Annotated in this window: 62 protein-coding genes (2 of these 62 cut by a window edge); 6 read left to right on the top strand and 56 right to left on the bottom strand. The window is 67.1% G+C overall.

What is annotated here, in order from left to right:
* The 34 genes from rpsM to ACZ1DY_RS03920 form a co-directional block, all read right to left on the bottom strand.
* Positions 1-25 carry the 5' end (the start) of a 30S ribosomal protein S13 gene (gene rpsM / locus ACZ1DY_RS04085; protein ID WP_005166805.1) on the bottom strand. The gene continues 356 nt to the left of window position 1, outside the view, so the window shows 25 of its 381 coding nt (coding positions 1-25); it begins with the start codon at positions 23-25; its stop codon lies beyond the left edge, outside the window.
* A 205-nt stretch (positions 26-230) separates the two neighbouring features.
* Complete coding sequence (gene rpmJ / locus ACZ1DY_RS04080; RefSeq protein WP_004558882.1) at positions 231-344, bottom strand: 50S ribosomal protein L36; 114 nt, start codon at positions 342-344, stop codon at positions 231-233.
* Between the two features lie 36 nt (positions 345-380).
* The gene (gene infA, locus ACZ1DY_RS04075; protein WP_005166804.1) at positions 381-602 is read right to left on the bottom strand and encodes a translation initiation factor IF-1; all 222 of its coding nucleotides are present in this window, start codon (positions 600-602) and stop codon (positions 381-383) included.
* A gap of 475 nt (positions 603-1,077) precedes the next feature.
* A complete protein-coding gene (gene map / locus ACZ1DY_RS04070; RefSeq protein ID WP_126733353.1) occupies positions 1,078-1,854 on the bottom strand; it encodes a type I methionyl aminopeptidase in 777 nt (258 codons plus the stop codon).
* Between the two features lie 44 nt (positions 1,855-1,898).
* The gene (locus tag ACZ1DY_RS04065; RefSeq protein WP_126733352.1) at positions 1,899-2,453 is read right to left on the bottom strand and encodes an adenylate kinase; all 555 of its coding nucleotides are present in this window, start codon (positions 2,451-2,453) and stop codon (positions 1,899-1,901) included.
* Entirely contained in the window at positions 2,450-3,757 is a 1,308-nt protein-coding gene (secY, locus tag ACZ1DY_RS04060; RefSeq protein WP_126733351.1) for a preprotein translocase subunit SecY, read from the bottom strand. The genes ACZ1DY_RS04065 and secY overlap by 4 nt, the downstream gene beginning before the upstream one ends.
* A 307-nt stretch (positions 3,758-4,064) precedes the next feature.
* A complete protein-coding gene (locus tag ACZ1DY_RS04055; RefSeq protein ID WP_465483636.1) occupies positions 4,065-4,565 on the bottom strand; it encodes a LysE family translocator in 501 nt (166 codons plus the stop codon).
* 181 nt (positions 4,566-4,746) lie between these two features.
* Positions 4,747-5,514 (bottom strand): hypothetical protein, encoded by a 768-nt coding sequence (locus tag ACZ1DY_RS04050; protein ID WP_465483635.1) that lies wholly within the window; start codon positions 5,512-5,514, stop codon positions 4,747-4,749.
* A gap of 271 nt (positions 5,515-5,785) precedes the next feature.
* Complete coding sequence (gene rplO / locus ACZ1DY_RS04045; RefSeq protein WP_034304258.1) at positions 5,786-6,232, bottom strand: 50S ribosomal protein L15; 447 nt, start codon at positions 6,230-6,232, stop codon at positions 5,786-5,788.
* Positions 6,229-6,414: a 50S ribosomal protein L30 gene (rpmD, locus tag ACZ1DY_RS04040; protein ID WP_007031047.1), complete on the bottom strand. Its 186-nt coding sequence runs from the start codon at positions 6,412-6,414 to the stop codon at positions 6,229-6,231. Before rpmD ends, rplO begins: the two co-directional genes overlap by 4 nt.
* Positions 6,415-6,416: 2 nt before the next feature.
* Positions 6,417-7,061 (bottom strand): 30S ribosomal protein S5, encoded by a 645-nt coding sequence (rpsE, locus tag ACZ1DY_RS04035; protein WP_007031046.1) that lies wholly within the window; start codon positions 7,059-7,061, stop codon positions 6,417-6,419.
* Positions 7,062-7,095: 34 nt separating this feature from the next.
* A complete protein-coding gene (gene rplR / locus ACZ1DY_RS04030; RefSeq protein WP_007031045.1) occupies positions 7,096-7,494 on the bottom strand; it encodes a 50S ribosomal protein L18 in 399 nt (132 codons plus the stop codon).
* Positions 7,495-7,496: 2 nt separating this feature from the next.
* Positions 7,497-8,036, bottom strand: coding sequence for a 50S ribosomal protein L6 (gene rplF, locus ACZ1DY_RS04025; RefSeq protein WP_037314677.1), 540 nt, complete (start codon positions 8,034-8,036; stop codon positions 7,497-7,499).
* Positions 8,037-8,052: 16 nt separating this feature from the next.
* Positions 8,053-8,451, bottom strand: coding sequence for a 30S ribosomal protein S8 (rpsH, locus tag ACZ1DY_RS04020; RefSeq protein ID WP_007031043.1), 399 nt, complete (start codon positions 8,449-8,451; stop codon positions 8,053-8,055).
* Between the two features lie 80 nt (positions 8,452-8,531).
* Positions 8,532-8,717, bottom strand: a complete 186-nt coding sequence (locus ACZ1DY_RS04015) for a type Z 30S ribosomal protein S14 (protein WP_005166789.1) — start codon at positions 8,715-8,717, stop codon at positions 8,532-8,534.
* 4 nt (positions 8,718-8,721) lie between these two features.
* On the bottom strand, positions 8,722-9,285 hold the full coding sequence (gene rplE / locus ACZ1DY_RS04010; protein ID WP_093938476.1) for a 50S ribosomal protein L5: 564 nt from the start codon (positions 9,283-9,285) through the stop codon (positions 8,722-8,724).
* A gap of 2 nt (positions 9,286-9,287) precedes the next feature.
* A complete protein-coding gene (gene rplX / locus ACZ1DY_RS04005; protein ID WP_005166786.1) occupies positions 9,288-9,602 on the bottom strand; it encodes a 50S ribosomal protein L24 in 315 nt (104 codons plus the stop codon).
* A gap of 3 nt (positions 9,603-9,605) precedes the next feature.
* Positions 9,606-9,974, bottom strand: a complete 369-nt coding sequence (rplN, locus tag ACZ1DY_RS04000) for a 50S ribosomal protein L14 (RefSeq protein ID WP_005166785.1) — start codon at positions 9,972-9,974, stop codon at positions 9,606-9,608.
* Between the two features lie 79 nt (positions 9,975-10,053).
* The gene (gene rpsQ / locus ACZ1DY_RS03995; RefSeq protein WP_007031041.1) at positions 10,054-10,335 is read right to left on the bottom strand and encodes a 30S ribosomal protein S17; all 282 of its coding nucleotides are present in this window, start codon (positions 10,333-10,335) and stop codon (positions 10,054-10,056) included.
* A complete protein-coding gene (gene rpmC, locus ACZ1DY_RS03990) occupies positions 10,332-10,580 on the bottom strand; it encodes a 50S ribosomal protein L29 (RefSeq protein WP_007031040.1) in 249 nt (82 codons plus the stop codon). Before rpmC ends, rpsQ begins: the two co-directional genes overlap by 4 nt.
* Positions 10,580-10,999 (bottom strand): 50S ribosomal protein L16, encoded by a 420-nt coding sequence (gene rplP, locus ACZ1DY_RS03985; protein ID WP_005166782.1) that lies wholly within the window; start codon positions 10,997-10,999, stop codon positions 10,580-10,582. Before rplP ends, rpmC begins: the two co-directional genes overlap by 1 nt.
* Before the next feature lie 3 nt (positions 11,000-11,002).
* Positions 11,003-11,863 (bottom strand): 30S ribosomal protein S3, encoded by an 861-nt coding sequence (gene rpsC / locus ACZ1DY_RS03980; protein ID WP_126733349.1) that lies wholly within the window; start codon positions 11,861-11,863, stop codon positions 11,003-11,005.
* Positions 11,863-12,279, bottom strand: a complete 417-nt coding sequence (gene rplV, locus ACZ1DY_RS03975) for a 50S ribosomal protein L22 (RefSeq protein WP_007031038.1) — start codon at positions 12,277-12,279, stop codon at positions 11,863-11,865. Before rplV ends, rpsC begins: the two co-directional genes overlap by 1 nt.
* Before the next feature lie 29 nt (positions 12,280-12,308).
* Positions 12,309-12,590 carry a 30S ribosomal protein S19 gene (rpsS, locus tag ACZ1DY_RS03970; protein ID WP_003102083.1) on the bottom strand — a complete coding sequence of 94 codons (282 nt, stop codon included), beginning with the start codon at positions 12,588-12,590 and terminating at the stop codon, positions 12,309-12,311.
* Positions 12,591-12,608: 18 nt separating this feature from the next.
* Positions 12,609-13,442 carry a 50S ribosomal protein L2 gene (gene rplB, locus ACZ1DY_RS03965; RefSeq protein WP_005166779.1) on the bottom strand — a complete coding sequence of 278 codons (834 nt, stop codon included), beginning with the start codon at positions 13,440-13,442 and terminating at the stop codon, positions 12,609-12,611.
* A 16-nt stretch (positions 13,443-13,458) separates the two neighbouring features.
* Complete coding sequence (rplW, locus tag ACZ1DY_RS03960; RefSeq protein ID WP_126733348.1) at positions 13,459-13,770, bottom strand: 50S ribosomal protein L23; 312 nt, start codon at positions 13,768-13,770, stop codon at positions 13,459-13,461.
* On the bottom strand, positions 13,767-14,453 hold the full coding sequence (gene rplD / locus ACZ1DY_RS03955; protein ID WP_034304244.1) for a 50S ribosomal protein L4: 687 nt from the start codon (positions 14,451-14,453) through the stop codon (positions 13,767-13,769). Before rplD ends, rplW begins: the two co-directional genes overlap by 4 nt.
* Positions 14,454-14,455: 2 nt before the next feature.
* On the bottom strand, positions 14,456-15,106 hold the full coding sequence (gene rplC / locus ACZ1DY_RS03950; protein WP_007031036.1) for a 50S ribosomal protein L3: 651 nt from the start codon (positions 15,104-15,106) through the stop codon (positions 14,456-14,458).
* A gap of 34 nt (positions 15,107-15,140) precedes the next feature.
* On the bottom strand, positions 15,141-15,446 hold the full coding sequence (gene rpsJ / locus ACZ1DY_RS03945; RefSeq protein ID WP_003102098.1) for a 30S ribosomal protein S10: 306 nt from the start codon (positions 15,444-15,446) through the stop codon (positions 15,141-15,143).
* A 409-nt stretch (positions 15,447-15,855) separates the two neighbouring features.
* Complete coding sequence (gene tuf, locus ACZ1DY_RS03940; RefSeq protein ID WP_016331088.1) at positions 15,856-17,049, bottom strand: elongation factor Tu; 1,194 nt, start codon at positions 17,047-17,049, stop codon at positions 15,856-15,858.
* Between the two features lie 124 nt (positions 17,050-17,173).
* Complete coding sequence (fusA, locus tag ACZ1DY_RS03935; RefSeq protein WP_126733347.1) at positions 17,174-19,273, bottom strand: elongation factor G; 2,100 nt, start codon at positions 19,271-19,273, stop codon at positions 17,174-17,176.
* 63 nt (positions 19,274-19,336) lie between these two features.
* Positions 19,337-19,807: a 30S ribosomal protein S7 gene (gene rpsG / locus ACZ1DY_RS03930; protein WP_007031033.1), complete on the bottom strand. Its 471-nt coding sequence runs from the start codon at positions 19,805-19,807 to the stop codon at positions 19,337-19,339.
* Positions 19,807-20,181, bottom strand: a complete 375-nt coding sequence (gene rpsL, locus ACZ1DY_RS03925; protein ID WP_003102113.1) for a 30S ribosomal protein S12 — start codon at positions 20,179-20,181, stop codon at positions 19,807-19,809. The genes rpsG and rpsL overlap by 1 nt, the downstream gene beginning before the upstream one ends.
* A gap of 494 nt (positions 20,182-20,675) precedes the next feature.
* On the bottom strand, positions 20,676-20,822 hold the full coding sequence (locus ACZ1DY_RS03920) for a hypothetical protein (RefSeq protein ID WP_126733346.1): 147 nt from the start codon (positions 20,820-20,822) through the stop codon (positions 20,676-20,678).
* Between the two features lie 171 nt (positions 20,823-20,993).
* Between ACZ1DY_RS03920 and ACZ1DY_RS03915 the strand changes: the two genes are divergently transcribed.
* From ACZ1DY_RS03915 to ACZ1DY_RS03900, 4 genes are read left to right on the top strand one after another with little or no spacing between them, the layout of a single operon-like run.
* On the top strand, positions 20,994-21,572 hold the full coding sequence (locus ACZ1DY_RS03915; RefSeq protein ID WP_465483634.1) for a YbaB/EbfC family nucleoid-associated protein: 579 nt from the start codon (positions 20,994-20,996) through the stop codon (positions 21,570-21,572).
* Positions 21,569-21,901, top strand: a complete 333-nt coding sequence (locus ACZ1DY_RS03910; protein WP_126733344.1) for a hypothetical protein — start codon at positions 21,569-21,571, stop codon at positions 21,899-21,901. The genes ACZ1DY_RS03915 and ACZ1DY_RS03910 overlap by 4 nt, the downstream gene beginning before the upstream one ends.
* A 13-nt stretch (positions 21,902-21,914) precedes the next feature.
* Positions 21,915-23,078: a hypothetical protein gene (locus ACZ1DY_RS03905; protein ID WP_257489264.1), complete on the top strand. Its 1,164-nt coding sequence runs from the start codon at positions 21,915-21,917 to the stop codon at positions 23,076-23,078.
* A 9-nt stretch (positions 23,079-23,087) separates the two neighbouring features.
* Entirely contained in the window at positions 23,088-24,524 is a 1,437-nt protein-coding gene (locus tag ACZ1DY_RS03900) for a hypothetical protein (protein WP_465483633.1), read from the top strand.
* 4 nt (positions 24,525-24,528) lie between these two features.
* Here the strand turns inward: ACZ1DY_RS03900 and ACZ1DY_RS03895 are convergent, their stop codons facing one another.
* The 6 genes from ACZ1DY_RS03895 to ACZ1DY_RS03870 all read right to left on the bottom strand — a co-directional run bounded on the left by ACZ1DY_RS03895 (position 24,529) and on the right by ACZ1DY_RS03870 (position 29,868).
* Entirely contained in the window at positions 24,529-25,029 is a 501-nt protein-coding gene (locus tag ACZ1DY_RS03895) for a GNAT family N-acetyltransferase (RefSeq protein ID WP_465483632.1), read from the bottom strand.
* Positions 25,030-25,114: 85 nt separating this feature from the next.
* Complete coding sequence (locus ACZ1DY_RS03890) at positions 25,115-25,600, bottom strand: hypothetical protein (RefSeq protein ID WP_126733340.1); 486 nt, start codon at positions 25,598-25,600, stop codon at positions 25,115-25,117.
* Positions 25,601-25,655: 55 nt separating this feature from the next.
* A complete protein-coding gene (locus tag ACZ1DY_RS03885; RefSeq protein WP_465483631.1) occupies positions 25,656-25,889 on the bottom strand; it encodes a hypothetical protein in 234 nt (77 codons plus the stop codon).
* Positions 25,890-25,915: 26 nt separating this feature from the next.
* Positions 25,916-26,149: a hypothetical protein gene (locus ACZ1DY_RS03880; protein WP_465483630.1), complete on the bottom strand. Its 234-nt coding sequence runs from the start codon at positions 26,147-26,149 to the stop codon at positions 25,916-25,918.
* Positions 26,150-26,182: 33 nt separating this feature from the next.
* Entirely contained in the window at positions 26,183-27,943 is a 1,761-nt protein-coding gene (locus ACZ1DY_RS03875; RefSeq protein ID WP_465483629.1) for a hypothetical protein, read from the bottom strand.
* Between the two features lie 80 nt (positions 27,944-28,023).
* Positions 28,024-29,868 carry a hypothetical protein gene (locus tag ACZ1DY_RS03870; protein WP_465483628.1) on the bottom strand — a complete coding sequence of 615 codons (1,845 nt, stop codon included), beginning with the start codon at positions 29,866-29,868 and terminating at the stop codon, positions 28,024-28,026.
* Between the two features lie 598 nt (positions 29,869-30,466).
* Here ACZ1DY_RS03870 and ACZ1DY_RS03865 point away from each other — a divergent pair.
* Complete coding sequence (locus ACZ1DY_RS03865) at positions 30,467-30,661, top strand: hypothetical protein (protein WP_465483627.1); 195 nt, start codon at positions 30,467-30,469, stop codon at positions 30,659-30,661.
* Between the two features lie 252 nt (positions 30,662-30,913).
* Here the strand turns inward: ACZ1DY_RS03865 and ACZ1DY_RS03860 are convergent, their stop codons facing one another.
* From ACZ1DY_RS03860 to rpoB, 3 genes are all read right to left on the bottom strand, one after another.
* The gene (locus ACZ1DY_RS03860) at positions 30,914-32,674 is read right to left on the bottom strand and encodes a hypothetical protein (protein WP_465483626.1); all 1,761 of its coding nucleotides are present in this window, start codon (positions 32,672-32,674) and stop codon (positions 30,914-30,916) included.
* Between the two features lie 190 nt (positions 32,675-32,864).
* Positions 32,865-36,776, bottom strand: coding sequence for a DNA-directed RNA polymerase subunit beta' (locus ACZ1DY_RS03855; RefSeq protein WP_257489273.1), 3,912 nt, complete (start codon positions 36,774-36,776; stop codon positions 32,865-32,867).
* Between the two features lie 91 nt (positions 36,777-36,867).
* Positions 36,868-40,368, bottom strand: a complete 3,501-nt coding sequence (rpoB, locus tag ACZ1DY_RS03850) for a DNA-directed RNA polymerase subunit beta (protein ID WP_126733336.1) — start codon at positions 40,366-40,368, stop codon at positions 36,868-36,870.
* A 646-nt stretch (positions 40,369-41,014) separates the two neighbouring features.
* Between rpoB and ACZ1DY_RS03845 the strand changes: the two genes are divergently transcribed.
* On the top strand, positions 41,015-42,193 hold the full coding sequence (locus ACZ1DY_RS03845) for a hypothetical protein (RefSeq protein ID WP_465483625.1): 1,179 nt from the start codon (positions 41,015-41,017) through the stop codon (positions 42,191-42,193).
* 103 nt (positions 42,194-42,296) lie between these two features.
* Here ACZ1DY_RS03845 and ACZ1DY_RS03840 read toward each other — a convergent pair whose 3' ends face one another.
* From ACZ1DY_RS03840 to rplJ, 13 genes are all read right to left on the bottom strand, one after another.
* On the bottom strand, positions 42,297-43,277 hold the full coding sequence (locus ACZ1DY_RS03840; protein WP_465485818.1) for a hypothetical protein: 981 nt from the start codon (positions 43,275-43,277) through the stop codon (positions 42,297-42,299).
* 84 nt (positions 43,278-43,361) lie between these two features.
* The gene (locus tag ACZ1DY_RS03835; RefSeq protein WP_126733334.1) at positions 43,362-43,883 is read right to left on the bottom strand and encodes a hypothetical protein; all 522 of its coding nucleotides are present in this window, start codon (positions 43,881-43,883) and stop codon (positions 43,362-43,364) included.
* 31 nt (positions 43,884-43,914) lie between these two features.
* On the bottom strand, positions 43,915-45,180 hold the full coding sequence (locus ACZ1DY_RS03830) for an MCE family protein (RefSeq protein WP_257489276.1): 1,266 nt from the start codon (positions 45,178-45,180) through the stop codon (positions 43,915-43,917).
* Positions 45,180-46,379 carry an MCE family protein gene (locus ACZ1DY_RS03825; protein WP_465483624.1) on the bottom strand — a complete coding sequence of 400 codons (1,200 nt, stop codon included), beginning with the start codon at positions 46,377-46,379 and terminating at the stop codon, positions 45,180-45,182. The genes ACZ1DY_RS03830 and ACZ1DY_RS03825 overlap by 1 nt, the downstream gene beginning before the upstream one ends.
* The gene (locus ACZ1DY_RS03820; RefSeq protein WP_257489278.1) at positions 46,379-47,557 is read right to left on the bottom strand and encodes an MCE family protein; all 1,179 of its coding nucleotides are present in this window, start codon (positions 47,555-47,557) and stop codon (positions 46,379-46,381) included. The genes ACZ1DY_RS03825 and ACZ1DY_RS03820 overlap by 1 nt, the downstream gene beginning before the upstream one ends.
* Positions 47,554-48,540 (bottom strand): MCE family protein, encoded by a 987-nt coding sequence (locus ACZ1DY_RS03815; protein ID WP_257489279.1) that lies wholly within the window; start codon positions 48,538-48,540, stop codon positions 47,554-47,556. Before ACZ1DY_RS03815 ends, ACZ1DY_RS03820 begins: the two co-directional genes overlap by 4 nt.
* A complete protein-coding gene (locus ACZ1DY_RS03810) occupies positions 48,537-49,568 on the bottom strand; it encodes an MCE family protein (protein ID WP_126733329.1) in 1,032 nt (343 codons plus the stop codon). The genes ACZ1DY_RS03815 and ACZ1DY_RS03810 overlap by 4 nt, the downstream gene beginning before the upstream one ends.
* The gene (locus ACZ1DY_RS03805; RefSeq protein WP_126733328.1) at positions 49,565-50,902 is read right to left on the bottom strand and encodes an MCE family protein; all 1,338 of its coding nucleotides are present in this window, start codon (positions 50,900-50,902) and stop codon (positions 49,565-49,567) included. The genes ACZ1DY_RS03810 and ACZ1DY_RS03805 overlap by 4 nt, the downstream gene beginning before the upstream one ends.
* Positions 50,899-51,735, bottom strand: a complete 837-nt coding sequence (locus tag ACZ1DY_RS03800; RefSeq protein WP_016331063.1) for an MlaE family ABC transporter permease — start codon at positions 51,733-51,735, stop codon at positions 50,899-50,901. The genes ACZ1DY_RS03805 and ACZ1DY_RS03800 overlap by 4 nt, the downstream gene beginning before the upstream one ends.
* Before the next feature lie 3 nt (positions 51,736-51,738).
* Entirely contained in the window at positions 51,739-52,491 is a 753-nt protein-coding gene (locus ACZ1DY_RS03795; RefSeq protein ID WP_020633292.1) for an MlaE family ABC transporter permease, read from the bottom strand.
* A 38-nt stretch (positions 52,492-52,529) separates the two neighbouring features.
* Entirely contained in the window at positions 52,530-53,699 is a 1,170-nt protein-coding gene (locus ACZ1DY_RS03790) for an ABC transporter ATP-binding protein (RefSeq protein ID WP_126733327.1), read from the bottom strand.
* A gap of 490 nt (positions 53,700-54,189) precedes the next feature.
* The gene (gene rplL, locus ACZ1DY_RS03785) at positions 54,190-54,576 is read right to left on the bottom strand and encodes a 50S ribosomal protein L7/L12 (RefSeq protein WP_257489281.1); all 387 of its coding nucleotides are present in this window, start codon (positions 54,574-54,576) and stop codon (positions 54,190-54,192) included.
* Positions 54,577-54,624: 48 nt separating this feature from the next.
* Positions 54,625-54,939 carry the 3' portion of a 50S ribosomal protein L10 gene (rplJ, locus tag ACZ1DY_RS03780; protein ID WP_192747811.1) on the bottom strand. The gene runs 237 nt beyond the window's last position, so the window shows 315 of its 552 coding nt (coding positions 238-552); its start codon lies beyond the right edge, outside the window; it ends in the stop codon at positions 54,625-54,627.

The following is a 54,939-nucleotide window of genomic DNA, read 5'->3' as shown; positions in this document are numbered from 1 at the left end:
GGTCTACGCCAGCGAGTCGTGCCATTGGCGTTGATGCTCCTTCATAGAATTCATCTTCAGGTCTGCTCCCCGTCCGGTCCCGGGACCGACTCGCCTGTCGTGCCCTCTGCTTGCGCTTCGGGTGTCCCGGCCTCGGCCTGAAGTCCGAGGGTGAACCGGGCCGTTCGCACGGCCCGGCAGGTGCGGGGAGATTGTGTAGCCGTCAATCCACTCTGTACGAGTGCGAGTGATCAGCCCTGCCGCTGCTTGTGCCGCAGGTTTTCGCAGATCACCATGATCCGGCCGTGACGGCGGATCACCTTGCACTTGTCGCAGATCTTCTTGACGCTCGGCTGGACCTTCACGTCTCCTGCTCTCCTGCTTGTGCTAACTCGTCGTGATCACTTGTAGCGGTAGACGATGCGACCACGTGACAAGTCGTAGGGCGAGAGCTCCACGACAACCCTGTCCTCGGGCAGGATGCGGATGTAGTGCTGCCGCATCTTGCCGCTGATGTGTGCAAGGACCTTGTGGCCGTTCTCCAACTCGACGCGGAACATCGCGTTGGGGAGCGGCTCGACTACGCGGCCTTCGACCTCGATGGCCCCGTCTTTCTTGCCCATGTCCTCCGCATTTCCTGTCGCTACACTGTGTGATCAGTCAAAGCTTGAGTGCTTGGCTGGGTGGTGCATCGGCACACTCCTGCCCGGGTCCAATGTCCGTTCGCGAGAGTTCACGAGCGCGCAGGATCCGGGCGCGATGAGTACACCGACTTGACAGTGTACGCAACCCGTGTCGCGAGCCCCAAACGGGGGTGACTGTGTTAGGTGACCCCTCGAGCCCGCCTGATCTGGCCTCCACCATCGTACGCCCTCGCCGACCTGCGTTTAGCGGGCTAATCGCGATCCGGTGGGCCCGTGACCTGGGGACGACCGCCGCGCGAGGTGCACCCGATGGACGCAGCGGGCGGGCGCCTCAACGGCGGCGCCGGGCGCTCCACCGACCAGCGGACGCACTTGCGTTTAGCGGGCTAACTGCGATCTGGAGGCGCACTTGCGTTTAGCGGGCTAAACGCGATCCGGACGGCGAAGGGCGAGGTCAGGCGTCTTCGGGGGCGGTGAGCACCCACGGGCCGTCGTCGGTGATCGCGACGGTGTGCTCCCAGTGCGCGGCCCGCGAGCCGTCGGCGGTCACGACGGTCCAGCCGTCCTCGAGCTCGACGGTCTCCCCGCCGCCACCGGTCAGCATGGGCTCGATCGCGAGCGCCATCCCGGTCTTGAGCCGCGGCCCCTTGCCCGGTTTGCCCAGGTTCGGCAGGAACGGGTCCATATGCATCTGGCGCCCGATGCCGTGGCCGCCGTACTCGACGATCATCCCGTACTCGATGCCGTCTTCCCTGCTCGCCTTCTCGGCTGCGGTCTGCACCGCGTGCGAGATGTCCGTGAGCCTGCCGCCCGACGACACGGCGGCGATCCCCGCCCACATCGCCGCCTCGGTGGCGGCCGAGAGCGCGAGATCCGCCTTCGACACCTCGCCGATCGCGAGGGTGACCGCCGAGTCGCCGTGCCAGCCGTCGAGGATGGCACCGCAGTCCACCGAGATGATGTCGCCGTCGTTCAGGACCTGCGTCTTCGACGGGATGCCGTGCACGATCTGCTCGTTCACCGAAGCGCAGATCGACGCCGGAAAGCCGTGGTACCCCTTGAACGAGGGCACCGCGCCGGCGTCACGGATCGTCTGCTCGGCGAGCTCGTCGAGGTCGGCCGTGGTCACCCCCGGCTTGGCAAGCTCACGCACCGCGGTGAGGGTGCGCCAGACGACCAGTCCGGCGGCCCGCATCGCCTGGAGCTCGCCAGGGGTCTTGATTTCGATCATGCGCCCACGACGAAGCCGTTGCAGTACACGCAGTCCTCCGAGATTCACGTGCGGTCGCGCAGCGCTTCCAGCACGCGGGCGGAGATCTCGTCGACCGTACCGACGCCGTCGACCGTGACCAGGATGTCCGCGTAGTACTCGAGCAGCGGAGCGGTCTCGGACACGTAGATCTGCTGACGGCGGCGGATGACCTCTTCGGTGTCGTCCGAACGGCCGCGGGACAGCAGCCGATCGACGACGACGTCTTCCGAGACCTGGAGCTGGATGACCGCGTTGAGCTTGGTGTCGACCTCGCCGAGGATCTCACCGAGGACGTCGGCCTGCTTCGTGTTCCGCGGGAACCCGTCGAGCAGGAAACCGGCCTTGGCGTCGGGTTCCGCGAGGCGCTCGCGCACCATCTCGTTCGTGACCGAGTCGGGCACGAGTTCGCCGGAGTCCAGGTAGCGCTTGGCTTCCTGGCCCAGCGGCGTCTGCTCGCCCACGTGGGCGCGGAACAGATCGCCTGTCGAGATGTGCGGGATCCGGAGCTTCTCCGACAGTGCTACCGCCTGAGTACCTTTGCCCGCGCCAGGAGGGCCAACGAGAACCAGGCGCGTCACTTCAAGAACCCTTCGTAGTTACGTTGCATCAGCTGGCTTTCGATCTGCTTCACGGTGTCGAGACCGACACCGACCATGATCAGCACAGCCGTGCCACCGAACGGGAAGTTCTGGTTGTTCCCGCTACCGGTGACGGACAGGAAGAAGTTCGGAAGGATCGCGATGATGCCCAGGTACAGCGAGCCCGGCAGGGTGATCCGGCCGAGGACGTAGCTGAGGTACTCCGCGGTGGGTCGGCCCGGGCGGATACCCGGGATGAAGCCACCGAACTTCTTCATTTCTTCCGCACGCTCGTCCACGTTGAACGTGATCGTGATGTAGAAGTACGTGAAGAAGATGATCAACGCGAAGTACAGCAGGACGTGCGCCCAGCTGGACTGGTTGACGATGTAGTTCTGGATGAAGACCTGCCAGCCCGCGTTGCTGTTGGCGTCGCCGACGAGGCGGCTGATCAGGTCCGGCAGGTAGAGCAGCGACGAGGCGAAGATGACCGGGATGACACCGGCCTGGTTCACCTTGATCGGCAGGTAGGTCGACGTCCCGCCGTACATGCGGCGGCCGATCATGCGCTTGGCGTACTGCACCGGGATCCGGCGCTGGCCCTGCTCGACGAAGATGACGCTGGCGATGATCACCAGGCCGAACACGCAGATCAGGGTGAAGACCACCGGGCCGGCGCTGCTGAGGATGTTGCCACCCTCGATCGGGATGCGGGCCGCGATGTTCAGGAAGATGAGGACGGACATGCCGTTGCCGACGCCGCGCTCGGTGATCAGCTCACCCAGCCACATCATGACGGCGGTACCGGCGGTCATCGTGATGACGATGATGGCCAGCGTGTAGACGCTGTTGTCCGGGATGATCGCGGTGTCGCACTGCGGGAAGAGCTGCTTGCGGTCGGCGAGTGCCACCACACCGGTCGCCTGCAGGACCGCGAGGGCGATCGTCAGGTACCGGGTGTACTGCGTCAGCTTGCCCTGACCGGCCTGTCCTTCCTTCTTCAGCTCCTCGAACCGCGGGATGACCACGGTGAGGAGCTGGACGATGATGCTCGCCGTGATGTACGGCATGATGCCGGTCGAGAACAGCGACAGCTGCAGCAGTGCACCGCCGCTGAACAGGTTCAGCAGCTGATAGACGCCCTCCTGCGACCCGGTCTCCGTGCATTGCTGCACGGCGGAATACGAGATGCCCGGGGCCGGGATGGTGGCACCGATTCGGTAGACCGCGACGATGGCTAGCGTGAACAGGATCTTCTTACGTAGATCCGGCGTCGCTAGAGCCGAGCGGAAGGCGCTGAGCACGCGGGGAACCTCCTCGGCGTCGTCGGCTGTCTTACCGACGATCGGCTTGGCCGGCCTGGGGCCGGCGGGAACACACAGCTTTCTGGCACAAGCCAGGAACGCTTCGGGGCACACTCGTCCCGAAGCGTGTCGCCGACTCTAACAGCTTCACAGGGCGTGTCCGCAGTGCGTGTGGGTTTTCCGGACGAAGGTTGGTCCGCGGGGTTGATCGACCGCAGCTTCTCGCTCCGGGATCTTGACAGATCGCCTTGGCGTTCCTCACTTTTCCGGCCACCGGATCGCGATTAGGGGGCTAAACGCACCGTGATCAGGAGCTTGAAGTGGCGAGCGCGCCAGCCATGCCGAGGAGCACGACGCCGGTACCGCGGTCGACGTTGCGAGTCGCCCGACGAGACAACCGGAGCGACTTCACGAGCGCGCCCGCCCCGATGTAGGTCGCGCCCGCCACGAACTCGGCGAGCAGGTAGACGGCGCCGAGAATCGCGATCTGGATGGGAAAGGAGCCGTGAGCTGCGTCGATGAACTGGGGCACGAACGCCGTGAAGATGAGGATCGCCTTCGGATTGGTGATCGCGACGACGAATTCCTTCCTCGCGATCCGGAGCGCGGGTACGGATTCGGTGCCTCGCGGCGCCTGGACCAGCGCGGTTTCCCCGCCACGGAACGTCGACCACAGCAGGCGCCCGCCGATCCAGACCAGGTAGGCGACGCCGGCCCATTTGATCACTGTGAGTGCAAGCTCCGACGCCGCGAGGAGCTGTCCGAGTCCAGCGGCGACGGCCGCGATGAGCACCGTGAATGCGGCCAATCGGCCTAACAGCCCGGCGAGCCCTTTCCAGGCCCCTGCGTCATGCCGTGATGCATGCCGAGCAGATTGTTCGCCCCTGGCGTAAAAGCCACGAGGACCGCTGCTCCGAAAAAGACCACCGCCCAAGTCATCGGCCACCTCCTCCCCCACCGTATCGGCGGCCGCGAGCGCGTTTAGCGGGCTAATCGCGCTCTTTCGCGCCAGGATCCGGCGGAGGCGCGAAAGCGGAGTAGTCCGGTTTCTCCGGCTGAGGGTCCGGCGGGAGGACCGCGACGGAGATGCCGTGCTTCGGTGTGGGCATGTCCGCGAGACTCGGGTCGCCGCTCACCGGGACCTCGTCGTCCTGGACACGGTGACTCATGACGGCAGCGCCCGCCGCGGCGACTACCGCGGCGAAGAGAGCCCACATACCCGCGCCCAGTGTCGTCGACGTCTCGATGGACTCGCCCATCGTGCGCCCGAAACTCAAAGTGGCGGCGGTCGCGACGACTCCGGTGAGGAACACCGCCGCGATGGTGGTCAGCCATCGGTCCAAAGGGCCCGGGCGCCGCAGGCGGGAGGCACGGGCACTGACGATCACGGCCGCCAGAAGGATCGCCGCGGCGATCAGGACCGGAATACCGACAGGTGTGGACGGTGCGCTGAAAGGGGGATCGTTCGGCTGAAGGACCTTCGTATCCCACGCGCTTTGAACGAACACGACCACGACGGCGTCGCTGCGATCGAAAGAAAACCGATGCTCGATGCTGAAGAACGGGAAGAGGCAGCCCAGGACGGCGAGCAGCATGGCCAGAGCGGCCAATCCCGCCGCGACGAGTCTGCGGGGCTCAGGCCGGCCCGGCCGTACCGGCTCGCCCACAGGGTCAGTGGGCCCGGAAATCGACACGATCACCGGCGGGGCGTTCGGCTGCTGAGGGGGCTGCGGATCCTGCCCGGGAGGTGTGGCCACCTCGCGATCCTTCCAGCACAGGGCCCCTTCCGCCACGCCCCGCGGCTCCAGCATCAGATCGCGATTAGGGGGCTAAACGCAGGTCGGGGGCCGGACGGCCTGCCCGCACCGGGATCGCGATTAGCCCGCTAAACGCAGGTGGGCGCGCGAGCGCACGCCTGAGGGACCGGATCGCGATTAGCCCGCTAAACGCAGGTGGGCGCGGGAGCGCAAGCGAAAGGCCCGCCGGGCGGAGCCGGGCGGGCCTTTCGGTGAAGCGAGCGAAGAAGGCTCAGAGCGTGGTGGCGGAGCCACCGGCAGCGGAGAGCTTCTCCTTGGCGGAGCCGGAGAAAGCGTCGGCGGTGACGTCCAGCTTGACGCCGTTCACGTCGCCGTTGCCGAGCACCTTCACGAGCTTGCCCTTGCGGACGAGACCGTTCGCGACGAGCTCCTCGGCGCCGACCTTGCCACCCTCCGGGAAGACGCGGGCGATGTCGCCCACGTTCACCGGCTGGTACTCGGTACGGAAGCGGTTCTTGAAGCCGCGAAGCTTCGGGAGCCGCATGTGGATGGGCATCTGCCCACCCTCGAAACCGGCGGGCACGTTCTTCCGGGCCTTGGTGCCCTTGGTACCGCGACCGGCGGTCTTGCCCTTCGAGCCCTCACCACGGCCGACGCGGATCTTGTCGCGCTTCGCGCCCGGAGCCGGACGAAGGTGGTGGATCTTGATGGCAGTCATGCCTTGACCTCCTCGACCTCCACCAGGTGGCGGACGGTGTGGATAAGGCCGCGCACCTCGGGAGTGTCATCACGCACGACGCTCTGGCGGATCTTGCGCAGCCCGAGGGTGCGCAGCGACTCGCGGTGAGCGTGCTTCGTGCCGATCTTGCTCTTGACCTGGGTCACCTTGAGCTGAGTCATGATCAGACCCCCTGACCCGCGCGCTGACGCAGCATGCGAGCCGGAGCGACGTCCTCGAGCGGGAGACCGCGGCGGGCCGCGACCTCTTCGGGACGCTGCAGACCCTTCAGGGCCGCCACGGTCGCGTGCACGATGTTGATCGCGTTGTCGGAGCCGAGCGACTTCGACAGCACGTCGTGGACACCCGCGCACTCCAGCACCGCGCGCACCGGGCCACCGGCGATGACACCGGTACCGGCCGAGGCCGGACGGAGCAGCACGACACCGGCGGCTTCCTCACCCTGGATGGGGTGGGGGATGGTGCCGGCGACGCGGGGAACGCGGAAGAAGTTCTTCTTCGCTTCCTCGACGCCCTTGGCGATGGCCGCGGGAACTTCCTTGGCCTTGCCGTAGCCGACGCCGACCTGACCGTCGCCGTCACCGACGACCACCAGGGCGGTGAAGCTGAAGCGACGACCACCCTTGACGACCTTGGCGACGCGGTTGATCGTCACGACCTTCTCGAGGTGCGGGGTCTTTTCCTGGCCGGCCCCGCCACGGCCGCTGTCGCGCCGGTCACGGCGGTCGCGACGGTCATTGCGGTCGTTGCCGCCCTGTCCGCCGGGTCCGCCCTGGCCACCGCCGAATTGCCGTGTACGTCCCGGCATCAGGCTTTCCTTCCATTCACGAGCATCTGCTGCATCAGAACTCCAACCCCGCCTCACGCGCGGCGTCGGCGAGCGCCGCGATGCGGCCGTGGTAGGCGTTGCCACCACGGTCGAACACCACGGTCGAGACACCGGCGTTCTTGGCGCGGGCGGCGACGAGTTCCCCGACCTTGGCGGCCTTGGCCTTCTTGTCGCCTTCCAGCGCGCGGACGTCCGCCTCGAGGGTGGACGCCGACGCCAGGGTCTTGCCGGCGAGGTCGTCGATCAGCTGCACGGCGATGTGCCGCGACGAACGCTTGACGACCAGGCGCGGACGCTGGTCCGTGCCGTTGATCTTCTTGCGAAGGCGGAAGTGCCGACGGGCCTTCGCGACGCGGCGGCGGGTCGAGATGTCCTTGCCGACCGGCTTGCGCTTCGTAGTCGTGTCGCTCATGATCACTTACCCGTCTTTCCGACCTTGCGGCGGATCTTCTCACCCTCGTAGCGCAGGCCCTTGCCCTTGTACGGGTCCGGGCGGCGCAGCTTGCGGATGACCGCGGCGATCTGGCCGACCTTCTGCTTGTCGATGCCCGAGACCGAGAACCGGGTGGGGGTCTCGACCTTGAAGGTGATGCCTTCCGGGGCCTCGATCTTCACCGGGTGGCTGTAGCCGAGGGCGAACTCGAGGTCCGAGCCCTTGGCCTGCACGCGGTAACCGACACCGTGGATCTCGAGCTTCTTCTCGTAGCCCTCGGTCACACCGACGACGAGGTTGTTGACCAGCGTCCGGGTGAGACCGTGCAGGGCACGGCTGGTGCGCTCCTCGTCGGGACGCTTCACCTGCAGCGTGCCGTCCTCGGCGCGCTCCACGGTGATCGGCTCGGCGATGGTGTGCTCAAGGGTGCCCTTGGGCCCCTTGACCTGAATGTGCTGACCATCGATGGTCACCTCGACCCCGGAGGGGACGGCGACCGGCAGCTTTCCAATGCGTGACATGTCTTTGCCCCCTTCCTTACCAGACGTAGGCGAGGACTTCGCCGCCCACGCTGTTTCGCTTGGCCTGACGGTCGGTCTGGAGGCCGGACGACGTCGAGATGATCGCGACGCCGAGGCCACCGAGAACCGACGGCAGTTCGGTCGATTTTGCGTAGACCCGCAGACCGGGCTTGGACACGCGGCGGAGGCCGGCGATGCTGCGCTCACGGTTGGGGCCGTACTTCAGCTCCACGACGAGGTTCTTGTGCTTCTCGCCCGGCTCGTCGCGGTAGCCCGAGATGTAACCCTCGCGCTTGAGGATCTCGGCGATGTTCGCCTTGATCTTCGAGTGGGGAAGCACGACCTCGTCGTGGTACGCCGAGTTCGCGTTACGCAGACGGGTCAAGAAGTCTGCGATGGGGTCGGTCATCGTCATGGTGACCTGTCAACCTTTCTCGCCCTGGTTCCCTGCACTCACTGCAGGGCCTGTGGCGAAGTGGGAGTTAAAAAAGACTCTTACCAGCTGGACTTGCGGACGCCGGGCAGCTCGCCCGCGTGTGCCATCTCGCGAAGGCAGATCCGGCAGAGCCCGAACTTGCGGAACACCGAGTGCGGGCGACCGCACCGCTGGCAACGCGTGTAACCGCGAACCTTGAACTTCGGCGTCTTCGCGGCCTTGTGGACCAGTGCTTTCTTGGCCATCGACTCAGTTCTCCTTGAACGGGAAGCCGAGCTTGCGAAGCAGCGCGCGGCCCTCGTCGTCGGTGTTGGCGGTGGTGACGACAGTGACGTCCATACCGCGCGGGCGGTCGATGGCGTCCGGGTCGATCTCGTGGAACATGGACTGCTCGTTGAGACCGAACGTGTAGTTGCCGTTGCCGTCGAACTGCTTCGGCGAAAGCCCGCGGAAGTCACGGATACGCGGCAGCGCGATGGTCAGCAGCCGGTCGAGGAACTCCCACATCCGGTCGCCGCGCAGCGTGACGCGCGCGCCGATCGGCTGGCCCTCACGCAGCTTGAACTGCGCGATGGACTTGCGAGCCTTGCGAACCTCGGGCTTCTGCCCGGTGATCGCGGCCAGGTCGCGGATGGCGCCTTCGATCAGCTTGCTGTCACGGGCGGCGTCACCGACACCCATGTTCACGACGACCTTGACGACGCCCGGGATCTGGTGGACGTTCTCGAAGGAGAACTCCTGCTGGAGCTGTCCCTTGATCTCCTCGCGGTACCGCACCTTGAGGCGCGGGGCGATGTTCTCTGCGGTGGTCATGATCAGATGTCCTTACCGTTCCGGCGCGAGACCCGGACCTTCTTGCCGTCCTCGCCGATGCGGTAGCCCACCCGGGTCGGCTTGCCGTCGGAGTCGACGACCATCACGTTCGAGACGTGGATGGGCGCTTCCTGCGTGACGATGCCGCCGGACTGCGCGCCGCGCTGGGTCTGGGAGATCCGCGTGTGCTTCTTGATCCGGTTCACGCCCTCGACCAGCACGCGCTCGCGCTCGGGGTAGGCCTGGATGACCTTGCCCTTGGCACCCTTGTCCTTGCCGGCGATGACGACGACCGTGTCGCCCTTCTTCACCTTCATGCTCTACAACACCTCCGGCGCGAGCGAAATGATCTTCATGAACTTTCGGTCGCGCAGCTCGCGGCCGACCGGCCCGAAGATGCGGGTGCCGCGGGGCTCATTGTCGTTCTTGATGAGCACAGCAGCGTTCTCGTCGAAGCGGATGTAAGAACCGTCCGGACGACGGCGCTCCTTGCGCGTGCGAACGATGACGGCCTTGACGACGTCACCCTTCTTCACGCCGGCGGCCGGCATGGCGTCCTTCACGGTGGCGACGATGATGTCGCCGATGCCCGCGTAGCGCCGCCCCGAGCCACCGAGAACGCGGATGCAAAGGATCTCCTTCGCGCCCGTGTTGTCGGCAACCCGAAGCCGCGACTCCTGCTGGATCACGTCTACTCCTGTATGTCGCGCTGGTTCTCGCGATGAAGCGCGAGCCTTGCGGAACTAAGGGACTCAAAAAGAGCCCTACTTACTTGGCCTTCTCCACGATCTGCACCAGACGCCAGCGCTTGGTCGCCGACAGCGGGCGGGTCTCCATCAGGGTGACCCGGTCGCCGACGCCCGCCTCGTTGTTCTCGTCGTGCACCTTGACCTTGCTGGTGCTGCGGAGAACCTTGGCGTAACGACGGTGCTTCTTGCGGTCTTCGAGCTCGACCACGATCGTCTTGTTCATCTTGTCCGAGACGACGTAACCCTCACGGACCTTGCGGTCGTTGCGGGGGGCCGCCTCAGCGTTGGGCTGCTCGCTCATGCGGCACCTTCACTCTCGGCGTCAGGGGAAACGGACAGGCCGAGTTCACGCTCGCGCATGACCGTGTAGATCCGCGCGATGTCCGTACGGACGGTGCGCAGACGGCGGTTGTTGTCGAGCTGTCCGGTCGCCATCTGGAAGCGGAGGTTGAAGAGCTCCTCCTTGTATTCCTTCAGACGCAGAACGAGCTCTTCCGCGGTGAGCTCACGCAGCTCCGATGCCTGGGCGGCACCTGCCTTCGCCATCAGAACTCACCACCTTCACGGGTCACGATGCGGCACTTCATGGGCAGCTTGTGGATCGCGCGACGGAGCGCCTCGCGGGCGGTCTCCTCGTTCGGGAACGAGATCTCGAACATCACGCGGCCCGGCTTCACGTTGGCGATCCACCACTCGGGCGAACCCTTACCGGAACCCATGCGGGTTTCCGCCGGCTTCTTGGTCAGCGGGCGGTCCGGGTAGATGGTCGTCCACACCTTGCCGCCACGCTTGATGTGACGCGTCATGGCGATACGAGCGGACTCGATCTGCCGGTTGGTCACGTAGCTGTGCTCAAGCGCCTGGATGCCGTACTCGCCGAAGTTCACCTTCGTACCGCCCTTGGCGGCACCGTGGCGCTTCGGGGAGTGCTGCTTCCGGTGCTTGACCCTGCGCGGGATGAGCACGTGTCAGCCCTCCGTCTTTTCTGCAGTCTCAGCAGCCGGGGCTTCGGTGGCAGCGCCACCCTTGGGGGCGGTGTCGTCGCTCTTGGCGGCGGCAGCGGCCCGACCGGCTTCGGTCGAGGTCGGCGTCGTGCCCGACGCGCCGGAACGGCGCGGGCGGGACGGACGGTCACCACGGTCACGGCGCGGGGCGCGCTCGGCGGCCGCGGCGGCGTCACGCGCCTCCTTGGCCTTGAGGCCACCCACGAGCTCGCCCTTGTAGATCCACACCTTCACGCCGATGCGACCGAACGTCGTCTTGGCCTCGAAGAAGCCGTAGTCGATGTCTGCGCGCAGCGTGTGCAGCGGGACGCGACCATCGCGGTAGTGCTCGGAGCGGGACATCTCGGCACCGCCGAGACGACCGCCGCACTGCACGCGGATGCCCTTGACCTGCGGCGAACGCATGGAGGTCTGGATCGCCTTGCGCATCGCGCGGCGGAACGCCACACGGTTGCTCAGCTGCTCCGCGACACCCTGAGCGACGAGCTGGGCGTCGGCCTCGGGGTTCTTGACCTCGAGGATGTTCAGCTGGACCTGCTTGGCGGTCAGCTTCTCCAGCGCGCCGCGGATGCGGTCGGCCTCCGCGCCGCGACGGCCGATGACGATGCCCGGCCGGGCGGTGTGGATGTCGACGCGGACCCGGTCACGGGTGCGCTCGATCTCGACCTTGGAGATCCCGGCGCGCTCCATGCCCGTGGACAGCAGCTTCCGGATCTTGACGTCCTCGGCCACGTACTCCGCGTACTGCTTGTCGGCGTACCAACGCGACTTCCAGTCCGTGGTGATACCCAGGCGGAAGCCGTGCGGGTTGATCTTCTGGCCCACTACCGGCCACCTGCCTTCTTCTTGCCCTGTGCCTTCTTGGCCTCGGCCTTCGGACGCGACTCCACCTCGACGGTGATGTGGCTGGTCCGCTTGCGGATCCGGTACGCGCGGCCCTGGGCCCGCGGACGGATGCGCTTGAGGGTCGGGCCCTCGTCGGCGTAGGCGTTCTTGACCCAGAGGGTGTCCGGGTCGAGATCGAGGTTGTTCTCGGCGTTGGCCATGGCGCTGGCGAGCACCTTCGCGACCGGCTCGCTTGCCGCCTGCGGGGCGAACTGGAGCACGGCCAAGGCGTCGGCGGCGCTACGTCCCTTGATCAGCTCGATCACCCGGCGCACCTTGGTAGGCGAGTCCCGGACGAAGCGAGCCCGCGCGTAAGCCGTCGGCAGAGCCTCGGCCACGTCGTTCTGGGCGTTCATCGCTAGCTTCCTTGTTCTCTCGTGCCCGCTCAGCGGCGGCGCGACTTGCGGTCGTCCTTGATGTGGCCCTTGAAGGTCCTAGTCGGGGCGAACTCGCCCAACTTGTGACCCACCATCGCCTCGGTGACGAACACCGGGACGTGCTTGCGGCCGTCGTGCACCGCGATCGTGTGACCCAGGAAATCCGGGATGATCGTGGACCGACGGGACCACGTCTTGATCACGGTCTTCTTGCCCGACTCGTTGAGAGCGTCCACCTTCTTGAGCAGGTGGTCGTCCACGAAGGGGCCCTTTTTGAGGCTACGTGGCATGTTCTTCTACCTCCCTGCTCAGCGCTTCTTGCCGGTACGCCGGCGGCGGACGATCATGGCGTCGGAAGCCTTGCGGCGGCGGGTGCGGCCTTCGGGCTTACCGTTCGGGTTCACCGGGTGGCGACCACCGGAGGTCTTACCCTCACCACCACCGTGCGGGTGGTCGACCGGGTTCATGACGACACCACGGACGGTGGGGCGCTTGCCGCGCCAGCGGTTACGGCCCGCCTTGCCCCAGTTGATGTTGGAGTGCTCGGAGTTGCCGACCTCGCCGATGGTGGCGCGGTTGCGCACGTCGACGTTGCGGATCTCGCCCGACGGGAGACGAAGCTGGGCGTACGGCCCGTCCTTCGCCACCAGCTGCACCTTGGCACCGGCGGACCGCGCCATCTTCGCGCCGCCACCGGGGCGGAGCTCGATCGCGTGGATCACGGTGCCGACCGGGATGTTGCGCAGCGGCAGGTTGTTACCCGGCTTGATGTCGGCCCGGGGGCCGTTCTCCACCGTGTCACCCTGCTTGAGCTTCTCCGGGGCGATGATGTAGCGCTTCTCGCCGTCGGCGTAGTGCAGGAGCGCGATACGAGCGGACCGGTTGGGGTCGTACTCGATGTGCGCGACCTTGGCGGGAACGCCGTCCTTGTCGTTCCGGCGGAAGTCGATCAGCCGGTACGCACGCTTGTGGCCACCACCCTTGTGCCGGGTGGTGATCTTGCCGCTGGAGTTACGGCCGCCGGACTTGCTCAGCGGACGCAGCAGCGACTTCTCCGGGGTGGACCGAGTGATCTCGGCGAAGTCGGAGACGCTGGAACCGCGACGACCCGGGGTCGTCGGCTTGTACTTGCGGATGCCCATGTGTCAGCTCAGTCCTTTACGCGGTGGGTCCGCCGAAGATCTCGATCGGCTTGCTCTCAGCCGAAAGAGTCACGATGGCGCGCTTGGTGTCCTTGCGCTTGCCGAAGCCGGCGCGAGTCCGCTTACGCTTGCCCTGGCGGTTGGCCGTGTTGACGCTGACCACCTTGACGCCGAACACCTTCTCGACCGCGATCTTGATCTGGGTCTTGTTGGCGTCCGGGCGGACGATGAACGTGTACTTGTGCTCTTCGAGCAGCCCGTAGGACTTCTCGGAGATCACCGGCGCGAGCAAGATGTCGCGGGGATCGGGGATGGCGATCGCACTCACTGCTCGTCACTCCCTTCAACCTCGCTCGACCGGGCCGAAGCCTTCGCGCCCTTGCCCCGGACGGGGCCGGCGACGAACACGTCGTAAGCGGCCTTGGTGAACACCACGTCGTCGTTGACCAACACGTCGTAGGTGTTGAGCTGGTCGGGCGTGATGATGTGGACCTCGGCCAGGTTCCGCAGCGAGTTCCAGCTCAGCTCGTCGTCGCGGTGCAGCACCACGAGAACGCGCTTGGCCTGGGTCACCGCGGCGATGGCGGCCTTGGCGGACTTGGTGGACGGCTTCTCGCCGGTCACCAGTTCGGTGACGACGTGCAGCTGTCCGGCGCGGGCCCGGTCGGAGAGGGCGCCACGCAGGGCGGCGGCCTTCATCTTCTTCGGGGTGCGCTGGGTGTAGTCACGCGGCGTGGGGCCGTGGACGACGCCACCACCGGTGAACTGCGGCGCACGGGTCGAACCCTGGCGGGCGCGGCCGGTGCCCTTCTGGCGGTACGGCTTCTTGCCACCACCGCGGACTTCACCGCGGGTCTTGGTGTCATGCGTGCCCTGGCGCGCGGCGGCCAGCTGGCCCACCACGACCTGGTGCATGAGGGGCACGTTGGCCTGCACGTCGAAGATCTCCGAGGGGAGCTCGACCGTGCCGTCGGCTTTACCGGCCGGGGTCTTCAGCTCGACGCTGGTCATGTTCAGTTACCACCCTTCGCGGCGCTGCGAACGAACAGCAGGCCGCCCTTGGGACCGGGCACGGCGCCCTTGATCAGCAGCAGGCCGTCCTCGGCACGCACCGCGTGCACGGTCAGGTTCTGCGTGGTGACCCGGTCGTTGCCCATCCGGCCCGCCATGCGCAGGCCCTTGAAGACGCGGCCCGGGGTGGCGCAGCCACCGATCGAGCCGGGCTTGCGGTGCACGGCCTGGGCACCGTGGCTCGCGCCCTGGCCCTTGAAGCCGTGACGCTTCATGACACCGGCGTAGCCCTTGCCCTTGCTGGTACCGGTCACGTCGACCTCGATACCGGCCTCGAACACCTCGGCGGTGATCTCCTGGCCGACCTCGTAGGTCTCGGCGTCGGTGGTACGCAGCTCGGCAAGGTAACGGCGCGGGGTCACGCTCGCCTTGTCGAAGTGGCCGGTGCGCGGCTTGTTCACGCGACGCGGGTCGACCGCGCCGAAAGCCAGCTGCACGGCCTTGTAGCCGTCGTTCTCCTGGGTCCGAACCTGGGTGACCACGTTCGGCCCGGCCTGGACGACGGTCACCGGGACGACCCGGTTGTTCTCGTCGAAGACCTGGGTCATGCCGAGCTTGGTGCCCAGGATGCCCTTCACTTGCCTGTCAGACATGAGTCTCTTACTCTCCGCCGCTCGCCAGCCGCTGCTACTGGATGTTGACGTCGACGCTCGCCGGCAGGTCGATGCGCATGAGCGCGTCGACCGTCTTCGGCGTCGGGTCGAGGATGTCGATCAGACGCTTGTGCGTGCGCATCTCGAAGTGCTCGCGCGAATCCTTGTACTTGTGCGGCGAGCGGATGACGCAGTAAACGTTCTTCTCGGTGGGCAGCGGCACCGGCCCGACAACACGGGCGCCGGTGCGCGTGACCGTCTCGACGATCTTGCGCGCCGAGGTGTCGATCGCCTCGTGGTCGTAGGCCTTGAGCCGGATGCGGATCTTCTGTCCCGCCATGGTGGCTGCTCGTTCCTTGTCGTCTCGTGCCGCTTTTGTCTTTTCAAACCTCAGTCTGACTGAGGTTTTCCCAGTTCAACGGCCCTGTCCCCGGTCCACGCGGTCGGGCGTGTCGTGCCCGACGCACAGACGGATCCCGCGGGATCTTCGTCTTGCCTGGTCTTCCTCAACGTGAGGAGGCATCGAGCCGGCGGAAATGCTTGATCGCCGTCTCAAACGCCCTTGCCCGCTAGCCTCACCCGAAGGAAGTGCTCCGCGGACCGTGGCCGCTCATACCAGGGCGGCCGGAACCTGTCTTCGTGAGAAGTACGAGTTCGGCCGCCCCAGGACGAGCAACCTGAATAGTGTCGCACACGTGATTTGACGCCCCTAACCCGGGGGTGTATTGCCCCCGGGCGGGGCGCCTAAATCACTTGATGATCTTGGTGACCTGGCCGGCGCCGACGGTCCGACCACCCTCGCGGATGGCGAAACGCAGACCCTCGTCCATGGCGACCGGCTGGATCAGCACGACGCTGATGTCCGTGTTGTCGCCCGGCATGACCATCTCGACACCCTCCTTGAGGGTGACGACGCCGGTCACGTCCGTGGTACGGAAGTAGAACTGCGGGCGGTAGTTGTTGAAGAACGGGGTGTGACGGCCACCCTCGTCCTTCGACAGGATGTAGACCGAGCCCTCGAACTCCGTGTGCGGGGTGGTGGTGCCCGGCTTCACGACGACCTGGCCGCGCTCGACGTCTTCGCGCTTGATACCGCGGACCAGCAGACCGACGTTGTCGCCCGCCTCGCCGGTGTCCAGCAGCTTGCGGAACATCTCGACACCGGTGACGGTGGTCTTGGTCGACTTCTCCTTGATGCCGACGATCTCGACCTCTTCGTTCACGTTGACGCGGCCGCGCTCGATGCGACCGGTCACGACCGTGCCACGGCCGGTGATGGTGAAGACGTCCTCGATCGGCATGAGGAACGGCTTGTCGAGCTCGCGGACCGGGTCCGGCACGTTCTCGTCGACGGCTTCCATCAGCTCGAGAACGCTCTCGCCCCACTTGGCGTCGCCCTCGAGGGCCTTCAGGCCGGAGACCTTGATGACCGGAGCGTCGTCACCCGGGAAGTCCTGGGAGGACAGCAGCTCGCGGACCTCGAGCTCGACGAGCTCCAGGATCTCCTCGTCGTCGACCATGTCGGCCTTGTTCAGCGCGACCACGATGTAGGGCACGCCGACCTGCTTCGCGAGCAGCACGTGCTCACGGGTCTGCGGCATCGGGCCGTCGGTCGCCGCGACCACGAGGATCGCGCCGTCCATCTGCGCCGCACCGGTGATCATGTTCTTGATGTAGTCCGCGTGACCGGGGGCGTCCACGTGGGCGTAGTGACGCTTCTCGGTCTGGTACTCGACGTGCGAGATGTTGATCGTGATACCGCGCTGCTTCTCTTCCGGCGCGTTGTCGATCTGGTCGAACGCCGAAGCGGTGTTCAGCTCGGGGTACTTGTCGTGCAGAACCTTGGTGATCGCCGCGGTCAGAGTGGTCTTACCGTGGTCGACGTGACCGATGGTCCCGATGTTGACGTGCGGCTTGGTCCGCTCGAATTTCGCCTTCGCCACTGGAATGTCCTCCTGGACTGTTTTGCTTACTCACCGGCCAACGTGGCTGTCGGACGGGGATTCGTTTCTTGACGGATGCTGCGGACGTTCAGGAGTGTTCCTTATGCCCGCGAGCGGACGGGAACTACTCCCCCGTCGCCTTCGCGATGATTTCCTTCGCGACGTTCGCGGGAACCTCGGCGTAGGAGTCGAACACCATGGAGTAGTTGGCACGTCCCTGCGTACGCGAACGCAGGTCACCGACGTAACCGAACATCTCCGACAGCGGGACCAGTGCCTTGACGACACGGGTACCGGCGCGCTCCTCCATGGCCTGGATCTGGCCACGGCGGGAGTTGAGGTCACCGATCACATCGCCCATGTAGTCCTCGGGCGTGGTGACCTCGACGGCCATCAGCGGCTCGAGGATGACCGGACCGGCCTTCTTCGCGGCTTCCTTCATCGCCATGGAGCCGGCGATCTTGAAGGCCATTTCGGAAGAGTCGACCTCGTGGTACGCGCCGTCCAACAAGGTGAACTTCAACCCGACGAGCGGGTAGCCGGCCAGCACGCCGTACTGCATGGCGTCCTGTGCGCCCGCGTCGACCGACGGGATGTACTCCCGCGGCACGCGGCCACCGGTGACCTTGTTGTCGAACTCGTAGAGGGCACCGTCGGTGGACTCGAGCGGCTCGAGCTTGACGATGACCTTCGCGAACTGACCGGAACCACCGGTCTGCTTCTTGTGCACGTAGTCGAGCTTCTCGACCGTCTTGCGCACCGTCTCGCGGTAGGCGACCTGCGGCTTACCGATGTTCGCCTCGACCTTGTAGTCGGACTTCATGCGGTTGACCAGCACCTCGAGGTGCAGCTCGCCCATACCGGCGATGATCGTCTGGCCGGTGTCCTCGTCCAGGTTGACCTGGAACGTCGGGTCCTCTTCGGCCAGCTTCTGGATCGCCAGGGACAGCTTCTCCTGGTCGGCCTTGGTCTTCGGCTCGATCGCGACGCGGATGACCGGCGCCGGGAACGTCATCGACTCGAGGACGACCGGGCTCTGCGGGTCGGCGAGGGTGTCACCGGTGGTGGTGTCCTTCAGGCCGATGACCGCGTAGATGTGGCCCGCCTGGGCCTCGTCCACCGGGTTCTCCTTGTTGGAGTGCATCTGGAAGAGCTTCCCGATGCGCTCCTTGCGCTCCTTGGTGGCGTTGATCAGCTGCGCGCCGGAGGCGACCTTGCCCGAGTACACCCGGATGTAGGTCAGCTTGCCGAAGAACGGGTGCGCGGCGATCTTGAACGCCAGAGCGGAGAAGGGCTCCTCGGTCGACGGCTTGCGCGACACGACGGTCTCGCCGTCGGGCAGCGTGCCCTCGACGGCCGGGACGTCCAGCGGCGACGGAAGGTAGTCGATGACCGCGTCGAGCATGGGCTGCACGCCCTTGTTCTTGAACGCGGAACCGGTGAGCACCGGGTACGCCTCGCGGTTCACGGTGAGCTTCCGGATGCCGGCCTTGATCTCGGCCTCGGACAGCTCCTCGCCCTCGAGGAACTTCTCCATCAGGGAGTCGTCGGTCTCGGCGATGGCCTCGACCAGCTTCTCCCGGTACTCGGCCGCCTTGTCGGCGAGCTCGGCCGGGATCTCCTCGACGGCGTAGTCCTCGCCCTTCTGGACCTCGCCGCGCCAGGTCAGCGCCTTCATGCGGACCAGGTCGACGACGCCTTCGAACTCGTTCTCGGCGCCGATCGGCAGCTGGATGACCAGCGGGCGGGCGCCGAGGCGCTCCTCGATGGTGCGGACGGTGAAGTAGAAGTCCGCGCCGAGCTTGTCCATCTTGTTGACGAAGCAGATACGAGGAACCTCGTACTTGTCCGCCTGACGCCAGACCTGCTCGGACTGCGGCTCGACACCTTCCTTGCCGTCGAAGACGGCGACGGCACCGTCGAGCACGCGGAGCGAGCGCTCCACCTCGACGGTGAAGTCGACGTGGCCCGGCGTGTCGATGATGTTGATCTGGTGATCGGCCCAGAAAGTGGTGGTGGCAGCCGAGGTGATGGTGATACCCCGCTTCTGCTCCTCCTCCATCCAGTCCATGGTGGCGGCGCCATCGTGGACTTCACCGATCTTGTAGTTGACCCCGGTGTAGAACAGGATCCGCTCGGTGGTGGTGGTCTTACCGGCGTCGATGTGGGCCATGATGCCGATGTTGCGGACCTTGTTCAGGTCGGTCAGCACTTCACGTGCCACGAGAGTGTTCCCCTGTCTCAAAATTGGGGCCCGGCAAGGCTTTGATCGGCAGCCGGGCGGATATCACCAGCGGTAGTGCGCGAAGGCCTTGTTGGACTCGGCCATCTTGTGCGTGTCCTCACGCCGCTTCACGCTGGCGCCGAGGCCGTTGCTCGCGTCGAGGAGCTCGTTCTGCAGACGCTCGATCATGGTCTTCTCGCGACGAGCCTGCGAGAAGGAGACCAGCCAGCGAAGCGCGAGCGTGGTGGAACGTCCCGGCTTGACCTCGATCGGCACCTGGTAGGTGGCACCACCGACGCGGCGGCTCTTCACCTCGATGGTGGGCTTCACGTTGTCAAGGGCGCGCTTCAGCGTGACGACCGGGTCGGTGCCGGTCTTCTCGCGAGCGCCTTCGAGGGCGCCGTAGACGATGCGCTCGGCCAGGGACCGCTTGCCGTCCTTCAGCACCTTGTTCACCAGCTGGGTGACCAGCGGGGATGCGTAGACGGGGTCAGAGATCAGCGGCCGCTTCGGGGCCGGACCCTTGCGGGGCATTAGCTCTTCTCCTTCTTCGCGCCATACCGGCTGCGCGCCTGCTTACGGTTCTTGACACCCTGGGTGTCGAGCGAACCGCGGATGATCTTGTAACGGACACCCGGCAGGTCCTTCACACGACCACCGCGCACGAGCACCATCGAGTGCTCCTGCAGGTTGTGGCCTTCACCGGGAATGTAGGCGGTGACCTCGATGCCGCTGGTCAGCTTCACACGAGCGACCTTGCGAAGCGCCGAGTTCGGCTTCTTGGGGGTTGTGGTGTACACGCGAGTGCACACGCCACGCCGCTGCGGGCTCCCCTTGAGGGCCGCGGTCTTCTGCTTGGCAGCCTTGTCCTGGCGGCCCTTACGGACCAGCTGCTGGATCGTGGGCAATGGACCAGCTTTCTGTTCGCGATCTTGCTACTACGTGTTGTCTCCGGCCCCCGCGGTCGGGCGTGTCGGCCCGCGTCACGGTCTTGCGACCGGTAACTTCCCGTAGGGATTTTCCGTCGGATCCCGCGTGGGCGAAGCCTTGGAACCGGATGCCTGAGCACCCCGTTCATGCCGCACGGCACACGGGACGGCCCGACGCCTGCCGGGCACGGTCTCCAAAGATACCCGGCCTCTTCCGGACCGGCCAAATCGGGGGGTCTGTAACTATATCGTGCCGGGCGTCACGCCGCGGCGACCCTGATGGAACGGCGTTTCGGCCGCTTGCATTCCCTCGTCGGGCTTGGCGTCGCCCCTCCCGGCAGAGGCCCCGTTCCTCGTCGGGCTTGGCGTCGCCCCTCCCGGCAGAGGCCCCGTTCCTCGTCGGGCTTGGCGTCGCCCCTCCCGGCAGGGGACCGTTCCTCGCCGGCCTCGGCGCCGCCCCTCCCGGCAGGGACTCAGTCCTCGTCGGGCTTGGCGTGATCCGCCCGGCCCGGATGCGGGTCCCGCGAGAGGTCGATCAACGGATGCACGGGTGCCCCCTCCGGCGCCGCGTGACTCCCCCGCCTGGGTTCTTCGCTGCTTTCCTGCTTCTCGGCGTCCACGACGCCTCCCCTCGTTCGTACTGTTACCGCCCTGCTCGGCGGACCACGCTACCTATTCCCCTATCGGGTGAGCCGGATGGATCCGGAAAGCACACCATCGCGTCCAACGAGTGAATAGGTCACGATGGCCGCGGTGATAGCGGACACACGCACTTCGCACGGGGAGGCTCCATGTCGGCCGAGTTCGAACAGCTGGTCGCCGAGTTCGAGAAGTTCCAATCCAAGATCAAACAGGCCGAGACGCAGTTCGCGAAGGTCGGCGAGATGCAGGGCGAGCTGGCCGAACTGGAGTCGGTGGCGACGTCGCCGGACCGCTCGGTCACCGTCGTCGCGGGGCCCGGCGGGTCCGTGAAGGACATTCGTCTCAGCCCGGAAGCCCTTCGGCAGCAACCACAACAGCTCTCCGCCACCATTCTGTCCACTTTGCACACCGCGGTGGCCGACGCGGCGCGGAAGCAGGCGGGGATCGTCGACGCGCAGTTCGGCGGGGCGTTCCACCTGAACGTCGAAGAACAGGTTCTCGAAGCCCAAGCGGAAGCACTGGGAACCACGGCGGACGATCTGCGGTCTCAGATGTCGGAGGAGCCATCACGGAACCCCGCGCGCCGCCCTCGGAACGAAGACGACTTCAGCGAGGAGACGGTGCTCCGGCGGTCGGACGAACCGACTCCCGGGCCGGCGCCGTCCGGCGGGAACTCGGCCGGTGACCAGTTCCTCAAGAACCTGTTCGACGAGGAGGATCACCGATGACCGGACCGGGTGGGCACGCGGTCAAGACGCAGGCCTTGACCGACTACGCGAACAAGCTCGGCTATTACAAGGACGAGGCGGGCAAGTTCGGCGATCTCGTCGACCAGGCCGACGTCACGGACAAGTCGTGGGGCCTGATCGGGCTCGCGGTGAAGCAGACGTACACCGGCAAACTCGCCGACCTGCGTGAACTGCTCGAACTCCTGAAGACCGGGGTCGACTCGTTCTCCGGGAAGATGACCCAGGCGGCGTCGATCTACAACGGCTTCGAAAACGACGCGACGATCACACTGGGGAAGTACGAAGCCAAGATCGACGGACCGAAGTGAGCTGGGGGACGGCATGACCGACGAGAAGGCGAGCATCGCCGCCGGCGTCAAGATCACGGGTGACGACAGCTTCGGCAAGAACGCGCTGGACGCGGCCAAGAAGGTGCCGATCGCGGGCAAGGGCGTCACCACCGTCGCCAACGCCTACGAGAAGTTCAGTACCGCGCAGGGCCCCGGTGACGTGGTGGCCGCCGGCGGGCAGCTGGTGCAGGACGGCGCCGGATTCATCGCGGGCGCGGGGGCGGACGTGGCGAGCTTCGTGCTCGACCCGGTCGGCTGGCTGGTCAGCAACGGCCTCAACATCCTCATCGAGCTGATCCAGCCGCTGCAGGACGCGCTGCACTTCGTCACGGGTGACGGCCCGGCGCTCAAGACCGCGGCCGGTAACTTCGGCAACATCGCCAAGGGTTTCGTGACGCTGGCCGACGACTTCGTCAAGACCGGCGACGAGTCCTTGAAGGACTGGGTCGGCGACGCGGGCGACGCCGCCAGGAACGCGCTCGGCGACTTCGCCGTCGGCATCAAGGGCATCGGCAACAGCGCCGGGACGGTGGCCGAGACGCTGCAGATGTGGTCGATGGTGATGACCGTCATCGAAGAGGTCGTCAAATCGATCATCTCCGAGCTGGTCACCTGGGCCATCTACATCTGGCTGCCCGCGCTGGCCGCTTCCGTCGTGAGCCTCGGCTCGTCGGTCGCCGCCGCGATGACCGCGACGATCGCCAAGGCCGCGAGCGCGATGAGCAAGATCACCAAGCACCTCGGGCGGCTCGGCAAGCTGCTCGACAAGTTCATGGGCTTCATGGCCAAGTGGACCGACGACCTGATCAAACAGGGTTCGAAGCTGACGAAGGCCGGCAAGGTCGGGATGACCCCCGGCCAGGAGAAGGCGATCGTCGGCGCGTTCGCGAAGGGCACCGGATCCCAGCTGGGCACCTTCGGCGACGCCGCGAAGGACGTCCTCAAGGGTGTGCCGAACCAGGCGATCAAGCAGGTGGTCGGGGTCAATCCCGCCGACCTGTCGAAGGGTTCGGCGTATCAGGGCAAGGCGGCGTTCGACGTCGCGAACAAGGTCATCGACAACACCAAGAACATCACCGCCGGGCAGGAGTACGGCCGTACCGGCGGCCGCCACAGCGACGAGGAGACCCGCGAGAACCTCGACATGGACCAGTAGGGTCGCCCGATGGACGATCAGCTGGCCGGGCCGTGGCTCATCGCCGGTGGGTACACCCTCGCCCTGGCGCTGTTGCTGCTCGGCGGGCGCTTCGACGGACGGCGGCCCACCGCGGCCGCCGTCTGCTACGCGCTCTGCGGGATCCTCGTCTCCGAGACGTCGCTGTACTGGCTCTCGGCGGGGTCGGGCAGCGCGGTGCCCGGCTGGCTGTGGTTCGCGTTCCCGCTGTTCATCGCGGCTCTGGCGGCCTGGCGGGGGTATCGGCAGAAGACGTGGACCGGCAGGCTCGACGGGTCCGCCGAGCCGAGCTTCGGCGTACTCCCCTCGCGGGGGATCGCCGTCACCCACGCGTCACCCGAGTCGGTGGTGACCGCGGTCGAGTTCGACCACAACGGGCATCGTCTGCTCGGGGTCGAGTACCGGCTCGGCGGCTCGGCGGAGTTGCCGGACCTGTCCAGGACAGCCGACCTGACTGATGGGACGTATGCCCTGATCCAGCTGCGGACGCCGGTCGTGCCGTCGGTCGTCATCACCCCCGTGACGGGTGCTTTCGAGCCGGAACGGTTCACACCGCTGGAGGACGCGCGCATCACGCGGAACACCATCGGGGCGCCGAAGCCGGACGCCCTGTTGCAGCGGTTCGAGACCGGTACGGAGTTCGACCGGCGGTTCACCGTGACGACGTCCGATCCGGAGTTCGCCGAGGCGCTGCTCTCCCCCGGCGTCCGCGCGCTGTTCGAAGGCGATCCGTGGTTCCGGGTCCGCGAGGTCGCCTTCCACGGCGGTTCACTGTGGACCTCCGAGGCCGGGACGCTGACCGAAGAGATGATGTTCGCCGACTCCCGCCGCCTGGCCGTCCTGGCGTCCACAGTGGACTGGGACGACGCGGGCTTCCGTTCGGTGGCGGCGGGATCCGACACCAGCGACGCCGGATGGCTCGACGGACGGCAAGGCCCGCTCGCCGGGCTCCGCGGCCCGCTCAACCGGCACCGGGAAGCGGCCGGACGTCAGCCGCTGTCGACGCTGTCGCTGGTTGCGCGCACGGTCGTCGCGCTCGCGCTGGTGCTGCCGGGGCTGGCGCTCGCGGTGAACTCGCTGGCCGCGCTGACCGGGCTCGCCCCCGAGGCGCGGCTCACCGTGAACGCGACGCAGCGGGCGGAGGCGAGCACGTCGAGCTGCACCAGCTGCGGCAACGGCAACCTGGTGGACGGCACCTACGAACTCGACGGCGTGACGCACGAGGTCAAGGACCTGCGGTGGATGTCCTTCGGGAACTTCCCGGAGCGGGGTGACGTCGTCGACATCGCCGTGACGCCGCTGTGGTGGCATCCGCTGATCGAGGGCAAGGACACCGGCGTCTTCCTGCTGCTGATCGGCCTCGCCCCCGTCCTCGCCGGTGCCCTGCTCGCCAAGGCCACCTTCCGCCCGCGCCCGCGTCGCGTTTAGCGGGCTAAACGCGATCCGGCACGGCCGGGGCCAGGGACTTCGCGAAGTAGTGGTGCGCGTAGGGGTCGTTGTTGAAGGGCTCGACCGTCTCGTAGCCGAGGCGCGCGTACAGGGCCCTCGCCTCGACGAGGTCGTCGCGGGTGTCGAGGCGGATGGTCGTGGCCCCGAGGCCGCGGGCGACGTCTTCGGCGGCGGCCACGAGCAGCGCCGCGCCACCCTTGCCGCGTTCGGACTTCCGCAGGAAGACGCGTTTGAGTTCGGAGATCTCGGGCGTCATCACCCGGAGCCCGGCGCAGCCGGCCAGTACCCCGTCGCGCCACGCGAGGAGGAAGGCGCCGGTCGGCGGGACCATGTCCCGGCTGTGCTGCTCCTGGAGCAGGGCGTCGAGCTCCGCTTCGGTGACCTGGCGCTCGTAGTAGCGCGACGCGATCTCGTCCAGGTACTCGCGCAGCAGCTGGGCGGCGTCCGGGTGATCGACGGGGGTGACTTCGAAGCTCCAGGTCATGGCTACATTCTGCCCATCTTGGCCACCGGTTTTCGCTCCGCCGCCAGCTCGCGATTAGGGGGCTAAACGCAGGTCGGCGCGGTGGTCAGGAGGGGGCGAGGCGGCCGGCGCAGGTGGCGACCTCACCGGGGGCCGACTTCTCCGAGGTGACGACGGCGCCGCCAACGGCCACCCGACATTCGACGGCGCCCTCGCCCTGCCCCATCAGCTGGACGGTCGGCGGGGTGCCGGTGTTCTTCCACGTGAGCTCCTTGCGCCACGGCAGCGTCACCTGCAGCTCCTGGTGCACGAGCCCGAGCCCGTTCGAGTCGTAGACCACGGTCGCGGTCCCCGTCCCGGCGAGCTCGTACGCGATCCGCCAGTCGTTCGACACCGGCTGCGCCTGGCTGAGCGTCCGGGTGATCGTGCGGTCCGGCCCCCGCGACGGCGTGGCCTCGGCCGGCGCGCCGACCACGGCCACGGTCTCGGCCGGCGGCTCCTCACCGCCGTTGAGCAGCACCACGCAGGTCGCGAGCGCGGCCACCACGATCCCCGCGATCGCGATCCGCCCGATCAGCTGTCTGTCGGCCATCGGCCCTCCTCGCCGAGAGCGGCGGCGCGGCCCGGGAGCCGCGCCGCCGCGGAAGTCAGGACGGCAGCAAACGGCCGGGGACGCCGTTGAGCGACTGGACGAGCCCCAGCACCGGGACGCCGAGGGGCGCGAACGTCCAGATGTTGTGGAGCTCGCTCGTGTCGGGTTCGTCGACGACCACGACATCGTTCGGCGCGTCCTGCGCGGCGAGCGCCGGGGCGGCCGAGCCGAGCACGACGAGCCCGGCGAGCGCGGCACCGGTGACCGCGCGGACGAAGGTCTTCTTCATGAGATTCTCCTTTGCTGGTAACGGTTTTACGAAATGGGCGTGATGATCCCGTAGATCGGGGCGAGGACGTCGGTGGGCACGGGGACGGTCGGTCCGAGCAGTCCGCCGAGGTCGAAGCCGGGGATCAGCCAGACGGCGGGATTGCCGCCGCCGGTGGGCAGACCCGGCAGCGGGTCGGCCGAGGCGACCCCTCCGGCGAGTCCGGACAACGCGCCCGCGACGGCGAGCGGCAGCAGCACACGGGCCGCGATTCGCTTCATTTCTTCTCCCATTCTTTTCGTTGAAATCGAAATTCACCGCAGTACCGAGCTGACCGGCACGATCGTGCCGTCGGGAATCCACTGCCCCGCGTAGTTCCGGTCGGCGATCATCCCGACGGCGTGCGGTTCGCCCGGGTACATCGGCATGGCGTTGACCTGCGCCGCCGCGAAGATCTGGACGTCACCGTTGATCGACCTCCACTGATCGCCCAGCCAGCTCCGGAACCCGCCGAGCGTGGGGCTTTCGCCGCCGAAGACGTTGCCCGCGGCGACGGCGAAACTCACGGCGACCTGTTCGCGCGGGTCGAACCTCAGCGGCACCGAGGAGCTCGCGACGGAGTTGACGATCGGCCCGTTCAGCAGCCACGGCGCCAGGTACAGGCCGTATTGATGGGTCGGCTTGAGCCGCTGGGACTCGGCTGCGCGGGTCATCGCCGTGTAGCCGCCCGCCCAGCCGGACACGACGACCAGCGCGGTGTTCGGGCCCGCCTCGGCCTGCACCGGCAGACCGGAACGCGCGGCGGTCTCGCGGACCAGCTTCGCGGCGGCCGCACTGCGCGGCGAGGTGTCCTCGACGAGGGTGAGCGCGGAAGGTTTGCGCCCGGCGAGGAATTCGACGAGCTTGACGAGAGAACCGCTGTCCTCACTCGAAAGCGCGTCCGCCGGGCATGAGGTGAGGACTTCGCGACGGTCCGCGATCAGGCCACCCAGTGCCGCCGAAGCACACTCGGGCGCGTCCGCGTCCTCGATGGCGGGGCCTGGCTCCTCCCCGGCGTCGACCTCGATCGACGTCTTCTCCTCACCGCGGCTGATGACCAGGTCGCTACGCCCCTTCGGCAGGTCGACCTCGGCCCAGGTGCCCTCGGCGCCAGGCCGCACGATGGCCTTGCCGATCAGGCCGCCTTCGATTCCGGCGGACAGGTCTCCTCCCGCGCTCGCGGGAAAATGGACGAGGTTCTTGCCGGGCCGCTGCGGGCTCACCAGCACGGGGAGTCGCTGTTCACCCAGGGCGGCCTCGGCGAGCAGCGCGACACCGGGAACCGGGAGCTCGGGCGGTTTGGGAATGGCCGCGAGGGCGCTCCAGGCGACGAAACCGATGGCCACAGCGGCGGCGCCGAACCGGTAGGCGCGGGTGGATTCCTTACCCGAGAAGAAAAATCCCGCGACCACCGTGGCGAAGACCGGCAGCAAGGAGATTGCCAGCAACGTCAGCCCGAAGAGCGTGCCGTAGATCCTGCGGTCGAAACCCAGACCGGAGGAGAACAGCTGGACCGCGCCCGCGACGGCGAGAAGTCCGCCCAGGGTCAGGGAAAGCGGGCCGAGCCGGAAGTTCGTCTGGCGCCACTGCTCCGCGGGCACCCAGACGGAGAGAACGGTGACGCCGAACCACAAGGCCGCGGCCGCGACGTAGACGGTGTCGATGGCGAATTCGACACCCGTCCGCCCGAGCGAGGTTTCGAGCACGACCAGTGCGGCGAGCGCCAATGCGGCCCAGCGGCCCACCGACGGCCAGCGGATCAGTACGGGAATGGCCAGCGCGAGCACGAGATGCACGATCAACGCGATGACGTTGACGTCGGTCGCGAAAGCGGAAACCGCGGCCAGCGCGGCGGAAACCGCGCCGAGGGCGGCGATTGTGAGGTGCAGCCGGCGAGGCAGTTCACCCACCAGCGGACGCAGAATGCCTGTGCCCGCGAGGAAAGCGGTCGCCAGCAGAAGTCCGAGCCGGAGCAGGACAAGGGCGATGTCGACGCCGGCCGAACCCGAGCTCGCCGGTATGACGTGGTGATCCATGGGACCTTCTCCGAACAGATCGGCGGAGCCGTGGGTGGCGGAGTGCGCCCGCCACCCACGACCTTCCGCGCCGAGCAGGGTTACTTGAGATCCGCGTCCGCCACGACGAACAGTTCGGAGTGCGGCTTGGCGTTGCCGAAGGACCCGTGCGGCCAGGTCTTCCGGTTGAAGTTGATCCCGACCTGTCCGGTGAACTCGTCCCGGAAGTTCTGGTCGACCGCGACCTTCCCGTCCTCGCCGAGGTTCAGCAGGTTGACCTTGTGGTCACCGTCCAAACCGGACCGGGCGACGAAGTAGTTCGACACCGCGAGGTGCTGCGGTTTGTCGGTTTCGTGGTAATACCCGTCGTCACCGAGCACGAAGTTGTCGTACGCGCCCCAGTGCGGGCCACCGCCGGGTGTACCCGGATTGATCGGCGCCGCGCCGACGACGGTCGGCAGGTCGCCGCCGCCGCCCTGCTGGGATTTCTCCTTCGTGTCGATGCGGCCCTTGATGTTCTCGACCTTGTCGCCGGCGGCGACCAGCTTCTGGATGTCGAGGACGTACACGCCGCCGGTGGTGCCGGGGTCGTCCGGGCCGAGCGCGCCCTTGGAGCGTCCGGTGATCGCGCGGTAGAGATACTTGTCGTCGGGGCTGGTCTGGATCCAGCCGCCGTTGGAGCCACCACCGTTGGAGTCGTTGTTCGGGTGGATCGCCTTGTTGGCGGCGCCGTCGTCGAACACCTGGATCCAGTGCGGTTCCTTGGCCGTGATGTCCGGTGTGTAGAACACCGCGCCGCCCTGCATGGTCTGGGCGAACGCGCCCTTGTGGCCGGGCAGGTTGGTCACCGTGGTCTCCATGACCGCGCGGCTTTCCGCGTGCAGCGGGTCCGCGGGATCGGCGCGAGGACCGTCCGGCAGGTACGAGACCGCCTTGAGCTTCGGCTTGTTGCGGTCGGAGATGTCCCACGTGCGGACGGTCGGCCGCCGCAGATACGGCGATGGCTGCTTCACCGGGTCGAGGATGATGTTGCGCGGCTCGGCGTAGTCACTGGTGACCAGCGTGTTGAGGTCCTCGCGGGCCTGGATGCCGTGCGGGTTGGCACAGGTCGGCTTGTTTAGCTGCGGGAGGTTGTCGCACAGCTTCTTGTTGTCACCCTGCGGCGTTGCCGCCGGTGACTCCGAAAGCACCTGCGCGTTCTGGTCGAAGCGGACGACCTCGCCGGGGCTGCCCGCGAAACCGTTGCCCACCACGGTCGAACCGTTGGCGTAGGTGTGCGGGCCGGGCACGACCGGGCCGCCCATGTAGGTGCCGTAGGCGGTGCCGTCCTTGAGCACCCAGTACGCGTCCGGCACGGAGCCGCCGAGGGTCTGCGTCGGGAGGCTGACGCCCTTGAGCTTCAGTTGCGGCAACGCGGAGACGTCGAAGGCGTACGTCGCGGCGGCGAACAGCGCGCCGGCGTAGATCGTGTCTCCCTTGTGCCACACGTATTGCATGTGGTGTGGCTCGTTCTCGACGAGCGGCCCGACGGTGGCGGTGTTGACGACCTTGCCGTAAGTCGGCGAACCCTGCGTCGCGTCGATCACGGCGAGGAAGTCCGGACCGGGCAACGCGTTCTTGATCTTGTTCAGGCCGCCGCCGAGCGAACCCGGCAGATTCTTGACGTCCTTGACCAGGGTGTCGGCGATGTTCTCGTCACCGGCCCAGACCAGCAGCCACTTCTTGCGCTTGCCGTCCGCGCTCCGGGACGCCGCGACGTCCCTGGACACCAGGTGGTTCTGGACCCAGTACTCCTTGCCGTCGGCCGCCTTCTTCGCGTCCTTGACGACCTGGACGTCGGCGTAGGCGCTCGTCGCGGAGCCGGTGTAGGTCACCGTGCCCACGGCGAGCGCCGCCGCCAAGGCGCCGATCACCACTTTTCGCCACTTGGGCGAGTTGGATAGCATTCTTTCTCCCTGTTTTCGCTACCGAAGCGCCAGACAATTGGCACACCTCTCCCCTTTCCGCGCAGGCGTCACCGGCACGAATCAAAGGGAAAGCAATCAACCGCCGGTTCCAGCGGAGAACCGTTGCGGCACAGCGGAAAGCGTCAGCGCACGAGGAAACGTCGCAGCCGTTGCGAATACGCTGATCGAGTAAGCCCGGAAAGGGTCAGGAATCCATACACAGCGCGCTGGCTTGCTGCCGCAAGTCAACGTGCCGGCGCCACACCAAGGCGACTGGGGATTGCATGGGCGAAATACTCGTGTGAACCCACCGGAGTGTCAATCTCGTGATCAAAGAATGAGACGTGCCACGGCAGGGTGAATTTCCCACGATGCGGATGGGCCATTGGGCCGAACGGGTGGCGGTTTTCCGAGCATTGGGAATTAGGCCACTTGGCGGCGCTACGGCAGGTCACAACGGACCAGTAACCCGCATCCGGCAGCGCGGTGGCCGTTATGGTTTCGTTACACTTTCCCGGGAACTCTGCTGCCCACCCGGGCTGTGATACAGACGAGCGTCCGGCGTCGCCGTACCTTGGCCGGCCCAGCGGCGAGCTACATGCTCAAGGTGTTCGACTGCTACCGGCCGCAGCCTGCCGTCGACCACTTCGTCCGGCGGGCCAAGGACCCCGCGGACGAGAAGATGAAGGTGGAGTTCTTCTCCGAACATGACGGGTACATCGCGGAGGAGTCCGGCCACAGCCTCAGGAGCACGGTGGGCCTGACGATCATGGCGCCCGGATCGGCCAGGTGAGCCGTCATCCCGCCGGACCGGTTCCCGAACACGGGCATTGGGTAATGCTTCGTCACGCTCTCGCACACCGACGACCCGAGAATCACCGGCGAGGCCCGGGCGAACCGGCAGCTGCTCAAGGGCACGCTCGCGGAGGCCGGGTCCGGAACCTCACTGGGGGCGCATTCCCCGACACCGACTTCGGCTCCCCATCACCTGCCCCCTCACCTGCGCCCCTTCCCGCCGGATCGCGATTAGGGGGCTAAACGCAGGTCAGTCGGCCTGGCGACGGCGGCGCGAGGTGAAGACCAGACCCCCGCCGAGGGCCAAAGCCGCCAGGGCGAGGGCACCGAGGCCCAGGACGTCGGCACCGGTGCTGGCCAGGCCCGTTCCGCCGCCGGAACCTTGCTGACCCGGCGCACCGGGTGCTGGCGTAGTGGTTCCAGACGCGTCACAGCCAGGACGCCGGGTAGGCATGGTGACCGGCGGTTCCTCGCCCTTCTCCGCTCCGACGTGCAGCCGGGCGGGGTTGTCCGGCGGACCGACGACGTAGATCGAGGTCGGGTTCTCGTTCTTGATCCGCCAGCCCTTCGGCGGCGCGAAGAACAGGCGGTACTTCGGCCCCGGCACCACATTCTCGATCTTGAAGTTCCCGTCCGCGTCGGTCGTGGTCTCGACGATGGTCGGACAGTCGCCGTCGGAAGAGAGGATGAGCTTGACGCCGGCGATCCCCGGCCCCGGCTTACTCGGATCGGAGTCGTCGGCGACCTGTCCCGCGAGGGTGGCCATCCCACCCGGCACCGCCGCTTCGTCGATCGCGGACGGGTTGCGTTCGATGTCGACTTCGGCATAGCCGAAGTCACAAGCCACCGCGACACGGCCATGGTTAAGTGCGGCGTCCGGGACCTTTTCGGACACGTCGAAGGTGCTGGTCTCGCCGGGAGCGATCGTCACCCCGCCCGCGAAGTAGGCGAGCTCTCCCCAACCGGGACCGTTACCCCTCAGGCCGAAGTCCGTTCCGACGCGATTGCACCCCGCCACGATGCCGGAGAGCGGGATGGATCCGGAGTTCGACAGCGTGACGGTGAGGTGGGCGAGCTCGCCTGCCTTGTACGTGTCCTTGGTGAAGGACACCGATGCTTTGAGGGCGCCGTTCAACGGCTGCACCCCGCGGATGGGCAGGTTCGTGGTGTCCGCGCCGACCTGGACGACCCTGGTCGGGAAGAGCCAACCCTTGATCGCCTCGCCGCCGCCGAGGAGATACCGGGCGGCCGCGACGTCGCCGAAGTCGATCTTCCCGTCGGCGTCGCTGGTGGCCTTGTACTCCTTGGTGCCAGGGGTGTGGCGCAAGGTGAGCGGGATACCGGCGAGCTGCTCGCCGTCGTCGAGCTTGCCGTTGCCGTTCTTGTCGCCGAACACGACCCCCTCCGCGCCTCCGACGACCTTCGTGACGGGGACGCTGGCTTTGAACTGGCCGATGCTCAACGAAGAATCGTCGTAAAGGAAGCCACGAACGTTCACGACGTCACTGTCGAGGTCCGCCACCTGTCCGGTGACGGGTATCTCGATGGCTCCCGCCGGCTCGAGGCTCACCCCCGGCGAGCGACCCAGTTCCCGCCAGCCAGGCTCATAGGGGATCGAAAGGGCGCCCGGTTCGCCGAAGAAATAGTTCAGCTGAAGGCCGGTCACGCGAGTTCCGCTGACGTTCTTGACCTTGAAGGTGAATCGAACGTCTTCGTCGGTCCGGTAAGACGACTTTTCGAACGTGACCGAAGCTTCGAGCTTGTCGCTCGCGGCCTGTGGCTTCGGCGCTGCGGACGAAGGGGTCTCGACCGGCGGCGCGCTCGACGTCGGGGCCGGAGCACTACTCGGTGCTTCGGACGTCGTCGGCACACTTGAGGTCGGGGCCGAAGGCTCCGGATCCGCCACGGCGGGCGCGGTGAACACACCGGTCAGTGCCGCGCCGGCGGTGATCGTCGCAAGATAGATCCCCGCAGTACGCGCGATGGATCTCGCGCCAGGTCTTTTGCTCACGCAGAGTCTCCCCAGATAACCCAAATGGAATGCGCACAGCCCCCGAGCCGCGTGGAACCCGATCAATTTAGCGAGCGCTGAGGAGGGTGCGTACCCGTTTCGGGTGAAGGGAGCCGAATTGGAACATTCCGGGAAACGGGAAGGGCCCCCGCCGGATCGGCGGGGGCCCTTCTCGTGGATTTCGCTTCGGTCAGCGGAAGTCGCGGCCGAAGTCGTAGTCGTCCAGCGGCACCGCGGCGCCCGGCGTGGAGCCGAAGACGTCCGGGGTGTAGTAGCCGTCGTCGTAGGACGGGATCGCGTAAGCGGCGACCCGCGCCTCCTCGGTCGGCTGCACCTGGATGTTGCGGTACTTGTTGATCCCGGTACCGGCCGGGATCAGCTTACCGATGATCACGTTCTCCTTGAGGCCCACGAGCTTGTCCGAGCGGCCGTTGATGGCCGCGTCGGTCAGGACACGCGTGGTCTCCTGGAACGAGGCCGCCGACAGCCACGAGTCCGTGGTCAGCGAGGCCTTCGTGATCCCCATCAGCACCGGGCGACCCGAGGCCGGCTCGCCGCCTTCGGCGACCGACGCGCGGTTCTTCGCCTCGAACTTGGTCCGCTCGGGCAGCTCGCCCGGCAGGAAGTCCGTGGCACCGGAGTCGATGATCGTCACGCGGCGCAGCATCTGCCGCACGATGACCTCGATGTGCTTGTCGTGGATCGACACACCCTGCGCCCGGTACACCTTCTGGACCTCGTCCACCAGGTGCATCTGCGCCTCGCGCGGCCCCATGACCCGCAGGACCTCGTGCGGGTCCGGCGTGCCTTCGAGCAGCTGCTGGCCGACCGCGACACGGTCACCGTCGCCCAGCGGGCCGTTCGGGGTGTTCGCGAGCCGCTGACGCTTGGACAGCTTGTCGAAGACGATCTCTTCGCTGCCGTCGTCCGGGATCAGCGTGATCTTCCAGAACCGCTCGCTCTCCTCGATGCGCACGCGGCCATCGACGTCGGCGATCGGCGCCTTGCCCTTCGGGACCCGGGCCTCGAACAGCTCCTGGACACGGGGCAGACCGGTCGTGATGTCGTCACCGGCGACACCACCCTGGTGGAACGTACGCATCGTCAGCTGCGTACCCGGCTCACCGATCGACTGGGCCGCGACGATACCCACGGCCTCGCCGACGTCGACGAGCTGACCGGTCGCCATGGACCGGCCGTAGCAGGTGGCGCAGATACCGACGGCCGACTCGCAGGTCAGCACCGAACGCACCTTGACCTTGGAGATCCCGCTCGAGATGAGCTTGTCGATCGCCGGGTCACCGATGTCGTCACCGGCGTTGAGCACGACGTTGCCCTTGGCGTCGACCGCGTCGGTCGCCAGGTTCCGTGCGTACACGCTGGTCTCGACGTGCTGGTCGCGCAGGACCTTGCCGTCGCCGATGTCCTCGCCGATCGGCATGTTGATACCGCGGGTGGTGCCACAGTCGATCTCGCGGACGATGACGTCCTGCGACACGTCCACCAGACGACGGGTCAGGTAACCCGAGTCGGCGGTACGGAGCGCCGTGTCCGCCAGACCCTTACGGGCACCGTGCGTCGCGATGAAGTACTCCGCCACCGACAGGCCTTCACGGAAGTTGGCCTTGATCGGACGCGGGATGTACTCACCCTTCGGGTTCGACACCAGACCACGCATACCGGCCAGCGACCGGACCTGCGTCATGTTGCCCGCCGCGCCCGACTTCACGATCATCGCGATCGGGTTGTCGTCCGGCAGCGCCGTCTCCATGATCTTGTGGACCTCTTCGGTGGCCTGCGTCCACACCTTGACGAGCTCGTTGTTGCGCTCGGCGTGCGACAGCTGACCACGCTGGTACCGCTTCTCGACCTGGTCGGCCTTGCCTTCGTACTCGTCCAGAATGGCCTTCTTGCCGGTCGGGACGAGCACGTCGGAGATCGCGACCGTGACGCCCGAACGGGTCGCCCAGTAGAAACCGGCGTCCTTCAGGCGGTCCAGGGTCTGCGCGACCTGGGTCATCGAGTAGCGCTCGGCGAGGTCGTTCACGATCGCGGCCTGACGCTTCTTCGGCATCGGCTCGTTGATGAACGGGTAGTCCGCCGGCAGCAGCTCGTTGAACAGCACGCGGCCAAGGGTCGTCTCGGCCAGCCACGCCTTGCCCGGCTCCCAGCCCTTTTCCGCGAGCGCCGCTTCGTCGGCCTTGGCGGGCTGACGGTCGGTGATGCGGATCTTGACCGGGGCGTGCAGGCTCAGCGCCTTGCGGTCGAACGCCATGATCGCCTCGGCGGGCGACGAGTACGCGTTGCCCGCGCCCTCGGCGGTCTCGGTCAGGCGGGTCAGGTGGAACAGACCCGTCACCATGTCCAGACGCGGCATGGCGAGCGGACGGCCCGACGCCGGCGAAAGGATGTTGTTCGCCGACAGCATCAGGATGCGGGCCTCGGCCTGCGCCTCCGCGGACAGCGGGAGGTGCACGGCCATCTGGTCACCGTCGAAGTCCGCGTTGAACGCCTCACAGACCAGCGGGTGCAGCTGGATGGCCTTGCCTTCGACCAGCTGCGGCTCGAAGGCCTGGATACCGAGGCGGTGCAGGGTCGGCGCACGGTTCAGCATCACCGGGTGGCCGGTGATGACCTCTTCGAGCACGTCCCACACCTGCGGCCGCGACCGCTCCACCATCCGCTTGGCGGACTTGATGTTCTGCGCGTGGTTCAGGTCGACCAGCCGCTTCATGACGAACGGCTTGAACAGCTCGAGCGCCATGTCCTTCGGCAGACCGCACTGGTGCAGCTTCAGCTGCGGACCGACGATGATGACCGAACGGCCGGAGTAGTCGACACGCTTGCCGAGCAGGTTCTGACGGAACCGGCCCTGCTTACCCTTGAGCAGGTCGGACAGCGACTTCAGCGGACGGTTACCGGGACCGGTGACCGGGCGGCCGCGGCGGCCGTTGTCGAACAGCGCGTCGACGGCCTCCTGCAGCATCCGCTTCTCGTTGTTGACGATGATCTCGGGCGCGCCGAGGTCGATCAGCCGCTTCAACCGGTTGTTCCGGTTGATGACCCGGCGGTAGAGGTCGTTCAGGTCGGAGGTGGCGAACCGGCCACCGTCGAGCTGGACCATCGGGCGCAGGTCCGGCGGGATCACCGGGACGGCGTCGAGCACCATGCCGCGCGGGTCGTTGCCGGTGGCCTGGAAGGCCGCGACGACCTTGAGCCGCTTCAGCGCGCGGAGCTTCTTCTGCCCCTTGCCGTTGCGGATGGTGTCGCGCAGGCTCTCGGCCTCCGCGGCGACGTCGAACTCGGTGGCCAGCTTCTGGATGGCCTCCGCGCCCATGCCGCCGGTGAAGTACTCGCCGTAGCGGTCGACGAGCTCGCGGTAGAGCAGCTCGTCGGCGATCAGCTGGCGGGTGTCGAGCTTGGTGAAGGTCGTCCAGACCTCCTCGAGACGGTCCAGCTCGCGACCGGCGCGGTCACGCAGCTGACGCATCTCGCGCTCGCCGCCTTCCTTGACCTTGCGGCGGACGTCGGACTTGGCGCCCTCCGCCTCCAGCTCGGCCAGGTCGGCTTCCAGCTTCTGCGCCCGTGCCTCGATGTCCGCGTCACGCTTGGTCTCGAGGTTCTTGCGCTCGACACCGATCTCGTTCTCGAGGGTCGGGAGGTCGTTGTGCCGCAGCTCGGTGTTCACACCGGTGATCACGTAGGCCGCGAAGTAGATGATCTTCTCGAGGTCCTTCGGCGCCAGGTCGAGCAGGTAGCCCAGGCGGGAGGGAACACCCTTGAAGTACCAGATGTGGGTGACGGGAGCGGCCAGCTCGATGTGGCCCATCCGCTCACGACGCACCTTGGCGCGGGTGACCTCGACGCCACAGCGCTCGCAGATGATGCCCTTGAAGCGGACCCGCTTGTACTTACCGCAGTAGCACTCCCAGTCCCGGGTCGGGCCGAAGATCTTCTCGCAGAAGAGGCCGTCCTTCTCGGGCTTGAGCGTCCGGTAGTTGATGGTCTCCGGCTTCTTCACCTCGCCGAAGGACCACTGACGAATGTCGTCGGCGGTGGCGAGGCCGATGCGGAGCTCATCGAAGAAGTTGACGTCCAGCACGTCTTTACATCCCCTTGGGGTTGATGCGACTAGAGGAGTTGGCGAGCGGAGGCAGGAGCCCACGGGAGGCAGGCTCCCGCCTCATCGCGGGTCAGTGCACGACGTCGTCCACCGAGGGCGACTCGTTGCGGGACAGGTTGATGCCGAGGTTGGCCGCGGCACGCTCGAGGTCCTCGTCGTCGGAGTCGCGCATCTCGATCGCGGCGCCGTCGCTGGACAGCACCTCGACGTTGAGGCAGAGCGACTGGAGCTCCTTCAGGAGCACCTTGAACGACTCGGGGATACCCGGCTCGGGGATGTTCTCCCCCTTGACGATGGCCTCGTACACCTTGACGCGGCCGACCACGTCGTCCGACTTGATCGTCAGGAGCTCCTGCAGGGTGTATGCGGCGCCGTACGCCTGCATCGCCCAGCACTCCATCTCGCCGAACCGCTGGCCACCGAACTGCGCCTTACCACCCAGCGGCTGCTGCGTGATCATCGAGTACGGACCGGTGGACCGGGCGTGGATCTTGTCGTCGACCAGGTGGTGCAGCTTCAGGATGTACATGTAGCCGACGGAGACCGGGTACGGGAACGGCTCGCCGGAGCGGCCGTCCAGCAGCGTGGCCTTGCCGTTCTGCTTGACCATGCGCTCGCCGTCGCGGTTCGGCTTGGTCGCGCCGAGCAGCCCGGTGAGCTCCTCTTCCTTCGCGCCGTCGAACACCGGGGTGGCGGTGTTCGTGCCGGGGTCGACGTCGTAGAGCTCCTCGTTGAGGTTCTTCGCCCACTCCGGGTTGCCCTCGATCTTCCACCCCTGCGACGCCAGCCAGCCCAGGTGAAGCTCCAGGACCTGGCCGATGTTCATACGACGCGGGACACCGTGGGTGTTCAGGATGATGTCGACGGGCGTGCCGTCCTCCATGAACGGCATGTCCTCGGCGGGGAGGATCTTGCCGATGACACCCTTGTTCCCGTGGCGGCCGGCGAGCTTGTCGCCCGGCTGGATCTTCCGCTTCTGGGCCACGTAGACGCGGACCAGTTCGTTGACGCCCGGGGGCAGCTCGTCGTCGTCCTCGCGGGAGAACACGCGGATGCCAATGACCTTGCCGGTCTCGCCGTGCGGCACCTTCAGCGAGGTGTCGCGGACCTCGCGGGCCTTCTCGCCGAAGATCGCGCGGAGCAGGCGCTCCTCCGGGGTCAGCTCGGTCTCACCCTTGGGCGTGACCTTGCCGACCAGGATGTCGCCGTCGCGGACCTCGGCACCGATGCGGATGATGCCGCGCTCGTCGAGGTCGGCGAGGACCTCCTCGGAGACGTTCGGGATGTCCCGGGTGATCTCCTCGGCGCCCAGCTTGGTGTCGCGGGCGTCGATCTCGTGCTCCTCGATGTGGATCGACGTGAGCACGTCGTCCTGCACCAGGCGCTCGGAGAGGATGATCGCGTCCTCGTAGTTGTGGCCCTCCCACGGCATGACCGCGACGAGCAGGTTCTTGCCGAGCGCCATCTCACCGTTCTCGGTGGACGGGCCGTCGGCGATGACCTGACCCTGCTCGACCCGGTCGCCCTCGTTGACGATCGGGCGGTGGTTGAAGCAGGTGCCGTGGTTCGAGCGACGGAACTTGTACAGTCCGTAGCTCTTCCGCGTGCCGTCGTCGTGCATGATCGTGATCAGGTCGGCCGAGAGCTCCTCGACCACACCGGCCTGCTCGGCGACGAGCACGTCACCGGCGTCCACCGCGGCACGCAGCTCCACGCCGGTGCCGACCAGCGGGGCCGAGTTGCGCAGCAGCGGAACGGCCTGACGCTGCATGTTCGCGCCCATGAGCGCGCGGTTCGCGTCGTCGTGCTCGAGGAACGGGATCATCGCCGTCGCGACCGAGACCATCTGCCGCGGCGAGACGTCCATGTAGTCCACGTCCAGCGGGTCGATCAGCTCGACCTCGCCGCCCTTCTTACGGACCAGGACGCGGTCTTCGACGAAGGTACCGTCTTCCGAGATCGGCGCGTTCGCCTGCGCCTTCACGTAGCGGTCTTCCTCGTCCGCGGTGAGGTAGTCGACCTGGTCGGTGACGCGGCCCTCGACGACCTTGCGGTACGGGGTCTCGATGAAACCGAACGGGTTGACCCGCGCGTACGAGCAGAGCGAACCGATCAGGCCGATGTTCGGGCCTTCCGGCGTCTCGATCGGGCACATGCGGCCGTAGTGCGACGGGTGGACGTCACGGACCTCCATGCCGGCGCGCTCACGCGACAGACCACCCGGGCCGAGGGCGGACAGACGACGCTTGTGCGTCAGCCCCGACAGCGGGTTGTTCTGGTCCATGAACTGCGACAGCTGCGAAGTACCGAAGAACTCCTTGATCGCCGCCACGACGGGACGGATGTTGATCAGGGTCTGCGGCGTGATCGCCTCGACGTCCTGGGTGGTCATCCGCTCGCGGACGACGCGCTCCATCCGGGACAGACCCACGCGGATCTGGTTCTGGATGAGCTCGCCGACGGTGCGGAGACGACGGTTGCCGAAGTGGTCGATGTCGTCGGTCTCGACCGGGATGACCTGGTCGCCGACGGTCGCCTTGTCCTCGCCCGCGTGCAGGCGGACCAGGTACTCGATCGTCGAGACGATGTCCTCTTCGGTCAGCGTCCCGGTGTCGTACGGCGTGGTCAGGCCGAGCTTCTTGTTCAGCTTGTACCGGCCGACCTTGGCCAGGTCGTAGCGCTTCGGCTTGAAGAACAGGTTCTCCAGCAGCGTCTGCGCGCTCTCCTTCGTGGGGGGCTCGCCCGGACGCAGCTTGCGGTAGATGTCGAGGAGCGCCTCGTCGGTGCCGGCGGTGTGGTCCTTCTCGAGGGTGGCGAGCAGCGTCTCGGAGAAGGAGAAACGCTCGCGGATCGCCTCGGTGGTCCAGCCGAGCGCCTTCAGCAGCACGGTGACCGGCTGGCGGCGCTTGCGGTCGATGCGGACGCCGACGGTGTCGCGCTTGTCGACGTCGAACTCCAGCCAGGCACCCCGGCTCGGGATGACGCGGACGTTGAAGACGTCCTTGTCGGTGGTCTTGTCGACGCTGGTGTCGAAGTACACACCCGGCGAACGGACCAGCTGGGACACGACGACACGCTCGGTGCCGTTGATGACGAAGGTGCCCTTGTCGGTCATCACCGGGAAGTCGCCCATGAAGACCGTCTGGCTCTTGATCTCGCCGGTGTTGTTGTTCACGAACTCGGCGGTCACGAACAGCGGGGCCGCGTACGTCATGTCCTTGTCCTTGCACTCCTCGACGGAGGCCTTGACCTCGTCGAAGCGCGGGTCGGAGAAGGACAGCGACATGGATCCGGAGAAGTCTTCGATCGGCGAGATCTCGTTGAGGACCTCTTCCAGGCCACCGACCGGGTTTTCTTCACCTTCTTCGACGCGGCGTTCGAACCACGCCTCGTCGCCGGTGAACCATTCAAAGGACCTGATCTGCACGTCGAGCAGGTTCGGGGTGCTGAGCGGCTCGCGAATCTTTGCGAAGGAGACCCGCTTGGGGGCTCCCGGGATTCCCGTGGACTCCGAGCGAGATACAGCCGAGGTGGTCGCAGCAGTGGCCTGGTTCGCGGGAGAGACTGCCAAGATGCGTCCTTCCGGGGACAATGAGCGGTGAGCAGCCGCGTCAGCAACAGCTGATGCGATCTGTCAAGGGTGCCGTGTGCCCACTATCCTAACTACCGGCTCCGGGCAGCCTGAAAGAGGGCAGCGCAAAGAAGCAGTCTAGCCCGAACGTCGCGGTCTGTCCAGGGGGCGCTCCCGATGGGGCCCAGCCTGCATCGCAACGTCTTCAGGTATGCCTCTCCTCGGCCTCCCCGGACCGTCCCTCCCGCAAGGGCACCGCCGGTTCTCACCGTTGCCAGTAAGCGTGACCCCACAGGGGCTCTGAGTCAAGATGCCGCGCGGTGGTCCCGCCGGTTGGCGCAGCGTGGAAGTAGCCCCGCGCGGGCCGCTTCACAGGACGATCATCCTGGTTACCGCCCGGTACCCGCAGGTGACGGCCCCGGCGCGCCGACCTGCGTTTAGCGGGCTAATCGCGATCCGGCCGGCGGGGCTTCCCGGACGGTCACCGGGTCGGGCCAGGCTCGCGGCGGGGCGCTTCGGACGAACTCGGCCCGTGTGACCGTTGTGACCGGTGGGCCTTCTGGTGCGGCGCACAGGCAGGGCGGCGCACCTGCGTTTAGCGGGCTAATCGCGACGCGCGCCGGGCGGACGCTGCCAGACTGGGGGCGTGAGCGAAACGTGGGAGCAGGACGCCGGTTCCGAGATGCCCCCGGTCCTCTTACGGCCGGAAGCCGAGCTGCGGAAGGCCGCGGAGCGGAGCCCCCTCCTCGACGAGGTCCGCGGCTACGTCGCCGGGTCGGACGCCGGCGATCCGCTGATCGCCCGGTGGGCGGAGGTGTCCGGGCTGGTCCGCGTCGTCGACGGCGAGCACGTGCCCGTCGAGGAGAACGCGACGCTCGCCGATGACGCTCTCCGGCTCTGGGAGCGGCTGTATTCGACGATCGGCGAGGCCGAGCCTCTGCCCTTCGGACTGGTCGCCACGATCACACTCACGCTCTACCGGTCGGGTCAGGTCGCTGTGCCGGTCGAGCTCCTTTTCGAAGCCATCGAGCTCGGGCAGGCGCCGGACGAATCGACGCGGTACGCGACCAGCGTCGCGCTGGACCTGTTGGAACGGCTCGGCGCGCTCGAGAAGCGCACCGCGGACCCGGCCGGGCTCGCGCTGATCGCCGAGATCGCCGGGAAACACGATCCCTCCCCTTACGTCCTCAGCCTCACCCCGATCGCCGTCTGGGCGATCAACAGGGCGCTCCGCGAGGCCGGAATGGACGCACCGGTCATCGGTGAGGCGGCGGAGAAGAGTCTCGGCGAGCTGAGCCCACGCCTCGCCGAGTCCGCGCCGGAGATCATCGACGCGGAGCTGAAGGCCTGGACCCGGCACCGGTCGCCCTCCGACGCGGCAGCAGAGGCGAGTGAGTTCCTCCGCACGGCACGGCTTCCCGAAGAACGACTGTTTGCCTTGATCGCGCTCGGGGAAACCGGGGAGATCGGCCTCGAGACCGCTGCGGGAATCCGAGCCGAAGGCGGTCTGGCCGGCGCGGCCGCCGCGATGTGGCTGTCCGAACGTGGCGCGGTCGACCGGGAAACGATCACTCGCGATGAGGTCACCCTCGGGATGGCCGACCACTACGCGGCGATGAACGCGCTCGGCGCGTTCGTCCATCAGCTCGCCGACATGGACGACGGCTTCGACGTCGTGGACCTGCTGACGTCCTCCGGCCATCCGGACCGGCTCGAACTCCTGAGCGTCGTCGGCGCGAGCCATCCGGACCGGAAGATGGCCAAGAAGGCGCGCACGGCGAGTTTCAAGCTCCGGTCGAGCGGCGCGCGGACGCGTCACGATTAGCCCGCTAAACGCAGGTCGGGGGCGGGAGTGCCGGAAAGCCGCGAGAGGGCGCACGTCGCGGACCGGATCGCGTTTAGCGGGCTAAACGCGATCCGGGGGTGGGTCACTTCGAGGGGGCCGGGGAAGCGGGGGGTGAGGCGGGAGCCGAGGAAGCGGCCGGGTTGGGCGGAGCGGCGTAGGTGTTCATCGCCGTGATCTTCCACTTGTCGCCCTGCAGCTCCGCGTTCAAGTGCAGCTGCGCGCTCCCGGCGGTCGTCTTGTTCGTGTCGGCCCGCGTCGAGCTCTGGTCGACGAACACCATCACGTCGGCCCGGTCACCTTCCAGCCGGATGACGGCGCTGCGGGTGACCTTGCACGTCACGACCATCTTCTGCTGCGGGGCCAGCCGCTTGACCTCGCCCATCAGCAGGTTGTACTTCGCCCGCACCTCGTCGTTGACCAGCAGATCGGCCGCCGCGGACTCGGTCTTCGCGATGTTGTTGTAGTCGTACGAGAACAGCGCCTCGGTCGCCTTCGCGACCTGGTCCTTGACCTGCGCGGTCTTCGCGACGTCCAGCAGCGCGGTGTTGTTCGTCGAGCTGGACACCTCGTCGGCCTGGATCTTGAACAGCACCGCGGTCGCGGCCAGCAGCAGTCCGACGACGACCAGCGCGCCCGCCAGGATCAGCTGCCGGGAGCCCGGCTTCTTCTCGGGCTCCGAAGAGTCAGACTCGTCGGAAGCGACCTCGGCTTCGGCCTCTTCCAGGTCGTCCGGCCTTTCTTCGGCGGCCGCACGGGCCTTCGCACGCGGGCTCGGCTTCTCGACGGGCTCTTCGGCGACCGAGGGCTCTTCAGGAGCCTCGACGGCGGCCACCTCAGGCTCAGCGACCTCAGCAACCTCAACGGCCTCAGCCTCAGCCTCAGCCTCAGGCTCCGGTTCAGGCGCAGGACGCGGAGCAGGCCGCGGCGACGGCCGGCGGACCGGCGCCGGCGTTTCGGCGACCTTCGAGACCTCCGAGACCTCGGAGACCTTCGAGACCTCTGTGGCAGCGGCTTCCGGAGAAGCGGGAGCAGGAGACGCACCGGGCCGTCGCAGGCCGGCCACCCGGGGGCGGCGCACCGGCGGAGTGCTGCGAGGGGGCTGGCGACGGGAGGGGGGCACTACGTGGCTCCGTTCTAGGTGACGCTCTTACTGACCGGCCGCGACGAGGGGCACGTTGTCGATCCCGGACAGCTTCCACTCATCGCCCACCCGGGTCATCGAGACCTCCAGGCGCAACGCCTTCGAGCTCGCCTTGTCGCCCTGGGTGACCTGGGTGGAGATGGCGGCGAGGAAGCTCGCCTTGCCCTCGTGGTCGTCGAGTTCCTCGACCGCGATGTCCTGGATGGTGGTCACGACCTTGGTCTTCGCGTCGCCGAGCGCCTTGCGGTACGTCGGCTCCAGCTGGGCCAGCTGCTGGCTCATCTTGTCGTCGGAGACGGCCTTCTGCTTGGCGAAGAACTCGTCGAGTTTCTCGAAGTCGACCTCGGTGTACGCCTTGATCGCGGTGCCGCCCGCCTTGGCCACCTCGTCCCGCGAGCGTGCCAGGTCGGCGTTGTCGTCGGACGCGGCCACGGCCCACATGACACCGAAGATCGCCGCGGCGACGAAGGCGGCGAGCGCGAACGCCGCCGCCCCGAGGACCAGGGTCCGCGATCGGGAAGAACTCATGACACTCCAGGTTAGATATACGGTCTCGGCGTCAGCCGGGCAGGCCCAGCAGCGTGCCGAGGGTGGGCAGGCTGACCCCGGGGCTCTGCAGGACGCTCGGCATGCCCTGTGCCGCGCGCAGGCTGGCCAGTTCCTCGGCCGAGCGGCCGGCGTTCGCCGCGACATCGCCTTCCGACGGGATCTGCGGGACCCCGTTGTACGGCGCGTTCTGCGCACCGCGCACGTTGATCGGGCTGCCCTTCGGCTCGGCGCAGTACGCGTCGTCCTTCGGTGCGCGAGGCGTCGTGTCGGTGCCTTCGCGGTATTTGTCCAGGCCCATGTAGCCCTTGGTGCACGACGGCGGGTTGAACAGGTTGAGCGCGAGACCCAGGTGCGCGGTGCCGTCGTTGGCGACGGTGTTGGCGCCGGCCGCGAGCATCGGATACGTCACCAGGCCCTGTTCGAGCCCGTCGAGCCGGGTCACCAGCAGGTTCGACGTCGTGAGCAGGTTCGCCGTCAGCGCGCCCAGCCCCGGCCCGGATTCGGCGAGCACCGAGCTGATCTGGTTCGCCACCTGCGGGGTGATCCCGATCAGCTTCCGGATATCGGCGTCGGAGTTCTTCAGCGTGCCGGAGAGCTTGTTGAGGTCCGCGCTGAACGACTTCATCGAGCTCGCCATGTCGTTCTGCGTTTCGAGGACCTGCCCGCCCTTTTCCAGCAGCTGGACGGTCTGCGGCAGATACTCCTGCGCGGTCGCGGTGAAGCTCCGCGCGGTGTCGAGCAGCCGCTGCAGGTCCGGGCCGGTGCCGTTGAAGGCGTTGTACGACTCGTCGACGACCTTGCGCAGCGAGTCGGTCGGCACCGAGGCCGCGAGGCTGTCTAGGTCGCCGATGAGCTGCTCGGTGGGCACGGGCGTCTTGACCCTGTCGGCCGGGATGACCGAACCCGAGTTCAGGAACGGCCCCTTCTCGCTCTTGGGCTTCAGGTCGACGAACTGCTCGCCGACCGCCGACCGGTTCGCGACGACGGCGTCGAGATCGGCGGGCACCTGCGGGGCGTCCGGCGAGATGTTGAGGTCGGCCTCCAGCCCGGTCTTGGTCAGGCGCAGCTCGCCGACGCGGCCGATGTTGAAGCCCCGGTACGTGACCTCGGCGTTCTGGAAGATGCCGCCCGACTGCTTGAGCTGCAGTTTCACCGTGTAGCCCTCGTCGCCGAAGACCTGGCCGAGCCCGGCGAACCGGATCAGCGCGTACACGATGGCGACCACGGAGATGATCGCGAACGCGACCAGCTGGATCTTCGTCCTACGGACCAGCATCAGCCGGCACCTCCCGACAGCACGCCGAAGATACCGGCGGGTCCGGTCTGTTGCGGCTGCCCGCCGCCCTGCGGCGCGCTCGCCTGGCTGCCGGCGACCCCGCCGACACTGTCCGGGATCGGCAGCGGCGGGTTCGCGCCCGGCCCCTCGGTGCCCCCGGTCAGACCCGGCACCGGGATGGCGTCCTTGAGCGGGTTCTCGCGGCTGCGGCCGAGGTTCTTGAGGATCTCGTTCAGGTTCAGGTCGATCTTCGCGAACAGGTTGAAGTAGTCGCCCTTGACGCCGTCGTAGGCGGCGTCGCTGAACGGGAAGGTCAGCAGGATCTCCAGCGCCTTCGGCAGATCCGAGCCCGCCTCGCCGAGCTTCTGCAGCGTCGGCTGCAGTGCCTTGAGGTCGGCGACGAGGTCTTCCTTGCTCTTGTTCACCGTGTCGACGGCGACACCGGAGAGGTGGTTGAGCGCGTTCAGCATCGTCACCAGCTGACCACGCTGCTGCTCCAGCACGCCGAGCCCGGGGCCGAGGTTGTCGACCGCGCCGACCAGCTTGTCCTTCTGGCCGTTCAGGGTGAGCGAGAGCCGGTTCAGCCCGTCGAGCGCCCGCGTGATGTTCGCGGACTGCTTGTCCAGGTTCGTGACCAGCTCGTTGGTGTTGTTCAGCAACGCCTTGAGCTCCGGCGAGCGGCCGTGGGTGGCGTTGTTGAGCTCCTTGGTGATGGTGTTGAGCTGTTCCACCCCGCCGCCGTTGAGCAGCAGCGAAAGCGCGCCGAGCAGTTCTTCGACCTCGACGCTGCGGTTCGTGCGGGCCAGCGGGATCACCGCGTTGTCGGCGAGCTTGCCCTGTCCGTCGGCCGGCGCCGCCAGCTCGACGTACTTCTCACCGAGGAGGCTCGACTGCTTGACGTTGGCGAGGGCGTTCGCCGGCAGCTTCACGTCGCCGTTGACCCGGAGGGTGACTTCGGCGTTCCAGCCGTCCGGGGTCAGCCCGATCGCTTCGACGCGGCCGATGGCGACCTCGTTGACCTTCACCCCGGCCTGCGGGGTCAGGTCGAGGACGTCCCGGAACTGCACCTTGACCGTGTACGGATGGTCGCCGAGTTCGGCACCACCGGGCAGCGGGACGTCGTAGATCCCGTTGAAGCCGCAGCCGCTCAAGGTCAGCGCCGCGACCGTCCCGGAGGCGATAAGAGCGATCTTCTTCATCACTTGGCCGCCGTTCCGTAGAGCTGACCCGCGATCGGGAGCGGCAGCGGCGGCAGCTGGCCCGCCTGCGACGACTGGATCACCTGCGCGATCGACGGCAGCGGCACCAGCCCGTCGACCAGTCCGGCGACCCCCTTGCACGCGTCGCCCAGTGCGTCGAGCGCCTCCGGGGTCTGCTTGAGCAGGTTGCACACCATCACCAGCGGCGGCTGGGTGAGCTCGTTGAGGTTGGCGCGCGCGTCGAGCGTGCCGGACGAGGCGTTGTAGGTGTTGACCAGGTTCCCGAGGCCGACCGGGGCGACGTCGAGGATCTCGGCGAGCGCGCCGCGCTGGTCCACGAGCACCTTGGTCACACTGGCCAGCTTGTCCACATTGGACTTGAGCCGGTCGCGGTTCTTCTCGATGAACGCCTGCACCGCGGTGAGCGTGTCGGACAGCTGCTTCACCGTGGCCGAAAGGTTCTCCCGCTCCCCCGCGAGGAAGCCGCTGACGTCGGCGAGCTGCCGCTCGAAGTCGCGGACCTGCTTGTCGCTGTTCACCAGCGTCTGCGAGAAGGAGCCGAGGTTCTCGACGGTCTTGAACAGGTCGTCCTTGTTGCCGGACAACGTGCCCGCGGCCTGGCCGAGCTTCGTGATCGTGTCGTGCAGCGCCTGCCCGTTGCCGTCGAAGTTCTTCGCGGCGGTGTCGAGCAGGTTCGACAGCGACCCGTTCTTGTTGGCGCCGTTGGGCCCGAGCGACTGGCTGACCCGGGAAAGGCTGGCGGCGAGCTCGTCGACCTCCAGCGGGACCTCGGTGCGGTCGAGCCCGATGACGGCGCCGTCGGCGATCCGCGGGCCGCCCTTGTACGCCGGGGCGAGCTGCACGTAGCGGTCGCTGACCAGCGACGGCGACACGATGATCGCCTTCGCGTCGGCGGGCACGGGCACCGAACGGTCGTACTCGAGTTCGACGCGGACCTGGTTGCCCATCGGCTGGATCTTCGTGACCGTGCCCATGTCGACGCCGAGCATCCGGACACTGTTGCCTTCGTAGAGGCCGACGGTGCCGGCGAAATACGCTGTCACGTGATTGCGGCCCGCGTCCTTGAGCGTCCACCACAGCGCGCCGGCGACGACCAGCGCGAGCACGATCGCGATGGTGAAGCCGCGCGCGAGGCCGGCTCCGAGACGGGTACTCATTTGTCGTAGCACCCCTTCTCGTTGATCGGGCCGAACGACGGCAGGACCAGCCCGCAGATGTAGTTGTCGAACCAGCGGCCGTTGCCGATCGTGTTCGTGAACACCCGGATGAACGGCGCGAACCGCGCGATGCCCTGGCCGAGGGCGTCCTGGTTGCGCTGGAGCATCGAGGTCAGCTGGTCGAGCTGGGTGAGCACCGGGTCGAGCTGCGCGTCGTTGTCGTCGACCAGGCCCTTGAGCTGGGTGGCGAGGTTGCGCGAGCCGTCCAGCAGTGCGGAGATCGCGTCCTTGCGCTTGGCCACCTCGCCGAGCAGCTTGTTGCCGTCGGCCAGGAGCTTCTGGAACTCGGCGTCGCGGTCGACGAGCGTCTGTGAGACCTGCCGCGTGTTCGCGAGCAGGCTCGACAGCTGCGAGTCGCGCTTGGCGATCGTGTCCGAAAGCCGGGAGAGGCCGGTCAGCGCGCCCTTCACGTCGGCCGGTGTGTCCGCGAAGGTCTCCGAGATCACGTCGAAGCTCTTCGCCAGCTGCGTCGTGTCGATGTCGTCGACGGTCTGCGAAAGCCCGCGGAAGGCGTCGAGGACGTCGAACGGCGACATCGTGCGCTCACGCGGGATCGTCGCGCTCGGGTCGAGCGTCCGCTGTCCCTGCGGGTCGAGCGCCAGGTACTTCTGGCCGAGCACGGTCTTGATCTTGATGGCGGCGCTGGTCTTGTCGCCAAGCCAGGCGTCCTTGACCTTGAACGAGATCCGGACCTTGTCACCGTCGAGCTTGATCTCGGAGACCTTGCCGACCTTCACGCCGGCGACGCGGACGTCGTTGTCCTCCTGCAGGCCCGAAGCCTCGCTGAAGTCGGCGGAGTACGTCGTGCCGCCGCCGATGACCGGCAGGTCGTCGGAGTTGAGCGCGGCGATGAAACCGAGCAGCAGCACCGAGATGCCGACCAGCGCGATCGGGATCGGATTGCGTTTCTGGAACGACTTCATGCCGTGCACCTCGCCCGGTTCACCGGCAGCAGCGGCAGGTTGATCGGCTCGTTGATCAGCGGAGGCAGGGCGACGGCTCCCGTCATCTCACAGGCGAAGAAGTTGAACCAGGAGCCATAGTCGGCGGTGCGGGTCAGCGCCGTCACCTTCTGCGGCAGGAACTGGATGAAATGCTCGACGATCGGCTGGCTGTCGTTGAGGTTCTTCGACAGCGTGCCGAGCGCGGCGATGTCCTGCTTCAGCGGCTCGCGGGCCTCACCGAGCAGACCCGAGGTCGTCTGGGCGAGGGTGCCGAGCGATTCGATGGCGTCGCCGATCGGCTCGCGGTCCGCGGCCAGCCCGGAGACCAGCTGCTGCAGCTTGACGATCAGGTCGTTGAGCTGCGGCGTGTGCGCGTTGACCGTGTCGAGCACCGAGTTCAGGTTGTCGATGACCTCGCCGATCACCTTGTCCTTGTCGGCGATCGTGGTGGCCAGCGACGCGGTGTGCTTCAACAGGCTTTCGACCGTGCCGCCCTCGCCCTGCAGGACCTGGATGACCTCGTAGGACAGCTTGTTGATGTCGTCCGGGTTGAGCGCGGTGAACAGCGGCTTGAACCCGTTGAACAACTGCGTCAGGTCGAGCGCGGGCGTGGTCCGCTCCAGCGGGATGTTCCCGCCCGGCTCCAGCGTCTTGCCGGAGCTGTCGGTGCCCTGCCCGAGCGAGAGGTAGCGCTGGCCGACCAGGTTCCGGAACTTGATCTGCGCGGTCACCCCGGCGGGCAGCTTGCGGCCGGCGTCCACTTCGAACTCGATCTCGGCCTGGCGCCGGTCGACGATGCGGACCTCCTTGACCTGTCCGACCCGGACGCCGGCGATGCGGACGTCGTCGTTGGGCAGCACGAGGGTCGCGTCGCTGAACCGTGCCTTGTAGGCGTTGGTGCTGGTGGTGTTCACGTTGGCGATGCTGATCCCGAGGATCGTCGTGAACAGCACGGTGACGACGATGAAGGCGCCGAGTTTGATCAGCGGTGCGAGCAGACCCCTCATTTGACGTGCACCTCCGCCCCGCGATAGAGCGGACCGACGAGCAGCGAGCCCCAGCCGGGCACGTCCGAGGCGGCCATGCCGACCTGCGGGGCGACCAGCTGCGCGAGGAAGTCCGATTCGGACGCGCTGTACGACGGGCTACCGCCGGGCGCTCCCCCGCCGTTGTAACCGCCGACGTTCGCGAAACCGTTCGAAGGCGAAAGGCCGTCGTTCGCCGAGCGCGCCGGCGGCTTGACCGTGCTGCCGTCCTTGATCGGGCCGTCCGGCGGGTACTGCGGGAACGGGTCCGGGAACTGCTTCAGGTCGTAGCAGCGCGGGCCGCGTTTGTCCTCGAACCGCGGCTCGTCCTTGCCGGGCAGGTACGGCCCGCGGTTGACGGTGACCTCGATGGTCGCGTGCAGACCGGGCCGGTCGGTGCCCTTGCCGAGCGCCTTGTCGATCTTCGGCAGGTTGTCCGCCATCTGCCCGATCACGCACGGGTACGACGGCGAGTACTTCGCCAGCAGCTCCGCCGTCGGACGGGCGGTGTCGGCGAGCCGGATCAGGTTGTCGGCGTTGTTCCGCAGGAAGGTCTGGAGGTCGACCGAAGCCTGGGTGACACTGCCGTAGAGGTTCGCCAGGTTCATCTTCTGGTCCACCACGGTGCGGGTGGTGGTGCTCAGGTTGTCCAAGGTTTGCACCAGGTCCGGGGCCACGGCGTTGAGGTTGTCCGAGAACTTCGCGAGTTCCTTGAGGTTCTGCTGGAGCTTGGGCTCGTGCGGGTTCAGTTCCCCGACGTAGGTGCCGAGCTGCGCGAGCGTGTCGCCGAGCTGGTCGCCGCGGCCGTTGAGCGCGGTCGAGATCGCCGAAAGCGTGCTCGACAGCTTCTGCGGCTGCACGGCCTGCAAGACCGGCATCAGATGGGCGAACGCCTGCTCCAGCTCGACAGCGCCGGAAGTGCGGTCCTGGGTGATCACGTCGCCCTCGGCGATCGTCTTCTCCGAAGGCACGTCCGGGATTTCGAGGGAAACGAAACGCTCACCGAACAACGTCTTCGGCAGGAATCGCGCCGAAACGTTCTGGGGGATCAGTTTCGCCGACTCCGGATTCAGCGCGAGCGTGAGTTCGGCGCCGTCCGGGGTCGCGGTGATCTCCTTGACCGAGCCGACGATGAGCCCGCGGACCTTCACGTCGGACTGCTTCAGCAACTGGTTCCCGATGTTGCCCGACTGGAGCTTCACGCTGACGACGGGCGTGAACGCCCGTTGGTACAGCGCGATGCTCAGCGCCACCCCGCCGATGAGCACGGCGACCAGAAGCAGGCCGAGCAGCCTGCGCCGGATTGTCGCGATCATCCTGCGATCCTCACCGTGACGTCGGTTCCCCAGATCGCGAAACCGATGAAGAAGTTCATGATGGACACCGTGACGATGCTCAGCCGGACCGCCTTACCGACGGCCACGCCGACACCGGCGGGGCCACCGGAGGCCCGGTAACCGAAATAACAATGCGACAGGATGATCAAGACGCTGAACAACAGCACCTTGATGAACGAATACAACACATCCTGTGGTGGTAGGAACAGGTCGAAGTAATGGTCGTAGGTACCCGCTGACTGGTTGTAGATGTAGATAACGACCAACCGGGACGCGAGATACGAACTCAGCAGGCCGATGACGTACAGCGGGATGACCGCGACGAACCCGGCGATGATCCGCGTGGTCACCAGGTACGGCAGGCTGGGCACGCCCATGACCTCGAGCGCGTCGATCTCCTCTGAGATCCGCATCGCGCCCAGCTGGGCGGTGAACCCGGCGCCGACGGTCGCCGAAAGCGCGAGCCCGGCGACCAGCGGGGCGATCTCCCGGGTGTTGAAGAACGCGGTCAGGAAGCCGGTGAAGGCCGACGTGCCGATCGAGTTCAGCGCCGAGTAACCCTGAAGACCGACGAGGACACCGGTGAACAGGGTCAGGCCGACCATCACGCCGACCGTGCCGCCGATGACGGCGAGCGAGCCGGAACCGAAGCTCACCTCGGCCAGCAACCGCAGAACTTCTTTCATGTAGCGGCGAAGCGTCCTCGGCGTCCACAGCAACGCGCGGCCGTAGAAGGACATCTGGTCACCGAGGTTGTCCAGAGTCTGCAATGGACGGTTGGCGACCCGCTTGGCGCCCTGGAGGAAGGTCATGCGTCAGTCCAGCTTTCCGGGCACGATCTGCAGGTAGATCAGCGTGATCACGAAGTTCACCACGAACAGCATGAGGAACGTGATGACGACCGACTGGTTCACCGCGTCCCCGACGCCCTTCGGGCCGCCGGACGGGTTCAGTCCCCGGTAAGAGGCGACGACCGCGGCGATGAAGCCGAAGATCAGCGCCTTCAGCTCGCCGACCCAGAGGTCCGGCAGCTGGGCCAGCGCGGAGAAACTCGCCAGGTAAGCGCCCGGCGTCCCGCCCTGGAGGACGACGTTGAAGAAGTACCCGCCGAGCACGCCGATGACGCTGACCATGCCGTTCAGCAGGAGCGCCACCAGCATCATGGCGAGCACGCGCGGCACGATCAGCCGCTGCACCGCGGAGACGCCGAGCACCTCCATGGCGTCGATCTCTTCGCGGATCGTCCGCGCGCCGATGTCCGCGCAGACCGCGCTACCGCCGGCGCCCGCGACCAGCAGCGCCGTGACCAGCGGACTGGCCTGCTGCACGGTGGCCAGCACCGACCCGGCGCCCGTGTAGGACTGGGCGCCGAGCTGGCGGGCGAGCGAACCGAACTGCAGCGAGATGACCGCGCCGAACGGGATCGCGACGAGCGCAGTCGGGAGGATCGTGACGCTCGCGATGAACCAGGCCTGCTGGATGAACTCCCGCAGCTGGAACGGGCGCTGGAAGATGCCACGAACGATGTCGAGGCCGAGAGCGAACAGGTTCCCGGTCTCGCGCAACATGCCGATCCCGGGAATCTTCGCCGATGAAGCGGAAGAGCTCACGCGCCACCTGACCCCGGATCTTGTGGCCGCAAGCGGTGGTTGCCCGCTCTCCCGGGGTGCGGGATGTGGGCGACCTGGTCGTCGGGCAACTGGCCCTGGTGGTGGTTCGGGATCGAACTCTCGGCGGGCGACGACCGGTGGCCGGCGGTCGCGAGGCGCTGCGGGCGGACGCCGTAGCGCTGCTGCTCCTCCGGGGAGAGCGACTCGATGATGCTCTGCTGCGCCTCGGCCGGGAGACCGTGCAGGATCTGCATGACGCGGTCCTTGCGGCGGACCGCGCCCATCCGGGTCGGCACGCCGGGCGTCGGCTGCATCTGCGGCGGCACCCCGCTGACGTCCTCGACACCGCCCGCGTGGTGACCGGCCTCGAACATCGCGCGCTCCGCGGCGAGCTGGGCCGAGTCCTTCTCCTCGCTCATGCCGATGGGGCCGTCCATCTTGCCGTTGAGGAACTGCTTGACCACCGGCTCCTCGCTGGTCAGCAGCACCTCGCGCGGGCCGAACATGACCAGTTCCTTGCGGAAGAGCATGCCCAGGTTGTCCGGGACGGTGCGGGCGAGGTTGATGTTGTGCGTGACGATCAGGAACGTCGCGTCGATCTGCGCGTTGACGTCCAGGAAGAGCTGCGAGATGTAGGTGGTGCGGACCGGGTCGAGACCGGAGTCCGGCTCGTCGACCAGGATGATCTGCGGGTCCAGCACCAGGGCCCGGGCGAGCCCGGCGCGTTTGCGCATACCGCCGGAGATCTCGCCGGGCAGCTTCTTGTCGGCGCCGTTGAGACCGGTCATCTCGAGCTTCTCGAGCACGATCCGGCGGACCTCGGTCTCCGACTTCTTCGTGTGCTCGCGCAGGGGGAACGCCACGTTGTCGTAGAGGTTCATCGAGCCGAAGAGCGCGCCGTCCTGGAAGAGGACGCCGAAGAGCTTGCGCACCTCGTAGAGCTGGTGTTCGGAGCACGTCACGATGTCGACGCCGTTGATCATGCACCGGCCACGGTCCGGCTTGAGCAGACCGATCATCGACTTCAAGAAGACGGACTTACCGGTTCCGGACGGACCGAGCATCGCCGAAACCTCGCCCGGAGGCAGGGTCAGCGTGACGTCCCGCCAGATGGCCTGCTTACCGAAGGACTTGGAAAGACCTTCGATGACCACCTCGGCACCCATCGCACCTCCAGGAGCTGTTCCGCGTCGTCGCGCACTGCCGTCCCGTGCCACTGGCCCGGGAGGACGCATGCGTTCGCGCAGCGATACCCGCGTCAACCAGGTGCAACGAGCTGAGTGCGAACAGGTTACTCACCAGTTTTCTTTTCTGGCCAGACCCGCGGGTAACTTTTCGCGCAGCCCGCCGCCTGCCCGTGCACCGCTTGCAGCACCGTAGTGCACGGCACTCCCGGGCGCAGATCCACAGCGGGCACCGCCCGGCCCGGATCGCGTTTAGCCCGCTAAACGCAGGTCAGGGCCCCTGCGCCCTCCGCGCCGGCCGGATCGCGTTTAGCCCGCTAAACGCAGGTCAGGGCCCCTGATGCTTAGCGTGGCTACGCGTCGCGATTAGGGGGCTAAACGCAGGTCGTGGCCGGAGACAGCGAAGGGGCGGGCATCCGGGTGGATGCCCGCCCCTTCGGCGGTGCTGCGTTAGGCGCTGACGCGCCCGGGATCACTTGATGGTGATCTTGGCGCCGGCGGCCTCGAGCTTCTCCTTGGCGGCGTCGGCGGCCTCCTTGTCGACCTTCTCCAGGAGGGCCTTGGGAGCGGCCTCGACCAGCTCCTTGGCCTCCTTCAGGCCCAGACCGGAGACGACCTCACGGACGACCTTGATGACCTGGATCTTCTTGTCACCGGCGGACTCGAGGACGACGTCGAACTCGTCCTGCTCCTCGGCGGCCGCGGCGGGGGCGGCACCCGGGGCGGCGGCGACGACGGCAGCCGGGGCGGCCGCGGTCACGTCGAAGGTGGTCTCGAATTCCTTCACGAACTCGGACAGCTCAAGAAGGGTGAGCTCCTTGAAGGCGTCGATCAGCTCGGCGGTGCTCAGCTTCGCCATGGTGGCTTTCCTCTCTGAAACGAACTAAAAGTTCGGGGTGGGGGGTGTTCAGCTCTCGGCGGGTGCTTCGGCTGCTTCGGTACCGGCGTTGCGCTGCTTCTCCTCCAGCGCGGCAGCCAGGCGGGCGACCTGGGACGCCGGCGCCTGGAACAGCGCGGCGGCCTGGGACAGCTTCGCCTTGAACGCGCCCGCCGCCTTGGCGAGCAGGACCTCACGGCTGTCGAGATCGGCGATCTGGTTGATCTCGTCCACGGACAGCGTCTTGCCGTCCATGTAGCCGCCCTTGATCACAAGCGCGTTGTTGTCCTTCGCGAAGTCGCGAAGCGCCTTCGCGGCGTCAACAGCTTCACCTTCGACGAAGGC

The sequence above is a fragment of the Amycolatopsis sp. PSD-21 genome (assembly GCF_055561455.1).
Note: the sequence above shows the minus strand (reverse complement) of the source record. Positions and strands in the feature narration are given on the sequence as shown.

What these genes read in the sequence shown, in the direction of transcription:
- infA (WP_005166804.1), bottom strand. Translation starts at nt 602, where the DNA reads ATGGGCAAGAAAGACGGGGCCATCGAGGTCGAAGGCCGCGTAGTCGAG.
- map (WP_126733353.1), bottom strand. Translation starts at nt 1,854, where the DNA reads ATGATCGAAATCAAGACCCCTGGCGAGCTCCAGGCGATGCGGGCCGCC.
- rplO (WP_034304258.1), bottom strand. Translation starts at nt 6,232, where the DNA reads ATGACTGCCATCAAGATCCACCACCTTCGTCCGGCTCCGGGCGCGAAG.
- rpmD (WP_007031047.1), bottom strand. Translation starts at nt 6,414, where the DNA reads ATGACTCAGCTCAAGGTGACCCAGGTCAAGAGCAAGATCGGCACGAAG.
- rpsE (WP_007031046.1), bottom strand. Translation starts at nt 7,061, where the DNA reads ATGCCGGGACGTACACGGCAATTCGGCGGTGGCCAGGGCGGACCCGGC.
- rplR (WP_007031045.1), bottom strand. Translation starts at nt 7,494, where the DNA reads ATGAGCGACACGACTACGAAGCGCAAGCCGGTCGGCAAGGACATCTCG.
- rplF (WP_037314677.1), bottom strand. Translation starts at nt 8,036, where the DNA reads ATGTCACGCATTGGAAAGCTGCCGGTCGCCGTCCCCTCCGGGGTCGAG.
- rpsH (WP_007031043.1), bottom strand. Translation starts at nt 8,451, where the DNA reads ATGACGATGACCGACCCCATCGCAGACTTCTTGACCCGTCTGCGTAAC.
- ACZ1DY_RS04015 (WP_005166789.1), bottom strand. Translation starts at nt 8,717, where the DNA reads ATGGCCAAGAAAGCACTGGTCCACAAGGCCGCGAAGACGCCGAAGTTC.
- rplE (WP_093938476.1), bottom strand. Translation starts at nt 9,285, where the DNA reads ATGACCACCGCAGAGAACATCGCCCCGCGCCTCAAGGTGCGGTACCGC.
- rplX (WP_005166786.1), bottom strand. Translation starts at nt 9,602, where the DNA reads ATGAAGGTGAAGAAGGGCGACACGGTCGTCGTCATCGCCGGCAAGGAC.
- rpsQ (WP_007031041.1), bottom strand. Translation starts at nt 10,335, where the DNA reads ATGAGCGAGCAGCCCAACGCTGAGGCGGCCCCCCGCAACGACCGCAAG.
- rpmC (WP_007031040.1), bottom strand. Translation starts at nt 10,580, where the DNA reads ATGGCGAAGGCAGGTGCCGCCCAGGCATCGGAGCTGCGTGAGCTCACC.
- rplV (WP_007031038.1), bottom strand. Translation starts at nt 12,279, where the DNA reads ATGAACGCCCAGAACGACGTGGCCGAGGCTCTGCCGACGGCTTACGCG.
- rpsS (WP_003102083.1), bottom strand. Translation starts at nt 12,590, where the DNA reads ATGCCACGTAGCCTCAAAAAGGGCCCCTTCGTGGACGACCACCTGCTC.
- rplB (WP_005166779.1), bottom strand. Translation starts at nt 13,442, where the DNA reads ATGGGCATCCGCAAGTACAAGCCGACGACCCCGGGTCGTCGCGGTTCC.
- rplD (WP_034304244.1), bottom strand. Translation starts at nt 14,453, where the DNA reads ATGACCAGCGTCGAGCTGAAGACCCCGGCCGGTAAAGCCGACGGCACG.
- rplC (WP_007031036.1), bottom strand. Translation starts at nt 15,106, where the DNA reads ATGTCTGACAGGCAAGTGAAGGGCATCCTGGGCACCAAGCTCGGCATG.
- rpsJ (WP_003102098.1), bottom strand. Translation starts at nt 15,446, where the DNA reads ATGGCGGGACAGAAGATCCGCATCCGGCTCAAGGCCTACGACCACGAG.
- rpsG (WP_007031033.1), bottom strand. Translation starts at nt 19,807, where the DNA reads ATGCCCCGCAAGGGTCCGGCCCCGAAGCGGCCGCTGATCTCTGACCCC.
- ACZ1DY_RS03915 (WP_465483634.1), top strand. Translation starts at nt 20,994, where the DNA reads ATGTCGGCCGAGTTCGAACAGCTGGTCGCCGAGTTCGAGAAGTTCCAA.
- ACZ1DY_RS03910 (WP_126733344.1), top strand. Translation starts at nt 21,569, where the DNA reads ATGACCGGACCGGGTGGGCACGCGGTCAAGACGCAGGCCTTGACCGAC.
- ACZ1DY_RS03905 (WP_257489264.1), top strand. Translation starts at nt 21,915, where the DNA reads ATGACCGACGAGAAGGCGAGCATCGCCGCCGGCGTCAAGATCACGGGT.
- ACZ1DY_RS03900 (WP_465483633.1), top strand. Translation starts at nt 23,088, where the DNA reads ATGGACGATCAGCTGGCCGGGCCGTGGCTCATCGCCGGTGGGTACACC.
- ACZ1DY_RS03895 (WP_465483632.1), bottom strand. Translation starts at nt 25,029, where the DNA reads ATGACCTGGAGCTTCGAAGTCACCCCCGTCGATCACCCGGACGCCGCC.
- ACZ1DY_RS03890 (WP_126733340.1), bottom strand. Translation starts at nt 25,600, where the DNA reads ATGGCCGACAGACAGCTGATCGGGCGGATCGCGATCGCGGGGATCGTG.
- ACZ1DY_RS03885 (WP_465483631.1), bottom strand. Translation starts at nt 25,889, where the DNA reads ATGAAGAAGACCTTCGTCCGCGCGGTCACCGGTGCCGCGCTCGCCGGG.
- ACZ1DY_RS03880 (WP_465483630.1), bottom strand. Translation starts at nt 26,149, where the DNA reads ATGAAGCGAATCGCGGCCCGTGTGCTGCTGCCGCTCGCCGTCGCGGGC.
- ACZ1DY_RS03875 (WP_465483629.1), bottom strand. Translation starts at nt 27,943, where the DNA reads ATGGATCACCACGTCATACCGGCGAGCTCGGGTTCGGCCGGCGTCGAC.
- ACZ1DY_RS03870 (WP_465483628.1), bottom strand. Translation starts at nt 29,868, where the DNA reads ATGCTATCCAACTCGCCCAAGTGGCGAAAAGTGGTGATCGGCGCCTTG.
- ACZ1DY_RS03865 (WP_465483627.1), top strand. Translation starts at nt 30,467, where the DNA reads ATGCTCAAGGTGTTCGACTGCTACCGGCCGCAGCCTGCCGTCGACCAC.
- ACZ1DY_RS03835 (WP_126733334.1), bottom strand. Translation starts at nt 43,883, where the DNA reads ATGAGTTCTTCCCGATCGCGGACCCTGGTCCTCGGGGCGGCGGCGTTC.
- ACZ1DY_RS03830 (WP_257489276.1), bottom strand. Translation starts at nt 45,180, where the DNA reads ATGCTGGTCCGTAGGACGAAGATCCAGCTGGTCGCGTTCGCGATCATC.
- ACZ1DY_RS03825 (WP_465483624.1), bottom strand. Translation starts at nt 46,379, where the DNA reads ATGAAGAAGATCGCTCTTATCGCCTCCGGGACGGTCGCGGCGCTGACC.
- ACZ1DY_RS03820 (WP_257489278.1), bottom strand. Translation starts at nt 47,557, where the DNA reads ATGAGTACCCGTCTCGGAGCCGGCCTCGCGCGCGGCTTCACCATCGCG.
- ACZ1DY_RS03815 (WP_257489279.1), bottom strand. Translation starts at nt 48,540, where the DNA reads ATGAAGTCGTTCCAGAAACGCAATCCGATCCCGATCGCGCTGGTCGGC.
- ACZ1DY_RS03810 (WP_126733329.1), bottom strand. Translation starts at nt 49,568, where the DNA reads ATGAGGGGTCTGCTCGCACCGCTGATCAAACTCGGCGCCTTCATCGTC.
- ACZ1DY_RS03805 (WP_126733328.1), bottom strand. Translation starts at nt 50,902, where the DNA reads ATGATCGCGACAATCCGGCGCAGGCTGCTCGGCCTGCTTCTGGTCGCC.
- ACZ1DY_RS03800 (WP_016331063.1), bottom strand. Translation starts at nt 51,735, where the DNA reads ATGACCTTCCTCCAGGGCGCCAAGCGGGTCGCCAACCGTCCATTGCAG.
- ACZ1DY_RS03795 (WP_020633292.1), bottom strand. Translation starts at nt 52,491, where the DNA reads ATGTTGCGCGAGACCGGGAACCTGTTCGCTCTCGGCCTCGACATCGTT.
- ACZ1DY_RS03790 (WP_126733327.1), bottom strand. Translation starts at nt 53,699, where the DNA reads ATGGGTGCCGAGGTGGTCATCGAAGGTCTTTCCAAGTCCTTCGGTAAG.
- rplL (WP_257489281.1), bottom strand. Translation starts at nt 54,576, where the DNA reads ATGGCGAAGCTGAGCACCGCCGAGCTGATCGACGCCTTCAAGGAGCTC.